The organism is Pseudomonas sp. Ma2-10 (genome assembly GCF_054330215.1).
Genome location: NZ_JBTEYL010000005.1, coordinates 167,917 through 224,321, shown reverse-complemented (window position 1 = coordinate 224,321; position 56,405 = coordinate 167,917). Strand labels below are relative to the sequence as shown.

The 56,405-nt window shown below is 59.2% G+C and carries 53 protein-coding genes and 6 pseudogenes (2 of these 59 only partly in view); 24 read left to right on the top strand and 35 right to left on the bottom strand.

The annotated features are described in order from the left end of the window. On the bottom strand, positions 1-316 hold the 5' portion of the coding sequence (locus ACXPVS_RS09745; RefSeq protein ID WP_458509731.1) for a hypothetical protein. 95 nt of this gene lie to the left of the window's left edge; 316 of the gene's 411 nt are visible here — the first part of the coding sequence; its start codon is at positions 314-316; the stop codon falls past the left edge of the window. A gap of 124 nt (positions 317-440) precedes the next feature. On the opposite strand from ACXPVS_RS09745, the gene earP reads away from it, so the two are divergent. Next, positions 441-1,583 carry an elongation factor P maturation arginine rhamnosyltransferase EarP gene (gene earP / locus ACXPVS_RS09740; protein WP_458509730.1) on the top strand — a complete coding sequence of 381 codons (1,143 nt, stop codon included), beginning with the start codon at positions 441-443 and terminating at the stop codon, positions 1,581-1,583. Positions 1,584-1,631: 48 nt separating this feature from the next. After that, positions 1,632-2,201: an elongation factor P gene (locus tag ACXPVS_RS09735; protein WP_028619992.1), complete on the top strand. Its 570-nt coding sequence runs from the start codon at positions 1,632-1,634 to the stop codon at positions 2,199-2,201. 136 nt (positions 2,202-2,337) lie between these two features. Here ACXPVS_RS09735 and ACXPVS_RS09730 read toward each other — a convergent pair. Continuing rightward, positions 2,338-2,571 (bottom strand): annotated as a pseudogene (locus ACXPVS_RS09730) (MarR family transcriptional regulator); the annotation flags it as partial. Positions 2,572-2,740: 169 nt separating this feature from the next. Between ACXPVS_RS09730 and ACXPVS_RS09725 the strand changes: the two are divergent. Beyond that, positions 2,741-3,472, top strand: a complete 732-nt coding sequence (locus tag ACXPVS_RS09725; RefSeq protein WP_458509765.1) for a sulfite exporter TauE/SafE family protein — start codon at positions 2,741-2,743, stop codon at positions 3,470-3,472. Here ACXPVS_RS09725 and ACXPVS_RS09720 read toward each other — a convergent pair. After that, entirely contained in the window at positions 3,462-4,316 is an 855-nt protein-coding gene (locus ACXPVS_RS09720; protein ID WP_458509729.1) for a LysR substrate-binding domain-containing protein, read from the bottom strand. The genes ACXPVS_RS09725 and ACXPVS_RS09720 overlap by 11 nt on opposite strands. Before the next feature lie 96 nt (positions 4,317-4,412). On the opposite strand from ACXPVS_RS09720, the gene ACXPVS_RS09715 reads away from it, so the two are divergent. Further along, positions 4,413-4,628: a DUF1127 domain-containing protein gene (locus ACXPVS_RS09715; protein WP_458509728.1), complete on the top strand. Its 216-nt coding sequence runs from the start codon at positions 4,413-4,415 to the stop codon at positions 4,626-4,628. A 64-nt stretch (positions 4,629-4,692) separates the two neighbouring features. Beyond that, positions 4,693-4,923 (top strand): annotated as a pseudogene (locus tag ACXPVS_RS09710) (winged helix-turn-helix domain-containing protein); the annotation flags it as partial. A 95-nt stretch (positions 4,924-5,018) separates the two neighbouring features. Here the strand turns inward: ACXPVS_RS09710 and ACXPVS_RS09705 are convergent. Further along, positions 5,019-6,365 (bottom strand): class II 3-deoxy-7-phosphoheptulonate synthase, encoded by a 1,347-nt coding sequence (locus tag ACXPVS_RS09705; RefSeq protein ID WP_458509727.1) that lies wholly within the window; start codon positions 6,363-6,365, stop codon positions 5,019-5,021. 149 nt (positions 6,366-6,514) lie between these two features. On the opposite strand from ACXPVS_RS09705, the gene ACXPVS_RS09700 reads away from it, so the two are divergent. Beyond that, a complete protein-coding gene (locus ACXPVS_RS09700; protein ID WP_458509726.1) occupies positions 6,515-7,270 on the top strand; it encodes a spermidine synthase in 756 nt (251 codons plus the stop codon). A 5-nt stretch (positions 7,271-7,275) separates the two neighbouring features. Here ACXPVS_RS09700 and ACXPVS_RS09695 read toward each other — a convergent pair whose 3' ends face one another. After that, positions 7,276-8,067 (bottom strand): crotonase/enoyl-CoA hydratase family protein, encoded by a 792-nt coding sequence (locus ACXPVS_RS09695; RefSeq protein ID WP_458509725.1) that lies wholly within the window; start codon positions 8,065-8,067, stop codon positions 7,276-7,278. A 433-nt stretch (positions 8,068-8,500) separates the two neighbouring features. Here ACXPVS_RS09695 and ACXPVS_RS09690 point away from each other — a divergent pair, with 433 nt between their 5' ends. Next, on the top strand, positions 8,501-10,174 hold the full coding sequence (locus ACXPVS_RS09690) for a DEAD/DEAH box helicase (protein ID WP_458509724.1): 1,674 nt from the start codon (positions 8,501-8,503) through the stop codon (positions 10,172-10,174). A gap of 88 nt (positions 10,175-10,262) precedes the next feature. On the opposite strand, the gene ACXPVS_RS09685 is transcribed toward ACXPVS_RS09690, so the two are convergent. The 9 genes from ACXPVS_RS09685 to minC all read right to left on the bottom strand — a co-directional run bounded on the left by ACXPVS_RS09685 (position 10,263) and on the right by minC (position 19,324). Then, a complete protein-coding gene (locus ACXPVS_RS09685) occupies positions 10,263-11,600 on the bottom strand; it encodes an amidohydrolase (protein ID WP_458509723.1) in 1,338 nt (445 codons plus the stop codon). 65 nt (positions 11,601-11,665) lie between these two features. Further along, on the bottom strand, positions 11,666-13,819 hold the full coding sequence (locus tag ACXPVS_RS09680; protein WP_458509722.1) for a mechanosensitive ion channel family protein: 2,154 nt from the start codon (positions 13,817-13,819) through the stop codon (positions 11,666-11,668). A 77-nt stretch (positions 13,820-13,896) separates the two neighbouring features. After that, the gene (locus ACXPVS_RS09675; protein ID WP_458509721.1) at positions 13,897-14,073 is read right to left on the bottom strand and encodes a hypothetical protein; all 177 of its coding nucleotides are present in this window, start codon (positions 14,071-14,073) and stop codon (positions 13,897-13,899) included. A 133-nt stretch (positions 14,074-14,206) separates the two neighbouring features. Then, positions 14,207-15,496 carry a M18 family aminopeptidase gene (locus ACXPVS_RS09670; protein ID WP_458509720.1) on the bottom strand — a complete coding sequence of 430 codons (1,290 nt, stop codon included), beginning with the start codon at positions 15,494-15,496 and terminating at the stop codon, positions 14,207-14,209. 106 nt (positions 15,497-15,602) lie between these two features. Beyond that, a complete protein-coding gene (locus tag ACXPVS_RS09665) occupies positions 15,603-16,445 on the bottom strand; it encodes a hypothetical protein (RefSeq protein ID WP_458509719.1) in 843 nt (280 codons plus the stop codon). 146 nt (positions 16,446-16,591) lie between these two features. Continuing rightward, positions 16,592-17,227 carry an RluA family pseudouridine synthase gene (locus ACXPVS_RS09660; protein ID WP_458509718.1) on the bottom strand — a complete coding sequence of 212 codons (636 nt, stop codon included), beginning with the start codon at positions 17,225-17,227 and terminating at the stop codon, positions 16,592-16,594. A 91-nt stretch (positions 17,228-17,318) separates the two neighbouring features. Then, a complete protein-coding gene (gene minE, locus ACXPVS_RS09655) occupies positions 17,319-17,573 on the bottom strand; it encodes a cell division topological specificity factor MinE (RefSeq protein WP_007898843.1) in 255 nt (84 codons plus the stop codon). Continuing rightward, entirely contained in the window at positions 17,573-18,385 is an 813-nt protein-coding gene (gene minD, locus ACXPVS_RS09650) for a septum site-determining protein MinD (protein WP_458509717.1), read from the bottom strand. The genes minE and minD overlap by 1 nt, the downstream gene beginning before the upstream one ends. Before the next feature lie 201 nt (positions 18,386-18,586). Continuing rightward, a complete protein-coding gene (gene minC / locus ACXPVS_RS09645) occupies positions 18,587-19,324 on the bottom strand; it encodes a septum site-determining protein MinC (protein ID WP_458509716.1) in 738 nt (245 codons plus the stop codon). A 118-nt stretch (positions 19,325-19,442) separates the two neighbouring features. On the opposite strand from minC, the gene ACXPVS_RS09640 reads away from it, so the two are divergent. Further along, entirely contained in the window at positions 19,443-20,375 is a 933-nt protein-coding gene (locus ACXPVS_RS09640) for a lipid A biosynthesis lauroyl acyltransferase (protein ID WP_458509715.1), read from the top strand. A gap of 34 nt (positions 20,376-20,409) precedes the next feature. Continuing rightward, the gene (locus ACXPVS_RS09635; protein ID WP_458509714.1) at positions 20,410-21,582 is read left to right on the top strand and encodes a patatin-like phospholipase family protein; all 1,173 of its coding nucleotides are present in this window, start codon (positions 20,410-20,412) and stop codon (positions 21,580-21,582) included. Positions 21,583-21,691: 109 nt separating this feature from the next. On the opposite strand, the gene ACXPVS_RS09630 is transcribed toward ACXPVS_RS09635, so the two are convergent. The 8 genes from ACXPVS_RS09630 to puuE all read right to left on the bottom strand — a co-directional run bounded on the left by ACXPVS_RS09630 (position 21,692) and on the right by puuE (position 29,656). Further along, positions 21,692-22,477: an outer membrane protein OmpK gene (locus tag ACXPVS_RS09630; RefSeq protein WP_458509713.1), complete on the bottom strand. Its 786-nt coding sequence runs from the start codon at positions 22,475-22,477 to the stop codon at positions 21,692-21,694. Between the two features lie 375 nt (positions 22,478-22,852). Next, positions 22,853-23,638 carry an outer membrane protein OmpK gene (locus tag ACXPVS_RS09625; protein WP_458509712.1) on the bottom strand — a complete coding sequence of 262 codons (786 nt, stop codon included), beginning with the start codon at positions 23,636-23,638 and terminating at the stop codon, positions 22,853-22,855. Between the two features lie 94 nt (positions 23,639-23,732). Next, complete coding sequence (locus tag ACXPVS_RS09620) at positions 23,733-25,091, bottom strand: nucleobase:cation symporter-2 family protein (protein WP_458509711.1); 1,359 nt, start codon at positions 25,089-25,091, stop codon at positions 23,733-23,735. A gap of 139 nt (positions 25,092-25,230) precedes the next feature. After that, positions 25,231-26,523 carry a urate hydroxylase PuuD gene (locus ACXPVS_RS09615; protein WP_458509710.1) on the bottom strand — a complete coding sequence of 431 codons (1,293 nt, stop codon included), beginning with the start codon at positions 26,521-26,523 and terminating at the stop codon, positions 25,231-25,233. A 50-nt stretch (positions 26,524-26,573) separates the two neighbouring features. Continuing rightward, the gene (locus tag ACXPVS_RS09610; protein WP_458509709.1) at positions 26,574-27,077 is read right to left on the bottom strand and encodes an ureidoglycolate lyase; all 504 of its coding nucleotides are present in this window, start codon (positions 27,075-27,077) and stop codon (positions 26,574-26,576) included. Positions 27,078-27,130: 53 nt separating this feature from the next. Beyond that, positions 27,131-28,126, bottom strand: a complete 996-nt coding sequence (gene alc / locus ACXPVS_RS09605) for an allantoicase (protein ID WP_458509708.1) — start codon at positions 28,124-28,126, stop codon at positions 27,131-27,133. 91 nt (positions 28,127-28,217) lie between these two features. Beyond that, complete coding sequence (gene uraD / locus ACXPVS_RS09600; RefSeq protein WP_458509707.1) at positions 28,218-28,733, bottom strand: 2-oxo-4-hydroxy-4-carboxy-5-ureidoimidazoline decarboxylase; 516 nt, start codon at positions 28,731-28,733, stop codon at positions 28,218-28,220. Next, positions 28,730-29,656, bottom strand: a complete 927-nt coding sequence (gene puuE / locus ACXPVS_RS09595; RefSeq protein ID WP_458509706.1) for an allantoinase PuuE — start codon at positions 29,654-29,656, stop codon at positions 28,730-28,732. Before puuE ends, uraD begins: the two co-directional genes overlap by 4 nt. A 433-nt stretch (positions 29,657-30,089) precedes the next feature. On the opposite strand from puuE, the gene uraH reads away from it, so the two are divergent. Beyond that, positions 30,090-30,443, top strand: coding sequence for a hydroxyisourate hydrolase (gene uraH, locus ACXPVS_RS09590; protein ID WP_111449004.1), 354 nt, complete (start codon positions 30,090-30,092; stop codon positions 30,441-30,443). Between the two features lie 127 nt (positions 30,444-30,570). Here the strand turns inward: uraH and ACXPVS_RS09585 are convergent, their stop codons facing one another. From ACXPVS_RS09585 to ACXPVS_RS09550, 8 genes and pseudogenes are all read right to left on the bottom strand, one after another. Then, positions 30,571-31,197 carry a LysE family translocator gene (locus tag ACXPVS_RS09585; protein WP_458509705.1) on the bottom strand — a complete coding sequence of 209 codons (627 nt, stop codon included), beginning with the start codon at positions 31,195-31,197 and terminating at the stop codon, positions 30,571-30,573. A 79-nt stretch (positions 31,198-31,276) separates the two neighbouring features. Continuing rightward, positions 31,277-32,626 carry an NCS2 family permease gene (locus tag ACXPVS_RS09580; RefSeq protein ID WP_458509704.1) on the bottom strand — a complete coding sequence of 450 codons (1,350 nt, stop codon included), beginning with the start codon at positions 32,624-32,626 and terminating at the stop codon, positions 31,277-31,279. A 262-nt stretch (positions 32,627-32,888) separates the two neighbouring features. Next, a pseudogene (locus ACXPVS_RS09575) lies at positions 32,889-32,981 on the bottom strand (MarR family transcriptional regulator); the annotation flags it as partial. A gap of 184 nt (positions 32,982-33,165) precedes the next feature. Then, positions 33,166-33,537 (bottom strand): glutathione S-transferase N-terminal domain-containing protein, encoded by a 372-nt coding sequence (locus ACXPVS_RS09570; protein ID WP_458509703.1) that lies wholly within the window; start codon positions 33,535-33,537, stop codon positions 33,166-33,168. Between the two features lie 101 nt (positions 33,538-33,638). After that, positions 33,639-34,184 (bottom strand): GTP cyclohydrolase I FolE, encoded by a 546-nt coding sequence (gene folE, locus ACXPVS_RS09565; protein WP_010456659.1) that lies wholly within the window; start codon positions 34,182-34,184, stop codon positions 33,639-33,641. Between the two features lie 349 nt (positions 34,185-34,533). Beyond that, positions 34,534-35,091, bottom strand: coding sequence for a Smr/MutS family protein (locus tag ACXPVS_RS09560; protein ID WP_458509702.1), 558 nt, complete (start codon positions 35,089-35,091; stop codon positions 34,534-34,536). A gap of 75 nt (positions 35,092-35,166) precedes the next feature. Continuing rightward, entirely contained in the window at positions 35,167-35,487 is a 321-nt protein-coding gene (locus ACXPVS_RS09555; protein WP_458509701.1) for a hypothetical protein, read from the bottom strand. A gap of 131 nt (positions 35,488-35,618) precedes the next feature. Then, positions 35,619-36,209 (bottom strand): cysteine hydrolase family protein, encoded by a 591-nt coding sequence (locus ACXPVS_RS09550; protein ID WP_458509700.1) that lies wholly within the window; start codon positions 36,207-36,209, stop codon positions 35,619-35,621. A 238-nt stretch (positions 36,210-36,447) separates the two neighbouring features. Between ACXPVS_RS09550 and prmB the strand changes: the two genes are divergently transcribed. Continuing rightward, a complete protein-coding gene (gene prmB, locus ACXPVS_RS09545) occupies positions 36,448-37,356 on the top strand; it encodes a 50S ribosomal protein L3 N(5)-glutamine methyltransferase (protein WP_458509699.1) in 909 nt (302 codons plus the stop codon). A 40-nt stretch (positions 37,357-37,396) separates the two neighbouring features. Here the strand turns inward: prmB and ACXPVS_RS09540 are convergent, their stop codons facing one another. Both ACXPVS_RS09540 and ACXPVS_RS09535 read right to left on the bottom strand, forming a co-directional pair. Continuing rightward, complete coding sequence (locus ACXPVS_RS09540; protein WP_458509698.1) at positions 37,397-38,188, bottom strand: hypothetical protein; 792 nt, start codon at positions 38,186-38,188, stop codon at positions 37,397-37,399. Between the two features lie 132 nt (positions 38,189-38,320). Continuing rightward, the gene (locus tag ACXPVS_RS09535; RefSeq protein WP_458509697.1) at positions 38,321-39,319 is read right to left on the bottom strand and encodes an alpha/beta hydrolase; all 999 of its coding nucleotides are present in this window, start codon (positions 39,317-39,319) and stop codon (positions 38,321-38,323) included. 83 nt (positions 39,320-39,402) lie between these two features. Between ACXPVS_RS09535 and aroC the strand changes: the two genes are divergently transcribed. The 5 genes and pseudogenes from aroC to ACXPVS_RS09510 all read left to right on the top strand — a co-directional run bounded on the left by aroC (position 39,403) and on the right by ACXPVS_RS09510 (position 42,467). After that, positions 39,403-40,494: a chorismate synthase gene (gene aroC / locus ACXPVS_RS09530; protein WP_458509696.1), complete on the top strand. Its 1,092-nt coding sequence runs from the start codon at positions 39,403-39,405 to the stop codon at positions 40,492-40,494. 34 nt (positions 40,495-40,528) lie between these two features. After that, positions 40,529-41,674 (top strand): MFS transporter, encoded by a 1,146-nt coding sequence (locus tag ACXPVS_RS09525; protein ID WP_458509695.1) that lies wholly within the window; start codon positions 40,529-40,531, stop codon positions 41,672-41,674. Then, positions 41,671-41,755, top strand: a pseudogene (locus ACXPVS_RS09520) (methylthioribulose 1-phosphate dehydratase); the annotation flags it as partial. The gene ACXPVS_RS09525 and the pseudogene ACXPVS_RS09520, both read left to right, overlap by 4 nt. Positions 41,756-41,816: 61 nt before the next feature. Further along, positions 41,817-41,909: pseudogene (locus ACXPVS_RS09515) on the top strand (methylthioribulose 1-phosphate dehydratase); the annotation flags it as partial. Between the two features lie 12 nt (positions 41,910-41,921). Beyond that, positions 41,922-42,467 carry a 1,2-dihydroxy-3-keto-5-methylthiopentene dioxygenase gene (locus ACXPVS_RS09510; protein WP_458509694.1) on the top strand — a complete coding sequence of 182 codons (546 nt, stop codon included), beginning with the start codon at positions 41,922-41,924 and terminating at the stop codon, positions 42,465-42,467. A gap of 126 nt (positions 42,468-42,593) precedes the next feature. Here ACXPVS_RS09510 and ACXPVS_RS09505 read toward each other — a convergent pair whose 3' ends face one another. Continuing rightward, on the bottom strand, positions 42,594-42,872 hold the full coding sequence (locus ACXPVS_RS09505; protein ID WP_347803381.1) for a DUF3509 domain-containing protein: 279 nt from the start codon (positions 42,870-42,872) through the stop codon (positions 42,594-42,596). Positions 42,873-43,216: 344 nt separating this feature from the next. Here ACXPVS_RS09505 and ACXPVS_RS09500 point away from each other — a divergent pair, with 344 nt between their 5' ends. Together ACXPVS_RS09500 and ACXPVS_RS09495 are read left to right on the top strand one after the other, a co-directional pair. After that, positions 43,217-45,055 carry a long-chain-acyl-CoA synthetase gene (locus ACXPVS_RS09500; RefSeq protein ID WP_458509693.1) on the top strand — a complete coding sequence of 613 codons (1,839 nt, stop codon included), beginning with the start codon at positions 43,217-43,219 and terminating at the stop codon, positions 45,053-45,055. A gap of 96 nt (positions 45,056-45,151) precedes the next feature. After that, positions 45,152-45,670 (top strand): ankyrin repeat domain-containing protein, encoded by a 519-nt coding sequence (locus ACXPVS_RS09495; RefSeq protein WP_458509692.1) that lies wholly within the window; start codon positions 45,152-45,154, stop codon positions 45,668-45,670. A gap of 61 nt (positions 45,671-45,731) precedes the next feature. On the opposite strand, the gene ACXPVS_RS09490 is transcribed toward ACXPVS_RS09495, so the two are convergent. Next, entirely contained in the window at positions 45,732-47,072 is a 1,341-nt protein-coding gene (locus tag ACXPVS_RS09490; protein WP_458509691.1) for a substrate-binding domain-containing protein, read from the bottom strand. 114 nt (positions 47,073-47,186) lie between these two features. Next, positions 47,187-47,999, bottom strand: a complete 813-nt coding sequence (xthA, locus tag ACXPVS_RS09485) for an exodeoxyribonuclease III (protein WP_458509690.1) — start codon at positions 47,997-47,999, stop codon at positions 47,187-47,189. 175 nt (positions 48,000-48,174) lie between these two features. Here xthA and ACXPVS_RS09480 point away from each other — a divergent pair, with 175 nt between their 5' ends. The 6 genes and pseudogenes from ACXPVS_RS09480 to ACXPVS_RS09455 form a co-directional block, all read left to right on the top strand. Then, complete coding sequence (locus ACXPVS_RS09480; protein ID WP_458509689.1) at positions 48,175-48,825, top strand: GNAT family N-acetyltransferase; 651 nt, start codon at positions 48,175-48,177, stop codon at positions 48,823-48,825. A 65-nt stretch (positions 48,826-48,890) separates the two neighbouring features. Beyond that, on the top strand, positions 48,891-50,618 hold the full coding sequence (locus ACXPVS_RS09475; protein WP_458509688.1) for an autotransporter assembly complex protein TamA: 1,728 nt from the start codon (positions 48,891-48,893) through the stop codon (positions 50,616-50,618). Then, positions 50,615-54,232 (top strand): annotated as a pseudogene (locus ACXPVS_RS09470) (translocation/assembly module TamB domain-containing protein); the annotation flags it as partial. The gene ACXPVS_RS09475 and the pseudogene ACXPVS_RS09470, both read left to right, overlap by 4 nt. A gap of 1 nt (position 54,233) precedes the next feature. Next, positions 54,234-54,413: translocation/assembly module TamB domain-containing protein (locus tag ACXPVS_RS09465; protein WP_458509687.1), on the top strand; the 180-nt coding region annotated here is incomplete at its 5' end. 182 nt (positions 54,414-54,595) lie between these two features. Next, positions 54,596-55,069, top strand: a complete 474-nt coding sequence (locus ACXPVS_RS09460) for a MarR family winged helix-turn-helix transcriptional regulator (protein ID WP_458509686.1) — start codon at positions 54,596-54,598, stop codon at positions 55,067-55,069. Continuing rightward, a protein-coding gene (locus tag ACXPVS_RS09455) for an efflux transporter outer membrane subunit (RefSeq protein ID WP_458509685.1) crosses the window boundary here: on the top strand, positions 55,066-56,405 show its 5' portion. Its footprint extends 130 nt past the window's final position; only the first 1,340 of its 1,470 coding nucleotides appear in the window; it begins with the start codon at positions 55,066-55,068; the stop codon falls past the right edge of the window. The genes ACXPVS_RS09460 and ACXPVS_RS09455 overlap by 4 nt, the downstream gene beginning before the upstream one ends.

The window sequence follows — 56,405 nt, the reverse complement described above, 5'->3', positions numbered from 1 at the left end:
TGCGGTTGCTGCTGCGGGCCTGATCCAGCCTTTGCTGCTGCTCATTCTTGCGCAGGTTTTCTTCGTACTGTTCAAACAACGGGCTCTGCGGCGAAATGTCCGGCACCGGTTGCACCACCACCGGTGGTTTGGCCAGTTGCTCGACCGCTGCCGCCACAGGCGCCATCTGCTCGCTGAACAACAGTCGAGAGGCGAGCCAGCACGTCAGCGCGATCGCGATAAACCCCAACCACACACCCAGGGCAATGCTGCCGGTCAATTGCAGGGCGTTGAGCCGGATCGGCAACGGGCGACGCGGGTTGGGACGGTAGGGCATGGCTGCCTCCTGGCGGGTGGTCGCGGGCGAGTGGCGATTGTCGCATGAAGATTAATCGCCGTCGGCTCTTCTGCACGGGGTAATTTATGAGGACAATCGGCGCCTTTGCCAACGGGAGCCTGGAATGCCTGAAATGAAAGCCCGCTGGGATATTTTCTGCGCGGTGGTCGACAACTTTGGCGACATCGGCGTGACCTGGCGTCTGGCCCGACAACTGGTGGCCGAACATTCGGTGGCGGTACGTTTGTGGGTCGATGATCTGCGGGCCTTCGAGCGCTTGTGCCCGGAAATTGACATCAACGCTTCGCAGCAATGGCAGCAGGGCGTCGAAGTGCGCCAGTGGACGTCCGACTGGCAGCCCGCTGAAGCCGCTGATGTGGTGATCGCCGCGTTTGCCTGCCAATTGCCGAGTGCTTATATGGACGCCATGGCCGAACGGGAAAAGCCGCCGCTGTGGATGAATCTCGACTATCTGAGTGCCGAGGACTGGATCGTCGGCTGCCACGGCTTGCCCTCGGTGAAGTACAAGAACGTACAAAAAATATTTTTCTTCCCGGGGTTTCAGAAGGGCACGGGTGGCTTGCTGCGTGAAAGCGGATTGCTTGAGCGTCGTCAGCAGTTCCAGCAAAACCCCGAGGCCCAGCGAGAGTTCCTGCAAGGCTTGGGGGTTGATCGTGTGCAAGGTGCGCAGTTGATCTCGCTATTTGCCTACGAAAATAACGGGCTGGCCTGTTGGCTCGAGGCAATGGCTGCCGATTCGACGCCCACTCATCTGCTGGTACCCGAAGGTCGGATTCTCGGGGATGTCGAACATTGGCTTGGTGTGGACGGTCTGGTGGCCGGCGCGGTGCATGTGCGCGGTGAATTGACCATACACGTGCTGCCGTTCGTCCGGCAGGATCAATATGACTTGTTGCTGTGGTGCTGCGATTTCAACGCCGTGCGCGGCGAAGATTCCTTTGTCCGCGCCCAATGGGCGGGCCGGCCGCTGCTCTGGCACATCTATCAGCAGGAAGAAGACGTCCACCTGGACAAGCTCGATGCCTTCCTCGCGCTGTACACAAAAGCCCTGTCCGAGCCTGCCCGCGAGGCGATCAGCGGTCTTTGGCGGGCGTGGAATGCGAGTGAGAATATGACGGGGCACTGGCAATCGACCCGAAAACACTGGCCAGAATTGCAAAAACACGCCGAGGCGTGGTGTCTGGAACAGGCTTTGCAGCCAGATCTTGCCGCAGCGCTGGTACAGTTTTATGTAAATTGGATATGATACGCGGCCTAGATTTTTGTAAATCCCATCCAAATTCGGATATTCGCAATGAAAACTGGTAAAGAACTGAAACCCGGTACCGTGATCCGTCTCGAAAACGATCCTTGGCTGGTTCAGAAAGCTGAGTTCACCAAGTCTGGTCGTAACAGCGCGATCATGAAGACCAAGCTGAAAAACCTGCTGACCGGTTACAAGACCGAGATCGTTTACAGCGCCGACGACAAGCTGGACGACGTAATCCTCGACCGCAAAGAAGCGACCCTGTCCTTCATCAGTGGCGACACCTACACGTTCATGGACACCACCGACTACACCATGTACGAGCTGAACGCTGAAGACATCGAAGCCGTTCTGCCTTTCGTTGAAGAAGGCATGACCGATGTTTGCGAAGCGATCTTCTTCGAAGAGCGTCTGGTGTCCGTAGAATTGCCGACCACTATCGTGCGCGTAGTTGACTACACCGAAGGTTCGGCTCGCGGCGACACTTCCGGCAAGGTGATGAAGCCTGCCAAGCTGAGCAACGGTACTGAGCTGCAGGTTGCTGACTTCATCGAAATCGGTGACAAGATCGAGATCGATACCCGCGAAGGCGGTTCCTACAAAGGCCGTGCTAAATAAGCACTGCTTCAGGAATGAAAAAGCCCGACCATTGAGTCGGGCTTTTTGTGTCTGCCAGAAATACAGTTTCAGGTGTAACGGTGGGCACTGTGGGAGCACGCTCGCTCCCAGAGGGATTTTTGGGGTTTGGCGACCAGAGGCTGTCTTGCAGGTGGCTGCGCAGTTCCTGAAGGTCGTTTTGCAGCTTCTGCAGATATTCCAGCGTCTGACCGCTGGCGGCGAGTACGCACTTTGGAATGTCACGGGCTTTGTCCCGCAACGCACGACCTTTCTCGGTCAGCTCGACAATCATCCCCCTCCGTTCGTTTTCGCGGCTGCGGGTGCGACTGAGCAGGCCTTCGACTTCCAGGGGTTTTAGCAGCGGAAGCAGTTCACTGCGTAACAGCTGTTCGTCAATTGATTGGGGTTCATGGTGTTGTCAGCGCTTGTGCGAAGTCGGTACAGCGCATTTTGCGTTGCTATGCGTTTCCTCGCTAGCGCCGACTGCGTAGGATGAATGGCCTGACGTGAAGGGAAAGTCGCCTGTGATTGAGTTTTTGATGTACCTGGTGTTCGGCGTCGCGTTGGGAACCCTTGGTGGGTTGTTCGGCATTGGCGGTGGTTTGATTGCGATCCCGTTGCTGGGCGTGTTGTTCGGCCTCGATCAGCAGATTGCCCAGGGCACGGCGTTGGTCATGGTGGTGCCCAACGTGATGCTGGCGCTGTGGCGTTACCACCAGCGTAATCGCATTGAATTGCGCCACGCGCTGCCATTGGCTTCGATGGGGTTTTGTTTTGCCTGGATCGGTTCGATCTGGGCGGTGGGCATTGATGCGCAAACCATGCGCGTCGGATTTGTCGCGTTCCTGATTGCCCTGTCGACCTACAACCTGGTGCGCATGTTTGCCCGCGCGCCGGTGTCTGCACAGATGAAACACTCATGGCCATGGCTGGGTGTGCTCGGCGCCGCTTCAGGGACCATGGGCGGGTTATTTGGCGTGGGCGGGGCGGTGGTGGCAACGCCAGTGCTGACCAGCCTGTTTGGTGCCAGTCAGGTGGTTGCGCAGGGTTTGTCGCTGGCGCTGGCGTTGCCGAGTACTGGGGTCACGCTGGTGACTTACGCGATGCACCATCAAGTGGACTGGATGATCGGCCTGCCCTTGGCGGTCGGCGGTCTGTTGAGTATCAGTTGGGGCGTGAAGATCGCCCACGCACTGCCGGAACGGCTGCTGCGCGGGATGTTCTGTGGTTTCCTGGTGTTCTGCGCGGTGATGCTCGCCCTTAAAGTTTGAAGCCTTCGACGATGTGTTCGGCCAGGCACTCAGTGATCGGCGACGGATTGTGCAGTTTGCGCACCAGCATGATGCTGGCCTCGGGCAGAATCGGCAGGTCTTCAGCTTCACCGAGAATGCGCATGTCGGGCGTGATCAGGCTTTCGAGTTGCGCGGTGACGGCCAGTCCGGCGCTGACCACCGCCATGATCGCCGACAGGCTGTCGCTGTTGTACGCCACGCGATAATCGCGACCCATGGCGTCCAGCGCCTTGCAGGCCCATAAGCGACAGAAACAATCACTGTTGAACATTGCCAGTGGCAGCGGTGTTTGCTCATGGGCGCTGAAGCATTGCGCCTCGGCCCAGACAAAGTGCTCCTTGCGCAATAATTGGCCGATTTCGTTGCCCGGTTCACGGGTGACGATGGTCAAGTCCAGGTCCTTGCGCAGCAGCAATGTTTTTGATGATTCGCAGTGCACCTCGATCTGGATCAGCGGATACGTCTGGGCAAATCGCCGCAAAATCCCCGGCAAAAAGCGCATTACGTAATCGTCCGGCGTGCCAATGCGCACCATGCCGACCATGTGCGGCTCGCGCAAGGTATTGAACACTTCACTGTGCAGCTTGAGGATGCGTCGGGCATAGCCGAGTAACACCTGTCCCTCCGCCGTCAGCCGCACTTGCCGTCCGTCGCGCTGGAACAATTGACGCTGCAACACATCCTCTTCCAGCCGCTTCATCTGCATGCTCACGGCGGACTGAGTACGGTTGACCAACTCGCCAGCACGGGTAAAACCGCCCTGGTCGGCGATGGCGACAAACGTGCGCAGCACTTCGGTGTCGATACTCGGGTAGGCGGGCATTCATCAATCTCCGAGATGTATTGCATAAGAAACATTCGTTGGATTGATCTTAGCCCCTGGCGCGACACTTGAGCCATCCAAACGGAGGGCAACAAGATGAACGGTCAAAAAGGTTATGTCGACGTAGAAAAGCACCGGGTGCACCTGATCTCCGATTTGCTGCGCACATTCAATCGCTGGTACGAACTGCACCGTGAACGTGGAATGTTGGCGGGCTTGAGTGATGACGCCTTGAAGGACATCGGGCTCAGTCGTGCGGATATCGAGCACGAAATCATCCGCCCATTCTGGGATGACCCGATGAACAAATGAGTCATACACAACTACACAAACCGTCTCCCGGTGAGGTAGGTTGCGAGCAGACAAGGAGATGCTCATGCCCGCAACGCTGTGCTTTTCCATCAAACAGGCTCGGCGCTTGGCGCTGGCCGCCCAAGGGTTCAACGGGCGTCAGCCGCCAGCGGCGATTAAACCGGTTCAGCTCAATCGTCTGATCGAGCGGTTGGGCATTCTGCAGATCGATTCGGTCAATGCATTGGTGCGTTCGCACTACCTTCCCTTGTTTTCCCGCCTCGGCAATTACTCATCCGACTTGCTCGACCAGGCTCGCCTTTGATCAGCGAGCCGGACACAGCAAAACAGTGTTGACGGAAAAGCTCAGGGCGTGAAGGCGGTGGATCAGGCAACTACAGACTTACTGACTCAGCGGCGGACTTGCTTCAGGGTTTCAGCAATCAGAAACGCCAACTCCAGCGACTGATCGGCATTCATTCGCGGATCGCAATGGGTGTGGTACCGATCCGACAATCCGTCTTCGGTAATCGGCCGCGCCCCACCAATGCATTCAGTGACGTTCTGCCCGGTCATCTCGATGTGAATGCCGCCGGCATACGTGCCTTGCGCTTCGTGAACCTGGAAGAACTGCTTCACTTCGCCGAGGATCTGCGCAAAATCGCGGGTTTTGTAGCCGCTGCTGGCCTTGATGGTGTTGCCGTGCATCGGGTCGCAACTCCACAGCACGTGCTTGCCTTCACGCTGCACCGCCCGGATCAAGGCCGGCAAATGATCGCCGACCTTGTTCGCGCCCATCCGCGCAATCAGGTTCAGACGGCCCGGATCGTTGTCCGGGTTCAGCACGTCGATCAGGCGAATCAGGTCTTCAGGGTTCATGCTCGGGCCGACTTTGACCCCGATCGGATTGTTCACGCCACGCAGGAACTCGACGTGAGCACTGTCGAGCTGACGGGTGCGGTCGCCAATCCACAGCATGTGCGCCGAGCAATCGTAGTAATCGTTGGTCAGGCTGTCGCGACGCACGAAGGCTTCTTCGTAGTTCAGCAGCAGGGCTTCGTGGGCGGTGAAAAAACTCGTTTCGCGCAGTTGCGGCGAGCTGTCCATGCCGCAGGCGCGCATGAAGGCCAGGGTTTCATCGATGCGATTGGCCAGGTGGCTGTACTTCTCGGCCAAGGCCGAGTTGGCGATGAAGTCCAGGTTCCACTTGTGCACCTGATGCAGGTCGGCAAAACCGCCCTGGGCGAAGGCGCGCAGCAGGTTCAGGGTCGCGGTGGACTGGTGGTAGGACTGGAGCAAGCGCTCCGGGTCTGGCACGCGGCTTTTTTCGTCGAAACCGATGCCATTGACGATATCGCCTCGGTAGGCCGGCAGGGTGACGCCGTCGATGGTTTCGTCGTTGGCCGAACGCGGCTTGGCGAACTGGCCGGCCATGCGTCCGACCTTGACCACCGGGCAACCGGCGGCGAAGGTCATGACAATCGCCATTTGCAGCAGGACTTTAAAGGTGTCGCGGATTTTCGCGGCAGAGAACTCGGCGAAGCTTTCGGCACAATCGCCGCCCTGCAACAGAAACGCGCGGCCCTGGGTCACTTCGGCAAACTGACGGCGCAACTCCCGGGCTTCACCGGCAAACACCAGCGGCGGATAACTGGCCAGCGTTTGCTCGACGTGCAGCAAATGCGCTGCGTCGGGGTAATGGGGTTGCTGCTGGATCGGCAGGGCGCGCCAGCTGTCAGGGCTCCAGGGTTGGCTCATCACGGTCTCTAGTGTTTTACGCTCGGACTGGCATGTTATCAGCAATTAGTGCGTGACCTGTTCCCGTTGCTTCGCGGACAATCGCGCTTTTGCCGCGTGACTCCGCGGTTTTAGTACGTTGCCGGGCACGGCGACGATCAGGAGACGAAATGACTGAGGAGCGCGTCGAGCATTTGCTCGCCGAGGTACAGGATGAGTTCGGCGTGATTCGCGTGCTGGAAGTGGCTGATTACCGTTTTCTCGAGTTCGGTGATGCCATCGAACAGAGCTGCGTGTTCACGGCTGACCCGAGCTGGCTCGAATACGATTACACCCGCGCGATGCTGATTGGCGCGTTGTGTCACGAGCAGCCGGAAAGCGCGCTGTTCCTCGGCCTTGGTGCCGGCACCCTGACCCAGGCCTGCCTCAAGTTCTTGCCGCTGGAAGACGTCGAAGCCATCGAGCTGCGCCCCGACGTACCGCGCCTGGCCATTGAATACCTTGGGCTGGATGACGATCCACGGCTGTATATCCGGGTGGGCGATGCGCTGGAGCTGCTCGATACCGCTGAGCCGGCGGATCTGATTTTCGTCGACCTCTATACCGATGTCGGGCCGGGTGTCGGGCATCTGGCGTGGAATTTCCTGGAAAACTGTCAGAAACGTCTGAACCCGGGGGGTTGGCTGGTGATCAATCAGTGGGCCACCGATGATGGCAAACCGTTGGGCGCCGCATTGTTTCGCGGGCTCTATCACCGGCATTACTGGGAACTGCCGGTGAAGGAGGGCAATGTGATTCTGCTCGTGCCTTCGGACCTGGATCAGGAGCTGGACATGGACGGCTTGATCGCCCGCGCTAAAGGGCTGGCGCCGCGCTTGGGGTATTCGTTGCAGTCATTGATCAAGGCAATCCGCCCGGCTACTTAAGGTTCTTAACAACCTTTGAAAACGCCGGGTCGCTTCTCGATCATCGACCGCACGCCTTCCTTGGCATCCTCACTGGCCAGCAACTTCTTCATCAGCGGCGGCAAACCCTGGGCTGCCGCTGTTTCCCCTTCATAACGCGCCTGCCTTGCAGACATCAGCGTCGCCTGAACGCCAAGCGGCGCCTGCCGGGCAATCTGCTCAGCCAGCGCCATCGCCCGTGGCAGCAGATCCTCGCTGGCCATGACTTCCTGCACCAACCCCAGGTGCAACGCCACATGGGCATCGAATTCATCGCCGGTCAGCAGCCAGCGCATGGCATTGCCCCAACCCGCGATCTGATGCAGGCGCAACGTGGCGCCGCCGAACGGGAAGATCCCGCGTTGCACTTCTTTCTGGGCGAAACGGGTGTTGCTGGCGCACAGGTTGATATCGGCGGCCAGCATCAATTCGATACCGACGGTCAGGCAGTAGCCTTGCGCGGCGACGATCACCGGTTTGCTCACCCTGGGGCCGGCGAACACCCCCCACGGATCGCAGCCGCCGGGCGGAGCCTGCCAACCTTCGGCCAGGGCCGCGCTGGCGCTGACCAGGTCGAGCCCTGCGGTGAAATGCTCGCCATGTCCAAACACCACCGCCACCCGTGCCTCGCTGTCGGCCTCGAACTCGCCATAGGCCAGGCTCAGTTCGTTCAGCAGATCGAGATCGAAGGCGTTGCGTTTGGCCACCCGATCCAGGCCGATCATCAGGACATGACCGTGCCGTTCACGGCTCACACAACTGGAACAGGACTGATTCATGGTGCATTTCCTCGGGCGGGAAAGGGGTGGGCAGGGGGATGTGAGACGGCCGGTCGGCGTCACAAGGGTGAACCGTTTTAGCGCGATCGTCAGCAGGGCTGGGCCTTGGAAAAATAGACCGTTGCCCGATTATCCGCAAAGCGTGTGACAGAACGCTGTAAACGGCAGTTTTCCGACAAATAAAGCTCCCTTTTTGAGCGAATTCCGGTATAGTGCGCGCCGGCCTTTAACCGGGCCGCGTTTAGGTAGCGCAATTCCCCGAAGTCAGCTTCGGCTGCATGTCCGCACAGCGGACTCTCCCTTGACGAATCTTTTTCATTCATTCGTTTTCGCAAATCCCCGCCGACAAAGCAGCCAGGGCGACTCTTGAGTCTTACACGGCATGCGCAGCTTTGGAGCATGGGTCTTTGCGGATGCACTTAGAGGCAGACCCATGACCCAGGAAACCGGCGGCTTCGCCGCTTTTAATCTTAATCCGAATATTCTTGCAGCCGTCATCGCGACTGGCTACGAAGAGCCTTCGGCTATTCAGCAGCAATCGATCCCGATCATCATGGCCGGTCACGACATGATTGGTCAGGCGCAAACCGGTACGGGTAAAACCGCTGCGTTCGCCCTGCCGATCCTGCATTGCATCGATCCTGCTAAGCGCGAGCCGCAAGCCCTGATCCTGGCGCCAACCCGTGAGTTGGCGCTGCAAGTAGCAACCGCTTTCGAAACCTACGCCAAGCAAATGCCGGGCGTTACCGTTGTGGCCGTTTACGGCGGCGCCCCTATGGGTCCACAACTGAAAGCAATCCGTAATGGCGCACAGATCGTTGTCGCCACTCCGGGCCGCCTGTGCGACCACCTGCGTCGCGACGAAAAAGTTCTGTCGACCGTGAACCACCTGGTTCTCGACGAAGCGGACGAAATGCTCAAACTGGGTTTCATGGACGACCTCGAAGTTATCTTCAAGGCGCTGCCACCAACCCGTCAGACCGTATTGTTCTCGGCCACCTTGCCGCAGTCGATCCGTGCCATTGCCGAACGCCACCTGCGCGATCCGCAACACGTGAAGATCCAGACCAAGACTCAGACCGTTACCGCGATCGAACAGGCTCACCTGTTGGTTCACGCTGACCAGAAGACCTCGGCTGTATTGAGCCTGCTGGAAGTTGAAGACTTCGATGCCCTGATCATGTTCGTGCGCACCAAGCAAGCGACCCTGGACCTGGCCAGTGCCCTGGAAGCCAAAGGCTACAAAGCCGCTGCGCTGAACGGTGACATTGCTCAGAACCAACGTGAGCGCGTGATCGAATCCCTCAAGGATGGCCGTCTGGACATCGTTGTGGCGACCGACGTTGCTGCTCGTGGTCTGGACGTTCCGCGTATCACTCACGTGTTCAACGTTGACATGCCGTACGATCCAGAATCCTACGTTCACCGTATCGGCCGTACTGGCCGTGCCGGTCGCGAAGGTCGTGCTCTGCTGTTGGTGACTCCACGTGAGCGCCGCATGCTGCAAGTGATCGAGCGTGTAACCGGTCAGAAAGTTGCCGAAGTTCGCCTTCCGGACGCCCAGGCTGTTCTCGATGCCCGCATCAAGAAACTGACCAACAGCCTGTCGCCGCTGGTGGCTGATGCCGAATCGACCCACGGTGATCTGCTGGATCGCCTGACTGCCGATATCGGTTGCACCCCGCGTGCTCTGGCCGCTGCTCTGCTGCGCAAGGCCACCAACGCTCAGGCGTTGACCTTGGCTGCCATCGAGAAAGAACGTCCACTGGTGCCGAACAACGCACCGCGTGGCGATCGTCCAGAGCGTACCGGTGATCGTCCGGACCGTGGTGATCGTGAGCGTCGCGCTCCGGTTCCATTGGCCGAAGGTCGTGCTCGTTGCCGTACCGCGCTGGGTGCGCGTGATGGTATCGCTGCCAAGAACCTGCTGGGCGCTATCCTCAATGAGGGTGGTCTGGCTCGCGAAGCAATCGGTCGCATCCAGGTGCGTGACAGCTTCAGCCTCGTCGAGCTGCCGGAAGATGGTCTGGAGCGTCTGTTGACCAAGCTGAAGGACACTCGCGTTGCCGGTAAGCAGTTGAAGCTGCGTCGCTATCGCGAAGATTGATCCGCTCTCGGGCTGATTGATCGAACATAAAAAATCCCCGACTGGTTCGGGGATTTTTTTGTCTACGTTTTAGGGGCTGGTTTTTGACTCAGGGTTTGGCGTTAGCGTAGAGATAGTCCGTGGCCAATGACGCCAGCGTCCGGACGCCCACGACTAATGCCGCTTCATCCACGAAGAACCCCGGATTATGGTTCGGCGCAGCCTTGCTCATGTCCTGATCTTTGGGCGTGACGCCCAAAAATACAAACAGTCCCGGCGCCTCTTTGGCATAGAAGGAAAAATCTTCCGCCCCGCCCACCAGCGGCCCTTGCACCACGTCGTCCTTGGCCGCCCAGCGCAAGGTCGGAAGCATTTTTTCGGTCAGCGCCGGGTTGTTAATCGTCGGGTCATACTTTTCGATGATCGTCACTTCAGCTTTGGCGCCGCCGCTTTCGGCGATTTTCTCGACGGTCTGGCGCACGTCAGCGTGCAGCTTCTGGCGGATGGCGTAGTCGTAGGAGCGGATGGTGCCGCTCATGTCCACGGACTCGGGAATGATGTTGTAACGCGTGCCGCCATTGATCGTGCCGATGCTGACCACCGACGGATAAGATGAGATGTCTGTCCGGCGGCTGACCACTGTTTGCAGGCCGACGATGGTTTGCGCGCCGACGGTGATCGGGTCGATGCCGTCCCACGGACGTCCGGCGTGAGTCTGCTTGCCGAGAATTTTAATGCGCAGGTCATCGGAGCTGGCCAGGGTCGGGCCGGAGCGATAGGCGATCCGCCCGGCGGGGATGCCGGCCCAGACGTGGAGGCCGAAGACCGCGTCCGGTTTCGGCGATTTCATCACGCCTTCCTCAATCATCATTTTCGCCCCCCAGGTGTTTTTGCCATCGGGGATAAAATCGCTTGGGCCTTCTTCTGCCGGTTGGAAATAGAACACCACCGTGCCGGGCAGGGTGTCGCGCATGCCGGTAAGAATTTTCGCCGTGCTGAGCAGGATGGCGGTATGGGCGTCGTGGCCACAGGCGTGCATCACGTCGACTTCTTTACCGAGGTAGGTGCCTTTGGCTTTCGAGGCGAAAGGCAGGCTCGAGACTTCCTTGACGGGTAGCGCATCCATGTCGGCGCGCAATGCGACGGTCGGTCCAGGCAGCGCGCCTTTAAGGATGGCGACGACGCCAGTGCGGGCTACGCCGGTTTTCACGTCCAGGCCCATGGCGCGGAGTTGTTTGGCGACCATTTCCGACGTGCGCTTTTCGGTGTTGCCCAGTTCCGGATGGGCGTGGATATCGCGGCGGGTTTCCAGCAGCTCGGGTTCCAGGGCTTTGGCCTGTTCGGCGATGTGCGTGCGGGCGCCTTCCAGTGTGTCGGCGCTGACGTGGCCGGCCAGTGCGCCGAACAAGGTCAGCAAACACGTTTGTGCAATGCGGGTCAGCTGCATCGGTACTCTCCATGGTTATTGTTTTTTGGCTTCAGGGCTTATGACCTGAGCGTCGCAGTTAAGTGCTACTCCTGCACTTGGCCGCCACCCGCCGTGATCACTTGCACGCTCATGCGTGGCGTCGCCAGATCGAGCCCGGCTTCGTCCAGGTGTCGCTTAAGTGACAGGTTGAACGCTCGAGACACTTCCCATTGCTTGATCGGTGCGGTCTTGAACCGGGCACGCAGAATCGCGTTGCCTGACTCGAAACTCTCGACACCCTGAATCTCCAGTGGCGACCAGATGTTGCGCCGTTGCAGTGGGTCGGCGCGCATCTTCTGGCCGACGTCGCGCATCAGTTTGATCGCGTTATCGATGTCCATGTTGAAAGGTATCGCCACCCGGAAAATTGCGTAGCCGAATTCCCGGGAGTAGTTCTTGATGCTTTTGATTTCGCTGAACGGAATGGTGTGGACGATGCCGTCAATGTCCCGCAGGCGCACGGTACGAATGGTCAGCCCTTCGACGGTGCCCAGGTGGCCGCCGACGTCGACGTAGTCGTCGATGGCCAGCGAGTCTTCGATGATGATGAACAGCCCGGTGATCAGGTCCGCCACCAGCGACTGTGCACCGAAACCGATGGCCAGACCGATCACGCCGGCACCGGCCAGCAATGGTGTGACGTTCATGCCCATGTTCGCGAGGGCGACGATCAGCGCAATGATGAAAATCGCCACGAACAACACGTTGCGGATCAGCGGCATCATTGTCTGCGCGCGGGCATTTGCCAGGCCTTTGCGCGAGCGGGTGAGGGCGTGGTGCACGGCAGTGTCACTGAGAATCCAGGTCAGCCAGGCAACAATCAGCGTGCCGGCGAGGCTGAATAGTTTGACGCTGACTTCATGGCCTTCACCCTCGGTGAAGCGGATCAGCGACATGCCCCAGACCCGCAGTCCGAGTTCGATGAACGCCAGCCACACCCCCAAGTGGGCGAGTGTGTAGAAGAAGCTTTTCAGGCGATCCGAATACAGTGCATGACGCTTCACGCTGCGCTGTGGTTTGAGTGAATGGCGGCGCACCAGGCCGTTGATGACCATGCACAACACCAGCAGCACGGTGCAGATCAGCGACTGACGCAGCGCGGTGCTGGTATCGCCGGCCGAGACGAACGTGGCGAACAGCGAAATAGCCACCAGCACCAGCGCCGGCATGTACCAGAAGGTCCCGAGAATCTCGATCGTGTCGCTGAGGGCCCGGCGAGTCAGGCGCCGTGACAGCGGTTGGTTGCGGATCAAGTGGGCGATGGGACGACGGAACCGCAGGATGAACAGCCCCGTGGACAATGCCGCCAGTACGTTAGCGACCGTCGCGGCGGTGTGCGCCAGATGAATGCCAAGGCTTTGGACCAGTCGCGGATCGTTCAGGGCTTCACCGAAGGCGGCGAAACTGCCGATCAGCCACAGCGGTCGAAAGGCTTGATGTCGCAGGATGTACAAGGCGCGGTGGCGGTGTGGACCGTCGAGCAGCGAAAAGGCGATCACGCAGATGGCCGAAAAACAGGTGCCAACCACCAGCGCATAAGCCAGCACCATCGCCAGGCTTTTTCCCAGTGACGAGGGCAGGGCGTAGGTCATGTAGACCGTCATGACCAAAGCAATCAGCCACGGCCCTAGCTTGCGCAGGGCGAAGCGCAACATGTCCAGAGCCTTGGGGTGCTGCGGCAGTTCTTCGGTCAGACCGAAGCGCATCCGCACCCGGTGGCTGATCCAGATCAGCGTCGCGGCCAGCAAGCTCCAGACCATCAGGATCATGGCAAAGGCGAGGATGATCGGCAGCCATTCATTGACCGGCAGCACCAGCGTTGTCAGTTCATCCTCAGCCAGTTTGAATTCGTCGGACCAGCGAGTGAGAGGACTGTCCGCGCCTGAAAACTGTTTTTCGAAACTGGCCAGGGTACCGCCGATCAGCCCCAGGACGCCTTCTTCGGTGACGGGCTGAGCCTTTTTTGTGACATCGCGCAGTTTCTTCAAATCCGTCAGCAGTTTGCCGCGTTGCTGATCGTTCTCCAGCGACTTGATGACTTCGTCCAGGGATTGTTCCAAGGGCTCTTGCGCCTCGGGCTGTTTTGCCGAGCTGTTGAGCAGGCTTGGCAAGCCGACCGCTTGGGCAGGTGCCATCGGCAGCAGCGTCATGAGGCAGACAAGAAATAAACACGGCAGGGCAAAAAGACGAGCGAACACTAGGCGGTCAACCTCGGGATGAGCGGATTGACCGAGTGTACGAGCCCGTCAAAACCAATGCGAGCCAGGGGGAGGATTTATTCGTTGAGTTTGGCGAGGATCTTGAAAATCACGGTGGCGAGGATCGTCAACATGCCGATCCACATCGCGAACACGCCGATGTTTTTGTCGCGAAAATTGAAGCCGATTGCCAGCATTATCATCCCGGCAAGAATCGGAATTAGCATGGCGTGGAACGAAGATAACGAGATCATGAGCGACTGCCTTGTCGAAAGGGGTAGTTAAAGTCTAGGTGGCTTTTGGGCGGCCGGTGGTGAACACGGAGTATGGTTTGCCAGCGATGGCGCCCTTAAGATTGCCATCGCTGCAAGGCATGCTCCTACACGGTTACGGCAGCTCGCGGCAGGCGTAAAACGCGCTCAGCACTTTGACCAGGTGCGCCAGATCCTGGCTGCCGCACAGTTCACGGATCGAGTGCATGGCGAAGGTTGGCAGGCCGATGTCCACGGTGCGCACGCCCAGGTGGCTGGCGGTGATCGGGCCGATGGTCGAGCCGCAACCCATGTCGCTGCGCACCACGAAGCTCTGTACCGGCACTTCTTCGGCCATGCACAGGTGGCGGAAGAACCCGGCGGTTTCGCTGTTGGTGGCGTAGCGCTGGTTGCTGTTGACCTTGATCACCGGGCCGGCGTTGAGTTTCGGGCCGTGATTGGCGTCGTGCTTGTCGGCGTAGTTGGGGTGCACGCCGTGGGCGTTGTCAGCCGAGACCAGCAGGGATTTCTGAATGGTGCGCACGAACTCATCGCCTTCAGGCAGCAGGCGACGTAGCGTCTGCTCCAGCATCGGGCCGTCGGCGCCGCAGGCCGAGCAGGAACCGACTTCTTCGTGATCGTTGCAGACCAGCACGCAGGTTTCGTCGGTTTCGGTGGTCAGCAAGGCTTGCAGGCCGGCGTAGCACGACAGCAGGTTGTCCAGGCGCGCCCCGGCAATGAAGTCGCCATGCAGGCCGATGACCGCAGCACTTTGGGTGTCGTAGAAGCTCAGCTCATAGTCGAGCACCACGTCGGCGTTCAAGCCATGTTCGCGGGCGAGCTGATCAGTGAGCACGGCGCGGAAGTCCACGCGCTCGTCACCGGCAAATTGCGCAAGGATCGGCGGCAGTTCGGTCTGGGCGTTGATCGCCCAGCCCATGTTGGCTTCACGGTTCAGGTGAATGGCCAGGTTCGGGATGATGGCGATCGGCGCCTTGAAGTCGACCAACTGGCTCTCGACCTTGCCGTCACGGCGGAAGGTCACGCGGCCGGCCAGGGACAGGTCGCGGTCGAACCATGGCGCCAGCAGTGCGCCGCCATAGACTTCGACGCCCAGTTGCCAGAAGCCCTGGCGTTGCAGTTCCGGCTGGGGTTTGACCCGCAGGCACGGGCTGTCGGTGTGCGCGCCAACCAGGCGAATACCGCCGTGAAGGGGCGAATGACGGCCCATCTTGAACGCGACGATCGACGAGTCGTTACGGGTGACGTAGTAGCGACCGTTGGCTTCTGTGGCCCATGGCTCGCGCTCGTCAAGGCGTTGATAGCCTGCCGCTTCCAGGCGCTGAGCAAGGCTGGCGGTGGCATGGAACGGGGTAGGGGAGGCCTTGAGGAAATCGATCAGGCCTTGGTTCAACTCTTCGCGCATAAGTAGCTCCAGACAGCAATGGCGCAAGTTTAACGTATTGGCTCACGGCATTGCAGAGGCAATGCCGTTCAACGTGCCCCGGCTGGCGATTGGCGAAGAGGATGAGTCAGCCGGTGACCAGCTTGCCATTGAGGAACACTTCGCGACGTTGCTTGCGGCCCACATATTCATGTTTGCTCGCGTGGTATACCTCGTTGAATTTTTCCTTCGAGATGCCCGGAATCTGTCGAATGTATTCGTCCACCAGTCGGTCATAAGAGGCTTCGGTGATGAGCTTGTAGATGTCCCGGCGATAGAAGAAGCCCAATTGAAAGCCGAGGGTTTCGCTTAGATGGTTTGTCTGCCCGGCAAAGCAGTTTTCAAAGTCGATGGCTTTGAGCGGAGTCTGCGGTGTTTGCGGGATCATGATGTTGCCGGCCCAGAAATCCATGTGCGTAATGTTTTTGCGCGCCAAGGAGCTCAACAATTCGAAGGCATCGAGAATGAATGTTTCGACATTGTCCGGGTTGCGCTTAAGCCATTGCACACCATCAATATGGTCGTCGAGCAGGCGCGTGATAATGAAATATTCCTGGGTCAGGCCCAGTCGGTCCTTGGTGTAACCGAACCCTTGCAGCGGCGGCATTTGTACACCACGGCGTTGCGCTTCCAGCGTGTTGATCAGCTCTTCCAGCGGCCAGTCGAATCGGCCGTTGCGCTGTGGTTTGCCGAAGGTCACGCGCACTTTTGCCTTCAAAGTATCCAGCGGCTGGACCTTGGCAAACAGCGGTGTATCGCCAGAGGCCAGCGGCGCACTCGCACGGGTGAGCTTGCTGGCACGTCGTGTGTGTATGAGTTGTTCGAGTGCCTGTTGTGCTTCGGCTGAAGGCTGCTCGCTAAGGTGCAGCGTGGTGTTGAAAAGGCAGAAGGTGAAGGGGTATTCGTTTTGGAGTGTCTTGTTGCTGAGCACGCGGGCATCCTGCCTAGTATCAAAGTGCTGGCATTTTACGTTTCATTACAAATTAATGACAATATTTTCACGCCATTTTCACGTCTATTTGTAACAGGAAATAAAAAGCCCTTCGATCGAAGGGCTTTTTTGGGTTCGGCGGATGCTTAAAAAGGCGCAGGGCACTCGAAGCGCAAGCGTTCGCCGCTTTGCGGGTGAGTGAAGCTGAGCATGCTCGCGTGCAAACATAGTCGTGGCCAGGCGGCCAGTGCTTGCTCGTGGGCATACAGGCCGTCACCCAGCAGTGGGTGGCCGATGGAAAGCATGTGCACACGCAACTGGTGGGAGCGGCCGGTGATCGGCGTCAATTCGACACGACACCATTCGCCGCAACGCTCCAGGACTCGCCAGAAGGTCAGGGCATGTTTGCCGAATTCATGGTCCACCACATGGCGTGGCTTGGTCGGCGGGTCGTAGCGCAAGGGCAGATCGATGCTGCCACTGTCCAGTTCCGGTTGTCCCCAGCACAGGGCGGTGTAGGCCTTTTCGGTTTCGCGGTCGTGAAATTGCCGAGACAGCTCGCGATGCGTGTCCGGGTCACGGGCCAACAGAATAATGCCGGAGGTTTCCCAGTCCAGACGATGGACGATTCGCGCTTCCGGGTAGCCGTTATCTTGCAGGCGGGTAATCAGGCAATCCTTGTTGTCGTCAGCCCGGCCAGGGACAGAGAGCAGCAGGGTCGGTTTGTTCACCACCAGTACGGCGGCGTCCTGATGGATGATGCGGATATTGGACAGCGGCATTAAAACAGCCTCGTAACAAACGCCAACGGCGGCTCAGGCTCCTTCCATTGACAGAAGGGACCTGAGCCGCCGTGGCTCCAGCCGGCCCGCCTCAGCGGTCTGGCAGGGTGATATTGAGTTCCAGAATCGAGCAGCTGCCCTGGTTTTCCAGAGCGACGTGCACGTCATCGGACCCGATATTGACGTACTTGCGGATGACCTCGACCAATTCCTTCTGCAAGGCTGGCAGGTAGTCCGGTGTACTGCGTTGGCCGCGTTCGTGCGCCACGATGATCTGCAGACGCTCTTTCGCTACCGACGCGGTGCTGACCTTTTTGCTGGCACGAAAGAAGTCAAAAAGATTCATTATTTACCTCCAAACAGGCGCTCGAAGAATCCCTTCTTCGTTACATCGAGAAAACGATGCTCCACGGTTTTGCCCAGCAGACGATCGACAGCATCGCTGTATGCCTGGCCGGCATCGCTCTGGTCGTCGAGAATGACTGGCACGCCCGAGTTGGAAGCTTTGAGTACCGCTTGGGATTCCGGAATGACACCCAGCAGGGCGACCGCCAGAATCTCTTTGACGTCTTCGACGCCGAGCATCTCGCCGTCACTGACTCGTTGTGGGTTGTAGCGGGTCAGCAGCAGGTGTTCCTTGATCGCCTCTTCGCCTTTTTCAGCGCGGCGCGATTTGCTGGCCAGCAGGCCGAGCATGCGGTCCGAGTCACGAACCGAGGACACTTCCGGGTTGGTCACGATAATCGCTTCGTCTGCGAAGTACATGGCCAGGTGGGCGCCTTTTTCGATACCGGCCGGAGAGTCGCAGACCACGTATTCAAAGTCTTCTTTCAGCGCCATCAACACTTTTTCCACGCCTTCCACGGTCAGCGCGTCTTTGTCGCGGGTCTGACTGGCGGCCAATACGTAGAGGTTTTCCAGGCGTTTGTCTTTAATCAGGGCTTGTTGCAGATTGGCTTCGCCGTTCACTACGTTGACGAAGTCATACACCACGCGGCGCTCGCAACCCATGATCAGGTCGAGGTTACGCAAGCCGACGTCGAAGTCGACGATAACTGTTTTGTGACCGCGCAGTGCGAGGCCGGTACCGATAGCAGCACTGGTGGTGGTCTTACCCACACCACCCTTGCCGGATGTAACCACGAGAATCTTGGCCAAGGTGTTTCACCCCTAAGGAAAAAGGACATTTAGCCCCTGAAAAACATCTCTAGAAAAACTACTGCAGTCGGACAGCCTTGGCTGGAGTTCGGTCCAGAACGGCGCTTACCTCGGGTAAACACTGCTAATGGCCTTTTTCCTACTTCGTTTGAGCCGTTTTCGCTACGTTTTAGAGATGTTTGGAAAATGCGGCAGTATCCGTTAAAGCCGAATGATGTTCAACACATCGCCCGACAGGCTGACCTGTACGCCCGCGCCCCACAAAGGATCGCGACGCAGATCCTCCGAAACCTTGTAGTGGCCTGCGATGGAGACCAGTTCAGCGCTCATTTGCTGACAGAAAATCCTGGCTTTGGTGTCGCCTTTGACGCCGGCCAACACTCGACCACGCATCGGGCCGTATACATGGATGTTCCCGTCGGCAAGAAGTTCCGCACCCGGGCTGACCGACGAGATCACAACCAGATCGCAACCCTGGGCATAAATCTGCTGCCCACCACGTACGGGCGAGGTGATGATCTTCGTTGGCTTGATCGTCGGCTCCGGCGGTTTTTCCGGTTTTTTCGTGACGTGGCCTTCGAACGGGTCCAGCGGACGCTCACGGGCGCCGGACGGTGGCAGCACCGGCAGGTCGACCGCGATGGCTGCGGCGATGTCTTCAATGCGACTGGCACGGATCGCCAGGGTGCGCAGGCCGTGCTGGCGGCAGATGCGCATCAGGCCGGGCAGATCGACTGCACCTTCGCTGGCCGGGAGTTTGTCCAGGGCCAATACCAGTGGCGCATTACTGAAGAAGTTAGGCGCCTGGGCGACCTTGGCGGCCAGTTGACGATCGAGGTTCTCGAGGTCGTTACGGGCCAGTTCCAGCACCGTAATGGCGAGCATGCTGCCCTTCAGCTGGAACACGGGATCTTGGTCTAGCGGTTCGGTTTGGCTCATGGTCGGCATACAACGACTTGTCACTAAAAGTGCCGAGACTTATAACGAGAACGCCCGCGAGCCGCAAGCCGGGTCGAACGATGTAGAATGCGCGGCCATTGTCTTTCCGGAACCTTTAATGGATCGCCCGCGTTTTCGAACAGCATTTCTTTCTCCACGTTTCTGGCCGCTGTGGTGTGGCTTGGGGCTGTTGTGGCTGATTGTGCAGTTGCCGTATCCGGCGTTGCTGTCGATCGGTCGCGCCCTGGGTGCATTGATGTATCGAGTAGCGGGCGACAGACGGCGCATTGCCAAGCGCAATCTGGAACTGTGTTTCCCTGAAAAAACCGCTGCCGAGCGCAAGCGCCTGCTCAAGGCAAACTTCGCGTCAACGGGCATCGCGTTCTTCGAGATGGCCATGAGCTGGTGGTGGTCGCGGGGGCGTCTGGCGAAGCTGGCCCATGTCGAAGGGCTGGAGCATCTGAAAAAAGCCCAGCGTGACGGCAAAGGCGTGATCCTGATGGCCGTTCATTTCACCACGCTGGAAATCGGCGCGGCGTTGCTCGGCCAGCAGCACACCATTGATGGCATGTACCGCGAACACAAAAATCCGTTGTTCGACTACGTCCAGCGCATGGGGCGCGAGCGGCACAACGTCGATTCGTTGGCGGTGGAGCGCGACGACGTGCGCGGCATGCTCAAATTGCTGCGCGCAGGCCGGGCAATCTGGTACGCACCGGATCAGGACTATGGCGCCAAGCAAAGTATCTTCGTGCCGCTGTTCGGGATTCAGGCCGCGACCGTCACCGCCACCAGCAAGTTTGCGCGGTTGGGCAAGGCGCTGGTGGTGCCGTTCACTCAGGAACGTCTGGCGGACGGCAGCGGGTATCGACTGGTGATTCATGCGCCGCTCGAGGGTTTCCCCGGCGAAACCGAAGAAGCCGATTGCCGGCGGATCAACCAGTGGATCGAAGGCGTCCTGCAGGAATGTCCGGAGCAATACCTTTGGGCTCATCGTCGCTTCAAGAGCCGTCCCCCGGGTGAGCCAAAGCTGTACGCAAAACGCGGTTGAACCACCGTCCTTATAAGCTCCATGGAGTGTTGCGATGAGTCCTGCTGAACCGGTTACAGGGTTGATTCTTTCCGGCGGCGGGGCTCGGGCGGCCTATCAGGTCGGTGTACTGGCGGCGATTGCCGAGCTGTTGCCGGTCGGCGCGAGCAATCCGTTTCCGGTGATCGTTGGCACCTCGGCCGGCGCAATCAACGCGGTCAGCCTTGCCAGTGGGGCGATGGATTTTCGTGGTGCGGTTCAACGTCTGACAGCCTTCTGGCAGGGCTTTCGCAGTCATCTGGTGCTGCGCAGTGACTGGCCGGGCGTGATCCACCAAGCCAGTCGTTTTGTCAGCCACAGTTTGCTCGGGATTGGCGCTCAGGTGCCGGTGGCTTTGCTCAACAGTTCGCCGCTGCGCGGATTGCTCGACGACAAACTGCAGATGAGCGGGATTGCCGAGGCCATTGCACAGAAGCAATTGCAAGCGATTGCGGTGACCGCGTTCGGCTACGAGTCCGGTCAGGCGGTGACCTTTTATCAGGGCAGCGGCACCATTAATGCCTGGTTGCGCCATCGGCGAATCGGCATCCCCACTCAATTGACTGTCGATCACTTGCTCGCCAGTTCAGCCATTCCGCTGTTGTTTGCGCCAGTGAAAATCGGTGAAGAGTATTTCGGCGACGGCGCGGTACGTCAGTCGGCACCGATCAGCCCGGCGCTGCACCTGGGCGCCAGCCGAGTGCTGGTGGTGGGCGTCAGTGGCAACCCCCGCGGCGTCGACCCGGAACAACCGCTGCAACGCGCCTACACCGGCCAGCAGCCGAGCCTGGCACAGATCGGTGGGCACATGCTCAACAGCACGTTCATTGACAACCTGGAAAGCGACATCGAGTTGCTGCAGCGGCTCAATCAGTTCAGTCATCTGCTGCCCGATGGCACGCCGACGCGTGCGCTGGGTGTGGCGCCGGTAGAGGTGCTGGTGATTTCGCCGAGTCAGCCAATCGATGAGATTGCGGCGCGGCATCGGCAGGAGTTGCCGGCGGCGCTGCGTCTGTTTCTGCGCGGGCCGGGGGCGACCAGGACGAGCGGGGCTGGAGTGCTGAGTTATCTGCTGTTCGAGGCGGGGTATTGCAGCGAGTTGATTGATTTGGGGCGCCGGGATGCGCTGGCCAAGCGCGGGGAGTTGTGCCGATTTCTCGGGTTGGCGGAGCCTGTGGTTGCGGCTTGAGATTTATTGTGTTGCGGCCATTCGCGAGCAGGTTCGAGCCCTCAGTTGAAATGCATTCCAACGTGGGCGCGAGCCTGCTCGCGAAGACGTTCTTACAGTCGCTGCCGGATCAGAAGTGAACCTTGACCAGGAAGCTGGTTACGCTCTGATCGGTTTTGAAGCCCTGGCTGTCTTCAATACCGTACTTGTTTTTCCAGTAGTCATACTCGACGCCAACGTATAACTGTTTTTCGCCAAGGCTCAGCGCCTTGCCCAAGTCGTATTTGACCTGTGGATTGAAGTGCAGGTTGGCGTGGTATTCGCCTTTTTTGTTGACGTCGTTGTCGACCACCCAGTCCATGAAACCGTCGATCAGGATGTTCGAATCGCCCACCGGGATGGTGTAGGACCAGACCGGAGTGACCTGCCAGATATTGTCACCTGGGCGGTCGCCTTCGGTATGACGGTTGTAGAAGTTCAGCTGGAAGTAGTCGAAGCCCGGGATCGCCAGGTCGAAACCGGGACCGATCAGGTAGGACTCGGTATCGTTTTCACCGAACTCGTAAGTCATGGCTAGCAGTACGTCTTTGATCGGGCCGAATTCGAGCTTTTGGTCGAAGATCTTGCCGAACGAAAGGCGCGGGCTGATTTCACCGTAATAGGTGTTCTCACCGGCGAAGGAATCTTCCTTGCCGTTGTAGAAGATCTTGTCGACGAACATGAAGTTGTCGCCGTATTTCCAGCCATCGGCGTGTTCGAAGGTCACCGTCTGCTGAATGCGCGGGTTGACCTGGAAGTCCTTGCCATACAGGTAGGTCAGACTGTTGTTCTGCCATTGCAGCAAGTCGCCGGCCATGGCCTGGCCCCCTGCCAGCAACGATCCCGCCAGCATCAGGCTAGTGCACGTACGTTTCATTCGGTTGCTCCCAAAAAGTAGGTGGTTTCAGGTTATTTTTCTAAGGTCGGCGCTCTGGTGTGGCGCCTTTTTCTTTCGCCGTAAAAAATCATCCAATCGGTCAGCTTCAGTGCTGCGAGCAAGAGCTGAGCCAAGGCGTTTGACAAGCCAAAAAGCACCCGTTCGGCGGCTCAAGAGCCGTCGATTGAGCGTGGTTTTGGAGTGCCTTGGTACCGTCCAGCGCCGGGGTAAGTTGGCTTTCTGGTCAGGAATTAAATTCGGGCTTTTTTTTAGACCCGATTCGGGCGGCCGCGGAGAATACTGACTCCTTGGCCAGGTCTCAAGTGCCCCGCAACAGCGCACCGACAACAGGTTTGGAGCATGGTTGCGGATCATCTAGAAATGCACCTTCACCAGCAGGCTGGTGGTGTTCTCATTCGTGTCGAGGTTGGCGTTGTTTTCGATGCCGTATTTGTCTTTCCAGTAGCTGTATTCGACGCCGGCGTACACCTGTTTCTCGCGCCAGCCCAAGGCCTTCCCCAGGTCATATTTGATCTGCGGGTTCAAGTGCAGGTTGGCGTGGTAGGTGCCATGTGAGTTCTGGTCGTTATCCACGACCCAGTCGATGTAGCCGTCGATCAGCAGGTTCGAGTTGCCCAATGGCAGGGTGTAGGACCAGGCGGGCGTGATCTGCCAGACATCGTCGCCGGGACGCGAGCCTTCGGTCTGGCGATAGTAGACGTTCAGGGTGAAAAAATTGAAGCCCGGTACCGCGAGGTCGAAACCGGGGCCGATCAGATAGGCCTCAGTGTCGTCTTCGCCATTCTCGTAGGTCATGGCCAGCAAGATGTCCTTGATCGGGCCGAACTCGAAACGGCGGTCGAGAATTTTACCGAAAGACAGGCGCGGACTGAACTCGCCGTAATAGGCGTGAACGCCTTTGTTCCGGTCTTTCTCGCCGTTGTAGTAAGTGCTGTCGACGAACAGGAAGTTGTCGCCGTACTTCCAGCGGTCAGCGTGCTCAAAGGTTATCGTCTGCTGGATCGACGGGTTGACTGCGAAATCTTTGCCATACAGATAGCTCAGGCTGTTGGTCTGCCACAGCAGTAAATCGCCGGCCATGGCCTGACTGGCGGCCAATAGACCACCGCCTAACAGCATGTTTGTCTGTGCGCGAATCATCTGTTGCTCCCTCTTGTTTTTATTGTTTGAGGCGCAGGTAGCCGCTGACCTGCGGGAGCAGGCCAGCTCCCACAGATTTTGTGGTTTTAGCGTGTTAATGCGGGTGAGCGTGGCAGTCATTGATGGCCGCGCGTTCGGCGCCGCCGAGGATGTTGAACAGCAGGTTCAGCGACAGCGCACTGAGCGTGGCCATGGCGATTCCGCTGTGGGTAATCGGGCTCATCCACATCGGAAGGTGAGCGAAGAACTCCGGACGGACCACCGGGATCAGCCCCATGCCGATGCTCACCGCCACCAGCAACTGGTTGCGACGGTCACCGATGTCGGCGTCCTGAAGAATCTTGATGCCGGTGGCGGCGACCATCCCGAACATTGCAATCGCCGCGCCGCCCAGTACGGCGGGTGGAATCGATGCCACCAGAAATGCTGCTTTCGGCAGCAAACTCAACACCACCAGCAAACCGCCGGCGACGATGGTCACCGAACGGCAACGTACGCCAGTCATCTGCACCAGGCCGATGTTCTGCGCGAAAGAGGAGTGGGTAAAGGTGTTGAAGAAACCGGCGAAGAACGAGGCGCCGGCATCACACAACAAACCGCGACGCAGCATCCGTGGGCAGACGTCCTGACCGGTGATTTTGCCCAGCGCCAGGAACATCCCGGTGGACTCGACGAAGATGATCACCACCACCAGGCACATGGAAAGGATCGGTGCGAGTTCGAACTTCGGCATGCCGAAATGCAGCGGGGTCACGAATTGCAGCCACGGCGCCTGGGCCATGCCGCTCAGGTCAACCATACCGATCAGGCCGCAGATCACGTAACCCAGGCACATGCCGATCAGCACGGAAATGTTGACCCAGAAACCACGCATGAAGCGGTGGACCAGCAGAATGGTTGCCAGCACCAGTGCGGCGATGGCCAGGTAAATCGGTGAGCCGAACTGAGCCGCCTCTGCACCGCCACCCGCCCAGTTGACGGCCACGGGGAACAGCGACAAACCGATGGAGGTGATGACCGTGCCGGTCACCAGCGGCGGGAATAAGCGTACGACTTTGGACATGAATGGGGCGATGATCATGCCGAAAAAACCGGCGGCGATGGTTGCGCCGAAGATCCCTTGCAGGCCGATCCCGGGCATGCCGGCCATGGCGACCATGCTGCCGACTGCGGCGAAGCTGGCGCCCATCATCACCGGCATACGGATGCCCATCGGGCCGATGCCCAGCGATTGCACGATGGTGGCGATGCCGGCGACCAGCAGGTCGGCGTTGATCAAAAAGGCAATTTCTTCACGACTCAGGCCGGCGGCCTGTCCGATGATCAGCGGCACCGCGATGGCTCCGCCGTACATCAGCAGAACGTGTTGCAGGCCGACCAGGATCAGTTGCAAAAGGGGTAAACGCTGAATGGCGGGTGCGTCGGGGATGCGCGCTTCGGATAGCTCGGACATGCAACACCTCGGATCTTTTTTATTCTTGTGATTTTGTGCATCAGGTTGACCGCCGTGCGGCCATTCGCGGGCAAGCCCGCTCCCACAGGACTGAGTGGAACCCTGTGTGAGCGAGCCTGCTCGCGCAGCTTTCAACTACTTAGTTGGTCGGGGCTCCCTGAACAATCCAGGCACCGATCAGGTCACGTTCCTGCTGGGTCATCTGGGTGATGTTGCCCAGTGGCATGATCTGGCTGGTGACGGCTTGAGCCTGGATGCGTGCAGCGTTCTGACGGATCTGCTCGGGGGTATCGAACATCACGCCAGCCGGTGCAGCACTGAACAGCGGGCTGGTCGGTTTGGCAGAATGGCAAACCGCGCAACGCTCCTGGATCACACTGTGAACTTTGTCGAAACCGGGGCCGGCGTTGGACGCCTGAGCCGGTGCCGCGGCAGGTTTCGCAGCTTCAGGTTTCACATCGCCACCGAGGGCAGTTTCCGGCAACGGCTGGTACTCGATGGTGCCAGGCGCCTTGGCCACTTCAGGTGCGCTGGACATCTGCGCCGGGCCAGTCACGTAAGCCAGGCAGATCATGCCCACTGCCGCAACGGGCAGGGTCCAGGCAAATTTGTGGCTGTCATGGCGGGTGTTGAAGTAGTGACGCACCAACACCGCCAGCACCGCGATCCCGGCCAGGATCAGCCAGTTGTATTGGCTGCCGTAGGTGCTCGGGAAGTGGTTGCTGATCATGATGAACAGCACCGGCAAGGTGAAGTAGTTGTTGTGACGCGAACGCAGCAGGCCTTTGGCCGGCAGCGCCGGATCGGGCGTGCGGTTCTCGGCAATCGCAGCAACCAGTGCGCGTTGCGCCGGCATGATGATGCGGAACACGTTACCGACCATGATGGTGCCGATGATCGCGCCGACGTGCAGGTACGCACCGCGACCACTGAACACTTTGCTGAAGCCGTAAGCGGCGCCAATGATCAGCACGAACAGGATTGCGCCTAGCAGGGCAGGGCGTTTGCCCAGTGCCGAGTCGCAGAGGAAGGAGTAGACGAACCAGCCGACGAACAACGAGGCAATGCCCAGTGCGACTCCTTCAGGGCCGGTCAGGCTGCTGCCCGGTGCCAGCAGGTACAGCGTCGGGTTGGAGTAGAACACCACGCACAGCAGCGCGACCCCCGACAGCCAGGTGAAATAGGCTTCCCATTTGAACCAGTGCAGGTTGTCCGGCATGGTCGGTGGAGCCAGTTTGTATTTTTCCAGGTGGTAGATACCGCCGCCGTGGATCGCCCACAAATCGCCTGCCAAACCATTTTTCGGGTTGACCCGGTTGAGGTTGTTTTCCAGCCAGACGAAATAGAACGACGCGCCGATCCAGGCCACGCCAGTAATCATGTGAACCCAGCGTACGCTCAGGTTCAGCCATTCCAACAGATGTGCTTCCACAGTCTTTACCTCTCGCCTGTCACTCTGTTGTCGAGTGATCAGACCTTCTCTTATTGGTGGGGGGCAAGGATCAAACGCTCATCCTCTTTGAAAAAATGCTCATCGCAGTTATTGCCTGTGCCACTGCGATCAACCACCAGGAAGTCATCCCGCTTTTCGATCGTCAGCACCGGATGGTGCCAAACGCCGCGATGGTAATTAATGCCCTGCCTGCCGTTGGAGACGAAGGCGCGGACCAAGCCTGATACAGGTTCATCGCCAAGTGGCGCGACCACGATCAGAAAAGGGTTGCCGAGCAGCGGAATGAAAGCCTGGCTGCCCAGCGGGTGACGCTCCAGCATGCTGACGGTCAGCGGCATGTCCTGTGCGTCGGCGCGGAAGATGCTGATGATCGCGTTGTCCTCTGGCGTGGCGGTTTGCACCGTCGCCAGTTTATGAAAACGCATGGTCGAACCGTTGTTGATCATGAAGTGATCGCTGCCGTCGGTTTCGATCACGTCACCGAAAGGGGCGAAGGCTTCTTTGGTCAGCGGTTCAATCGTCAATGTGCGCATGCTGGTCTTCTTACCTTGAATTCGTTGTTGTCTGTTCTGACGCCATCGCGCGCTTATTTAGCGACCTTGCCGAGAACGCGCAGGCGGCTAACACCACCGTCCGGGAACACATTCAGGCGTATGTGGGTGATCGGGCCCAGCGCCTTGATCTGCTCGGCGAAGGTGTGTTCGGCGTGCATTTCCAGTTTCTGCGCCGGCAGCAATTCGCGCCAGAACAATGATTGGGTTTCGATCTGGCTGTCGGTGCCGCCCTTCACGAACGCGCCCTGGATCGAGCACGTGTCCGGGTAGTTGCCCTTGAAGTGCAGCGTGTCGACGATGACTTTCTCGATTTCGCCGGCATGGCCCAGCGCGACAATGACCCAGTCATTGCCCGGCGTACGGCGACGTGCAGTCTCCCAGCCGTCGCCCATGTTGATGCCACGGCCCGGGTTGAGGATGTTGCTCATGCGACCGAAGTGTTCGTCGGAGCAGGCAAGGGCGCGGCCACCGTTCAGGGCTGCTGCCAGATCAACTTGCTCGTTGTCGCCCACAGCGGACCAGTCGCGGAACGGAATACCGTAAACACGCAGACGGGCCACGCCACCATCCGGGTAGATGTTGAAGCGCAGGTGGCTGAACGCCTGGTCGTTGTTGATTTCGTGATAGTGGTGGTTGTTGCCTTGCAGCTCGACGGCGGACAGCACTTCAGTCCACTGAGTGTTCTCGTCCGGCTCGCCCGAGGCCAGGAAGCACGCTTCCAGAGAGGCCGACGGCGGGAAGTTGCCGGTGAAGAATGAAGTGTCGATGTCTACGCCTTTGATCGAACCCGGTACGCCCAGGCGGATCACGGCGCTGTCGTAGCCTTCGAAGCGCTTGCGGCGCGACTCCCAGCCGTCCATCCACTTGCCGTTGTCATCGAACACGCCCTCCTTCCACACAGCCGGGGTCGGCTGGAACAGGCGGTCGGCATCAGCGAACCAGTCATCGGTGACCGAGATGATTTTGGTGCCCAGGCGGGCGTCGGCCAGGTTGACGAACTTCTCGAAAGGTACGGCGTAAGCTTTCATTCTTCTTGTCTGCCTTTAATTAGTTGGCTTGGGATGCTTGCAGTGCCCTGGGCAATGTATGCGTTCTTCAATGTCGCTCGGGCAAGGCTCGCTATAGGGTCAGTAATCGGAACAGGGCGATTTGGTTGATCTGCGCCAGCGCGCATTTGAACTCGGTGTCTTGCGAGTTATGAATGCGCGTTTCGAACGCCGCGAGGATCTGATGCCGGTTGCTGCCTTTTACCGCCATGATGAAGGGAAACTTGAACTTGGCTTTGTAGGCGTCGTTCAGCTCGGTGAAGCGTTGAAACTCATCGATCGAGCATTGGTGAATACCGGCGCCAGCCTGTTCATTCGTGCTGGCTTCGGTCAGTTCGCCCTGAACGGCGGCTTTGCCGGCCAGGTCCGGGTGAGCGTTGATCAGTGCCAATTGGCTTTCGTGATCGGCGCTCAACAGGATGTCGCTCATGCGCTGATGCAGGGTTTCGATCTCGTCGATCGAACGGTCCTGGCCCAGGTCGAAGGCCTTCTCGGCCACCCATGGCGAATGCTCGTAGATGTCGGCGAAAGCGGCGACAAACGCGTCGCGGCTCAGGGCCGACGGCTTCAGGGTTTGGAAGTGGCTCATTTTGCGGCCCCTTGATATGGGTGGGTTTGGTGCCAGTGGCGAGCGATGTCGACGCGACGGCTGAACCACACCTGTTCATGACTTTTAGCGTATTCGATAAAGCGTTTGAGCGAGGCCAGGCGCGCTGGACGGCCGATCAGACGACAGTGCAGGCCGATCGACAACATCTTCGGTGCGTCGGCGCCTTCAGCGTAAAGCACGTCGAACGCGTCTTTGAGGTATTCAAAGAAATCGTCGCCCTTGTTGAAACCCTGGACCTGGGTGAAGCGCATGTCGTTGGTGTCCAGGGTGTACGGAATCACCAGGTGCGGCTTGCCGGTCGGGTTGTTCGGTTCCCAGTAGGGCAGGTCGTCGTCGTAGGTGTCACAGTCATAAAGGAAACCGCCTTCTTCCATCACCAGTCGGCGAGTGTTCGGACCGGTGCGGCCGGTGTACCAGCCCAGTGGGCGCTCACCGGTAATTTCGGTGAGGACGCGGATCGCTTCAAGCATGTGCTCGCGTTCCTGCGCTTCGTCCATGTACTGGTAGTCGATCCAGCGATAGCCGTGGCTGCAGATCTCGTGGCCGGCATCGACCATCGCGCGGATCACGTCCGGGTGACGCTGGGCGGCCATGGCCACGGCGAAGATGGTCAGCGGAATGTCGAATTCCTTGAACAGTTTCAGAATCCGCCAGACGCCGGCACGGCTGCCATACTCGTAAAGGGACTCCATGCTCATGTTGCGCGCGCCTTGCAGCGGCTGCGCCGAGACCATTTCCGAAAGGAAGGCTTCGGATTCTTTATCGCCGTGCAGGATATTGCGCTCGCCGCCTTCTTCGTAATTGAGCACGAAGGACAAGGCGATGCGGGCATTGCCCGGCCAGTGTGGGTGAGGAGGGTTACTGCCGTAACCGATCAGGTCGCGTGGGTAGTCAGCGCTCACTGCAGTCTTCCTTCTTCTTCGTTCGACTTGTTCAAGGTCAGGGTTGTGTGGCGGCCTGGCGGTTTGATGACAGGCTGGCGTCACAGCGATGGGCTGATTGTATACAACTTTATATCTACTTTGTAAGCCTGTTTTTTTGCATTTTTCACTGACTGTCATCTTCACATGTTATTGCAAGAAACCTGCCTGATGGGTCAGCTAATGGATGGAAGGTCCTCTGGACCTATGGCTCGGCGGCAGATTCGGCGGGAGTCTCTTGATGACGGGTATAGCGATAAATATGTTGTTTTTATTGTGTACAATTTTTATGGAAAGTGTCTTAATTAGTCGCTCGCCGCAGCGTTTCGTGCTCCGAATCGGTGCGGTCTCCTTTTCAACTGACTTCGGGAGGCGCGAGGTCTGACTGCTCCACGCAGGCAGGCGCGCAGAATCAATGGGACGTTTGACTACTCACGTTTTAGACGCTGCACATGGTTGCCCAGGCAGCTCGATCAAGGTCGAGTTGTATCGCGTTGAAGGTTCGCAGCTGGAATTGGTGGCCACCGCAGTCACTAACAGCGACGGCCGGGTCGATGCACCGCTGCTGCAGGGCGATGACTACCGTTCCGGGGTCTATCAGGTTCAGTTTCATGCGGGCGATTACTACCGCGCCCGTGGCGTTCAGCTGCCGGAACCCGCATTCCTGGATGTGGTGGTGCTGCGTTTTGGCATCTCTGCGGAACAGGATCACTACCACGTGCCGTTGCTGATTTCGCCGTACAGCTATTCGACCTACAGAGGAAGCTAGGACTTTCCCCCCAAAATCCTGCGCATATAGCTTCTTTGGTCTTTTGCCCGCTCACACTGCGGGCTTTTTTTTATCTGTCAGAAGTGTGGTGTGTGTGATGACGCCATCGCGCGCAAGCGTTTGCTCTTTAGCGGCTCAACAGAGACGCAGCACCGGCACCGCTGAACAACCCCGCACTTACCCGGTTAAACCAGCTCTGACCCTTACCGCTGCGCAGATACCGCGCCGCACCATTGGCACCCAACCCATAGGCCAACTTGCACAGCAAATCCAGCACGGTCCAGGTCGCAATCATCACCAGTAACTGCGGCAGGAACGACTGCTCGGCACTGAGGAACTGCGGGAGGAAAGCGGCGAAGAACAGAATGTCTTTCGGGTTGCTGGCGCCCAACATAAACGCGCGCCCGAACAGTGCGCGAAAGCGTGGCACTGGCGCAGTCTGGGGTACTTCAGCGCCGTGGGAGGGCTGACGCGATTGCTGCCAGCTCTGCCAGGCCAGGTAGAACAGGTACAGCGCACCGACAATCTTCAGCGCGCTGAACAGCTGTTCTGACGCCAGCAACAAGGCGCCCAAACCCAGCGCCGACGCACTGAGCAAGCAGATCGACGCAATCACGCCTCCCAGAAACGCCGGGTAAGAACGACGCAAACCGTAATTCAGACTGTTGCTGATCATCAGCAAAGACAGTGGCCCCGGGATCAGGATTACCACCAGCGCAGCGCCGCTGAACAGCAGCCAGGTTTCCAGACTCATCACTTTCCTCCATTTGCACAAAAGCCTCACCCGGCGGGGTGAGGCTGTTTTGAAACACTGTTTTTGAAACGTAGACGGCTTACAAGAAAATGAACTTGGCGATGAAGATCGCGCAAAGTACCCACAGGCTGACGGAAATTTCCTTGTGCTTACCGGTGAAAGCCTTCAGCACCACATACGTGATAAAGCCCAGCGCGATGCCGTCGGCGACCGAGAAGGTCAGGGGCATCATGATCGCAGTAATGATCGCCGGAATGCTGTCAGTCGCTTCGTCCCATTCGATGTGCGCCATGCCGCCCATCATCAGCATCGCCACATAAATCAGCGCGCCGGCGGTTGCGTAGGCAGGGATCATGCCGGCCAGCGGTGCGAAAAACATTGCGGCAATAAATAGCACACCGACCGTCACTGCAGTAAGGCCCGTCCGACCACCAGCGGCTACGCCCGCGGCACTTTCCACGTAGCTGGTGACCGGCGGAACACCGACCACCGCACCGAATACGCTGGAAGCACTGTCGGCTTTCAGGGCGCGGGAGAGGTTTTCGATCTTGCCATCCGCGTTTACCAGGCCGGCGCGCTGGGCGACGCCCATCAGGGTGCCGGCGGTGTCAAACATGTGCACGAAGAGGAAGGCCAGCACCACGCTGATCATGCTGACGTTGAACACGCCGGCGATATCCATGGCCATCCAGGTCGGTGCCAGGCTCGGCGGGGCGGACATGATGCCCTCGTAGTGCACCAGGCCCAGGCCCCAACCCGCCAGGGTGACGGTGATGATGCTGATGAGGATCGCGCCGAACACTTTGTGGTAGCTGAGTACGGCGATCATCAGGAAGCAGATGGCGGCCAGCAGCGGACCAGGTTCGCGCAGGGAGCCGAGTTTGATCAGGGTGGCGGGGCTGTCGACCACGATGCCCGCGGTTTTCAAGCCGATCAGTCCCAGGAACAAGCCCACGCCGGCACCCATGGCAAAGCGCAAACTCACCGGGATGCTATTGAGCAGCCATTCGCGGATCCGGGAAAAAGTCAGAAACATGAACAACACACCGGAAACAAACACTGCGCCAAGGGCGGTTTCCCAGTTGTAACCCATGGTGCCGACCACGGTGTAAGTGAAGAAGGCGTTGAGGCCCATGCCCGGCGCCAGGCCGACCGGCCAGTTGGCGTACAGGCCCATCAACAGGCAACCCAGCGCGGCGGCGATGCAGGTGGCGACGAACGCGGCACCGTGATCGATCCCGGCGTCGGCCATGATGTTGGGGTTGACGAAGATGATGTAGGCCATGGTGATAAAGGTTGTCAGACCGGCAATCAACTCGGTCTTCACCGTGGTGCCATGCAAGCTGAGTTTGAAGATGCGCTCCAGCCAGCCATTGCGTAATGGCGGCGAGAGTTCCAGCGTCGGGGCTTCGGATTTGCGGCTTTCCACAGCGAATACTCCTCAAGAGTTTTATTGTTATTTCCAGGGCCGGACCCATGAGGGTGGCAGCGACCCTTTGAGGTACTTGTGAATTTGCTGACCTTTTGGTCAAGAACTCGCACGAAGTGGATTATGCTTTTGTATACAAATAAAGCAAATAATGTTTTTGCTTTTGTAGACGAAAAGTTTGTTGATCAGGATATATCGGCTATAAACGATCGTTCTCACCCTCTGCGTGGAAATGCAGCCATGGGCGCTCTGCGTCCGACGATCAGCGTGGAAAGGCCTGGGTTTTACTCCGCGCCAAGGTCACCGCCAGCCACCCATTCACTGCCGTCTCACCTGACTCGGCAAATACCCGCTCGTCCGCCGAACCCGGCAGCAATCACATCGAACCGGCGCCGCTGGGCGAAGGGCTCAAAAGGCTGGCAGCAGTGCTGCGTCAAGCCCTGGCGGCAAAAGCGGCTTGACGCTGCTGGTGCTAAGGGTGCAAAAACAAATAAACCGGCCAATGGGCCGGTTTATGTTTATCCGAAATCTGTACGGCTTCAGGCGGCGGCAAACCGCTTGTCCAGATAATCGATGATCACCTTGGATTCATACATCCAGGTAGTCTGGCCATTCTCTTCGATGCGCAGGCACGGAACCTTGATCTTGCCGCCCTGATCCAGCAGGGCCTGGCGATCCTGTTCGTTGTTCTTGGCGTCGCGCAACGCCACCGGCACGTTCAAGCGGCGCAGGGTGCGGCGGGTTTTCACGCAGAACGGGCAGGCGTGGAACTGATACAGGGTCAGGCCCTTGGCAGCAGCGTTGACCTGAGCCTGAACTTCGGCCGGGCGCTGTTTTTTGCCGGGGCGAGTAATGAAGTCGATGAAGATGATCAGTTGGCCTAGGCCGACACGAAGCGCTTTTACGAACACGGTATAAGCCTCACAGGGGCAAGCGGAAGGCGCGCAGCTTACCTGATTTTTCGCAGACGAAAAAAAACCGGCGATGAATGCCGGTTTCTTCGTACAGCAAATTACTTGATCAGGCTGAGAAACTCGCTGCGGGTGGCCGCGTTTTCGCGGAACTCACCCAGCATCACCGATGTGATCATCGACGAATTCTGTTTCTCCACACCGCGCATCATCATGCACATGTGCTTGGCCTCGATCACCACTGCAACGCCCAAGGCGCCAGTGACTTGCTGCACCGCATCGGCGATCTGGCGGCTGAGATTTTCCTGGATCTGCAGGCGGCGGGCGTACATATCGACGATCCGCGCGACTTTCGACAGGCCCAACACTTTGCCGCTCGGAATGTAAGCGACGTGGGCCTTGCCGATAAACGGCAGCAGGTGGTGTTCGCACAACGAGTAGAGCTCGATGTCCTTCACCAGCACCATTTCGCTGTTGTCGGAGCTGAACAAGGCACCGTTGGTGACCTCTTCCAGTGTCTGTTCATAACCGCGGCAGAGGTACTGCATGGCTTTGGCGGCACGTTTTGGCGTGTCGAGCAGGCCCTCGCGGGAGACGTCCTCGCCCAATTGGCCGAGAATCGCGGTGTAATTCTGTTCCAGTGTCACAGAGGCTGATTCCATACGGGTTTCAGAGGGGTACTGTTTCTGTCTGTACCAATTGTGTACCAATCAAACTCTTTTCAAGCGTCCCGAACCGACACCAGTCGGTGCTGGAGTTGGTCTATCGGGCGTAGGTCGATAGCAATATCTGAAGGCTATGACCGAGCTGAGTGGCAAAAAAACGCAGGGTTCATCCCCGACATGAGGCACATGGTAGCGTATGTGTGCCGGCAGTTGTATTGCCGGTGGGCGTGAATCCCCAAATCGGTCATTGTGGCTGATTGACGCCAATCGTGATGTTTACGCAAGGACAAGGACGATAGGGGCGCGATGCTGCAAGCATGGTGCGACAGCTTTACTCGTCGCGACCTTCCATCATGGTCCGTTTGAGGATCACATAAACCGCTCCGGCGCCGCCGTGTTTCGCTTGGCACGAGGTGAAGCCGAGCACTTGTGGATGTTGGCGCAGCCAGGTGTTGACGTGGCTTTTGATCATCGGTCGCTTGCCGTCCAGACGCACAGCCTTGCCGTGGGTGACGCGCACGCAGCGGATTTCGAATTTGGTCGCTTCGGCCAGAAAAGCCCAGAGGGTTTCCCGAGCCTTTTCCACGCTCATGCCATGGAGGTCGAGGCTGCCTTCGAACGGAATCTGTCCGATCTTGAGCTTGCGCATCTGGCTTTCCTGAACACCGTCGCGCGCCCACATCAGGTCGTCTTCCGGGCCGACATCGATGACGAATTGATCGGACAGCCCGTCAACAGTGGTGGCATCGGTGCGCACGGTGGCGGCCTGACGCAACTTGGCGATTTGCGCACGGTCAGCTTTGGGTTTGCCGGTTTCGGCGCGATCGTGTTTGATCGGCTTGACGCCTTGGATCGCGCTTTTGAACAGGGAAAAATCGTCGTCTTGCATGTCAGCCTCCGCGAAGGGCGGCCAGTTTACCCAACTCGAGACGAATGAGGCGCGAGAAAACGCGCTACGCTCGGCTCAGTCGTGCTTTTTCATCAAATGCGGGGAGATGTTCAGCGCTTGCGACTGCCGCGAACAGCGGCGGCAGCGACGCCACAGCCACACGCCGAGGTACAGCACGAACAGGCCAATCGCCAGAATCACTGCCGAACCGACCCGGTTGGTATTCAACTCGCCCAAGGCGGGTGCGTGACCAAGCAGGCTGGCGGCGCCTGCCATCGCCAGCAACACACCGCACATCGAGAGCAAGGCAGCAAATGCCGCGCCGATTCGAAAACGCCAGTTGCGTTGGCCTTTGGGCCGCAAGCGGCGAGCGTCAAAACCATCGGATAACTTCATTCCGACCTTCCTCAATGGGTATCGGCCCTTCGACCGGGAGTTGACCGGGATGTTCCTGAGGCTAAGACAATTACAGCAAATGATAGGCTTTTGCGGATGAGCGGCGGCATGGGCCGCTCATCGAGCGCCGATCAGATCAGTTCGTGAGTCAGTGTGAGGGTGGCAAAGTTGTCCGCCATGATCGCCATTTCAGTCTGCTGAACGTGGTCTGCGCTCAATACGCCGCCCTTGTAAGGCAGGTCGCGAGTCGCGCAGGCGTCTTCGACCAGCGTGCAACGAAAGCCCAGGTTCTTCGCGGCGCGCACCGTGGTGCTGACGCTGGAGTGGCTCATGAAACCGCATACGATCAGGTCCAGCGAACCGAGATTCTGCAGGCGATCCAGCAGTTCGGTGCCGTGGAACGCACTCGGTAGCAATTTACCGATGATGGTTTCGTCGCCCTGTGGTTCCAGCCCCGGGATGAACTCACCGCGCTCACCTTGCGGATCGAACAGCCCACCGACGGTGCCGAGGTGGTGGACATGGACGATCGGCCGGCCGGCTGCACGGGCAGCGGCCATCAGTTGCTTGATGTTCGCGACGGCAGCATCCATGCCGCTCAAGGCCAACGGGCCGCTGAGGTATTCTTTTTGGGCATCGATGATGACAAGGGTCGCATGGCTCAGAACGGCAGCTGCATAACCGCGGCCGCTGAGTTGAAACATCGTTTTTGGAACGGACATTCTGGGGCTCCTTCGGGTGGGGCTTTTGCGACATTGTCCTCCGGCTGAGCGCTTCTGTGAATCGCTACCATCGCAGGCGCCGTCTTTGCTGGCTCACAGCTTTGTCAATAGGCCCGTTTTGTTCAATAGCCGGCCGGAAAAATAGATTGGTCCTACATTCGCCCTAGTAGTTTTCCCGCGTCGTCGAGACGCGTTTTGGCTGTTAGAATCGCCAGTCGTTTTTTTTGGAGTTTGCCCCGTGATCACTTCCCGACTTCGTACCCTGCGTGACCATATTCGTTGGGCCGTCAGCCGCTTCCATGGGGAGGATCTGTTTTTCGGCCATGGGACCGACAACGCCTGGGACGAAGCGCGTCAGCTGGTGTTGGGTGCCTTGCACTTGCCGTGGGAAATTGCCGACAGCTATCTCGACTGCAATCTTGAAGAAGACGAGCTGGTCAAGCTGCAGCGCATGCTCAAGCGCCGTATCGAAGAGCGCATTCCTACCGCCTACCTGTTGGGTGAAGCGTGGTTTTGCGGCATGTCGTTCATTGTGGATGAGCGCGTATTGATCCCGCGTTCGCCGATTGGCGAACTGATCGAAAAGCGTTTCGAGCCGTGGCTGGGTGCCGAACCTGCGCGGATTCTCGACCTGTGCTCCGGTTCCGGCTGCATCGGTATCGCCTGTGCCTACGAGTTCCAGAACGCCGAAGTGGTGCTGGCCGATCTGTCGTTCGAAGCACTGGAAGTAGCGAACCAAAACATCGAGCGCCATGGCGTCGATGAGCGGGTGTACACGGTGCAGGGCGATGGGTTTGATGGCTTGCCGGGTCAGCGTTTTGACTTGATCGTGTCGAACCCGCCTTACGTTGATGCGGAAGATTTTGCCGACATGCCAGACGAATACCAGCACGAGCCGGAGCTGGGCCTGGCCTGCGGTGATGATGGCTTGAACCTGGTGCGTCGCCTGCTTGCCGAAGCGGCGGACCACCTGACCGAGAAGGGCTTGCTGATTGTCGAAGTGGGCAACAGCCAGGTTCACGTTGAGGCGTTGTACCCGGGAGTCGACTTCGCCTGGCTCGATTTCGAGCGCGGTGGGCATGGCGTGTTCATGCTGGCGGCGCAACAGTGCCGTGAACATCAGGCGCTGTTCGCTTCCCGCGTTTAACCCCGCAATGATCGTTCCCACGCGCAGTGGGAACGATCAGTCACCGTTGCGTGGCAATCCAGATCAACAACCCCGCCTGAAACACTGCAAACGCCACCAGACAGGTAATGGTAAAGCGCAGTCCGGCGTCTTCGCGCTTGTACTTGCTGACCTTTTCTTCGTGTTTCTTGAGTTTGACTTCCTGCTCGGCGAGATTTTGCTCGGCTTGCAGGAGCATCTGCGCCGCTTCAAGAATCTCCACGACCTGCAATTTTTCGGTGCTCCAGTCACCCAACAGGTCGCCGACCTGCACATCTTTGACGCTGCCCTTCAAATGCTGGGCGTCGGCGTAGATCACGTCGAAACCATGCGTGCGCAAAAAATGATCGCGGCGCAGGCGAGTGTCTTCGTTCAGCGCATCCTTGTTGTTAAGGTCGGTGCCGTCGACGGTGTAGCCCGGCCATTTCTTTTTCGCCCAGGTAATGCCCTGAGCGGCCATGAAGCGACCGATGCCACGGTTCATCGGTTCGATCTGCAAACCGCTGTCAGGCCCGAAATGCACGCGCTCGGTGATGTGGTCGACCCACACGTCCAGATGATTCTGTTCCTTGCGCACACGCTGGCCGGGCAGCGAGATACTCATGCGCATCAGGCTGTGTTCCTTGTTGTTGCGCTCGGCGTAACCGAACTCAACAAAGCGCAGCGGCCGTCCACCGGTGTTGCGGTCGGTTTGCAAGGGCGCCAGGCGGAGCATCTTGTGGTGCTCGGCGTGGACGTCCGCCCACGGCAGTTCGACCACGGGTGGTGCGTCTTTTTCAGCAGTGGAGTCGGGTGAAGTCTGGGTATCAGTCATAACGGCGAGATCCTGTCCAAGCTCTGCTTGCCGCCGGTCATAGCGCTGGCGACAAAGGCTTATCGGCCGTTTTTTTCAGGACTGGAGGGCTTGGAGGCGTTCTCAACCAGTTTTCACGCCCCCTGACACCGCTTAACGAGTGCGAAGTCCATCAATAAATCCGAGGATTCGCGTGCCGAGTTCGGCCGCCAGTGGCAATTGCGGGTCTTTGTAAGAGGCCAATTGCCGTTTTACATCGTTGGGCACGATGCGCATCACGTGGTTCATGCCTTCGATCAACGCCAGCTCGGCGTCCGGTTTGGCGGCCTTCAACAGCTTGGCGTCACCGACACCGACCTGGATGTCGTTGCTGCCCTGGATGATCAGCGCCGGCATCTTCAACTTGGCGAACGCCGCCGCCGGGTCCTGGCGGAACAATGAAATCAGATACGGCTGAACGCTCGGGCGGAAAATCACCTGCAACTGCGGCGGCACGTTGTCGTCGATGTGGCCGGCCTCGAGGCTGTCGAGCAGTTCATTGCTGCGCAGCATCAGCGCTGGCGGCAGGCGACTGCTCAATTGTTGGCGCAGTACCTGATCGATTGGCCGGGCGCTGCCGGACATGGAGATGACTGCGGCGGCGTCCAGGCTCGGCGCCGCGAGGCTGGCGATCAAGGCGCCTTCGCTGTGGCCCAGCAGGATCAGTTGGCCAAAGCGCGGGTCGGTTTTGAGCTTCTGGCCCCAGGCCTCGGCGTCGGTCACGTAGGCTTCAACCGACAGATTGCGTTCATCAGGGGTCGCGGCAAGGCTCGCCGCCACGCCGCGTTTGTCATAACGCACGCTGGCGATGTTGTGTTTGGCCAGTACCCAAGCGAGACGCTTGAGGCTGTCGTTGCGTCCGCCGTCGGGGTTGTTTCCGTCACGATCTGTAGGGCCTGACCCGGAAATGATCAGGACAACCGGTACCGGCGTGTCGGACTTGGGGAGTAATAACGAGCCGAAAAGCTCGCCGGTGCCGGTGTCCAACGTGATCGGGCGTTGCAGGACAGAGGCCTGTACAAAGCCGGTAAACAGGGTAAGGGTCAAGGCTATAACTCGCAGCATCATCACGCCATCATGAACAGGATGCCGGTTGGACTCGCAGGCACCCATAAGGTTCGAGGATGAACTAGTTGGGTAGCCTGCGTATACTGGCGCGCATTACGTATTTGGTTCGAATTCACGGAGCGTCCTGCATGTCCGGCAATACCTACGGCAAGCTGTTCACTGTCACCACCGCGGGCGAAAGCCATGGTCCGGCGTTGGTCGCCATTGTCGACGGCTGCCCGCCGGGCCTGGAGATCTCACTGGAGGATCTGCAGCGAGACCTGGATCGCCGCAAACCCGGCACCAGCCGCCACACCACCCAGCGACAGGAAGCCGACGAAGTCGAAATCCTCTCCGGCGTGTTCGAAGGACGCACCACCGGTTGCTCGATCGGCCTGCTGATCCGCAACACCGACCAGAAGTCCAAGGATTACTCGGCGATCAAGGATCTGTTCCGCCCGGCCCACGCCGACTACACCTATCACCACAAATATGGCGAGCGCGATTACCGTGGTGGCGGTCGCAGTTCTGCCCGTGAAACGGCCATGCGCGTGGCCGCCGGTGCGATTGCGAAAAAATACCTGGCCACTCAGGGCATCGTCATTCGTGGTTACATGAGCCAGCTCGGCCCGATCGAAATCCCGTTCAAAACCTGGGATTCGGTGGAGGAGAACGCCTTCTTCAGCCCTGATCCGGACAAGGTCCCGGAACTGGAAGCCTATATGGACCAGTTGCGTCGCGACCAGGACTCGGTGGGTGCGAAGATCACCGTCGTAGCCGAAGGCGTGATGCCAGGCCTCGGCGAGCCGATCTTCGACCGTCTCGATGCCGAACTCGCTCATGCGCTGATGAGCATCAATGCGGTCAAAGGCGTGGAAATCGGCGCCGGTTTCGCCAGCGTTGCCCAGCGCGGCACCGAGCACCGCGATGAAATGACCCCGCAAGGTTTCCTTAGCAACAACGCGGGCGGCATTCTCGGCGGCATTTCGTCGGGTCAGCCGATCGTCGCGCACCTGGCGCTTAAGCCAACCTCGAGCATCACCACGCCAGGCCGTTCCATCGACGTCCATGGCAACCCGGTCGAAGTCGTCACCAAGGGTCGCCACGACCCGTGCGTCGGCATCCGCGCCACGCCGATCGCCGAAGCGATGATGGCCATCGTGCTGATGGATCACCTGTTGCGTCACCGTGGGCAGAACCTGGACGTGCGCGTGAGTACGCCGGTGCTGGGTCAGCTTTAATGGCTGACCTCATAGCCGCTGCGGTCTGACGACGGTGGCGGCGCTCCCGTACTGGCGGCTCTCCAGTTTCTATTTGTTCTATTTCGCCTTGCTCGGTTCGACAGCACCGTTTCTGGCGCTGTACTTCGATCACCTGGGCTTTTCGAGCGCGCGTATCGGCGAGCTGGTGGCGATCCCGATGCTGATGCGCTGCGTGGCGCCGAACATCTGGGGCTGGCTCGGTGATTACACCGGCCGACGCCTGGCCATCGTGCGCTTGGGTGCGGTCTGCACACTGCTGACGTTTTCGCTGATCTTTGTCAGCAAGACCTACGCCTGGCTGGCGATGGTCATGGCCTTGCACGCGTTTTTCTGGCACGCGGTGTTGCCGCAATTCGAAGTCATCACGTTGGCGCACTTGCAGGGCCAGACTAACCGTTACAGTCAGATCCGCCTGTGGGGTTCCATCGGTTTTATCATCACCGTGGTCGCGCTTGGCCGGTTGTTCGAAGGGTTGAGCCTGGATATCTATCCGCTGGCGTTGGCCCTGATCATGGCCGCCATCGTGGTCAGTAGCCTGTGGGTGCCCAACGCTCAACCGGTTCAGGGTGAACGACCGGAGGGGGACGGTTTTCTCAGGCAGTTGCGCAGTCCCGGCGTATTGGCTTTTTACGGTTGCGTGGCACTGATGCAGATGAGCCACGGTCCTTATTACACCTTTTTGACCTTGCACCTGGAGCGACTCGGCTACAGCCGTGGGCTGATCGGCGTGCTCTGGGCGGTCGGCGTAGTCGCCGAAGTCTTGATGTTTCTGGCCATGAGCAAGATCCTCGCGCGATTCTCCGTGCGCCGGGTGTTGCTGGCGAGTTTTCTGCTGGCAGCGCTGCGTTGGTTGTTGCTCGGTTCGTTCGCTGAGTTCCTTTGGGTGCTGTTGTTTGCCCAGGTACTGCACGCGGCGACATTCGGCAGCTTTCACGCGGCGGCCATCCAGTTCGTGCAACGTAGCTTCGGCGCGCGTCAACAAGGGCAGGGCCAGGCGTTATACGCGGCACTGGCCGGCACCGGCGGCGCACTGGGCGCGTTGTATTCCGGCTATAGCTGGAATGTCCTCGGCCCCGCATTGACCTTTAGTATTGCCAGCCTCGCAGCCTTCGCGGCAGCCGTTATCATTGCCACACGTATGCAAGAGGACAGGCCATGAGCCTCACCCGTGAGCACCTCGCCCAGGAAATCATCGATGCCGGGCGTTTTCTGTATGGCCGCGGCGGGTCGCCGGCCCAAACACCATCCGCCGAAACCCTGTTGCGCACCCATTCGGTGAACGCCTCGGTCTCTACACCTGAGGCGCGCGCGTGAGCGATGCGCTGCGGCAAATCGAACCCTTTGAATTTTTGTTCGAGTGCGCGTTGAAGACGCGCGCCCTCTTGAACCGTTAAGGAGTTGCCCTGATGAGCAGCCTGTCCGTTTACCACGTCTCAACCCCTGACTTGCCTAACAAGGTGCTGACGCATTTCGAAGACATCGCCTCGACCCTGGCCGAGCAGGGCGTGCATTTCGACCGCTGGCAAGCCGCGGCGAAAATCCAGCCCGGCGCCAGTCAGGAAGAAGTGATCGGCGCGTATCAGGAGCAAATCGACAAGCTGATGACCGAACGCGGTTACATCACCGTCGACGTCATCAGCCTGAACAGCGATCACCCGCAAAAAGCCGAATGGCGCGCCAAGTTTCTCGACGAACATCGCCATGGCGAAGACGAAGTACGATTCTTCGTCGCCGGCCGTGGTTTGTTCACGCTGCACATCGACGATTACGTTTACGCGGTACTCTGCGAGAAAAACGACCTGATCTCGGTACCGGCCGGCACCCCACACTGGTTCGACATGGGCGAGCATCCGTATTTGGTCGCGATCCGTCTGTTTAACAACCCTGAGGGCTGGGTGGCGAACTTCACCGGCGAAGACATCGCCAGTCACTTCCCACGTCTTGAGGATTGAGGCAATGCCGTCAAAGCGATTCTCACGGGCATCGTCGACAGTTCTGAGTGGATCAGTCCGGCGACGTTCCAAGGCACATTGACCATAACCTGTGGGAGCGAGCGTGCTCCCACAGTGTTTTAGGGTTTAAACCGAGTGATAGGTCGGCAGGGCAAACCGCTGCTGGCTTTGCAGCATGGAAATTTGTGGCAGTTCACTGGCCTGTTCGGCGATGTCACGGCGAATGGCACTGATCACCCAGGACAATTGATCTCCAGCATGCAATTGCTGGTAGGAAATCGAGCGTTTGAAGACTTTGCCGTCGGTGCTGCTCAAGGTCAGCAGAATGCCGCCGTCAGGACGTGGCTGGGTGGTCACTTCGAAGTTGGAGAACAGGGACGAAAATTTTTCTTGGATCAGGCTCATGTCTATCAGCTCCGTTAGCTCTTGAATGGCAAGCATGCAGAGGTAGTTGCAGTGATTGTGCCAGCCCCTTATTTTTTAAAAATCCTTATATATCAATCAGTTAGTTTTTAAGTGCTTTTGCGCTTTCGTGCAATCTGCATGAATGGCCATCGTGCATCCTGCATTTTGCGTGGTCGACGTCGATTCGATGGAACCAATTGCCCGGCGTAAGTTCACGACGGCGAATACCGCAGACATGGATACAAATCATTTCAAAAACCGCGTGTACAGCTCGGGAACCGCTGACGTATTTTCGGCCTCAATCAGCGCCGCCTGAACAATAAGAAGCTCGACCGGGAGCAATCATGAGCCGCACACCGAACGACACGATTACCTGGGGCAAGATGCTCCGCAAGCTGCCTTCCATTGCCAAAGCCATTCCTCGCGTGGTGAAAGGAATGAAAGCCGCCAACGTCAAGGACCCGACTCAACCGTGTGGCCTGGGCTGGAGCTTCGAGCAAGCGACGTTGCGCAACCCCGATGGCCCGGCATTGCTGCAGGGTGAGGTGGCGCTGACGTACGCTCAGGTCAACCAATGGGCCAATCGCATTGCCCATCACCTGATTGCCCAAGGCATCCGCAAGGGCGATGGGGTGGCGGTGTTTATCGAGAATCGCCCGGAACTGCTGGTGACGATTCTGGCGGTGGCCAAGGTCGGCGCGATCAGTGCCTTGCTTAATACCTCGCAAACCCGCGACACCCTGGCCCATAGCCTGAACCTGGTGGCACCCGCGGCGATCATTGTCGGAGAAGAGTTGGTACCGGCCTTTTCGGCGGTTCGCGAGCGGGTGTCGATCGAGGCGGCGCGCACCTGGTTCGTCGCTGATCAAGACACCTTCAGCCATCCGGGCATTGCGCCCGACGGGTTCATCAACCTGATGACCGCCTGTGCCGACAGTTCCAGCGCCAACCCCGCCCGCAGTCAGCAGGTTTTTTTCGACGACCCTTGTTTCTACATCTACACCTCGGGTACCACCGGCTTACCCAAGGCCGGGGTGTTCAAACACGGCCGCTGGATGCGCAGCTCCGCCAGTTTCGGGCTGATCGCCCTGGATATGCGCCCGGAGGATGTCGTCTATTGCACCTTGCCGCTCTATCACGCCACCGGACTGTGCGTGTGCTGGGGCTCGGCCATCAGTGGCGCCTCCGGTTTTGCCATTCGACGCAAGTTCAGCGCCAGTCAATTCTGGAACGATGTGCGCAAGTACCGCGCGACCACCCTCGGTTACGTCGGTGAATTGTGCCGCTACCTGGTGGATCAACCACCCAGTGTCGAGGACAGCCAGCACCGCGTGACGAAGATGATCGGCAATGGTCTGCGCCCCGGCGCGTGGGGCGAGTTCAAGACACGTTTTGCGGTGAATCACATCTGCGAGCTCTATGCCGCCAGCGACGGCAACATCGGCTTCACCAACCTCCTCAACTTTGATAACACCGTCGGCTTTTCCCTGATGTCATGGGAGTTGGTGGCGTACGACCACGACAGCGGCGCGCCGATTCGGGATGCCAAGGGCTTCATGCGCAAAGTCGCCAAAGGCGAGCAGGGGCTGTTGCTGGCGAAGATCGACGACAAGGCGCCGCTGGACGGCTACACCGATCCGCAGAAGACCGAAAAGGTTGTGCTGCATGACGTGTTCGAGAAGGGCGACCGTTATTTCAATACCGGTGACTTGCTGCGCAACATCGGTTTCGGCCATGCGCAGTTTGTTGACCGTTTGGGTGATACCTACCGCTGGAAGGGCGAAAACGTCTCCACCACCGAGGTCGAAAACATCCTTTTGCAACACCCGAATATTTCCGAGGCCGTGGCCTACGGCGTGGAAATCCGCAACACCAACGGGCGTGCGGGGATGGCGGCGATTACGCCGTCCGAGTCCCTGGCGACCCTGGACTTCAGCGAACTGCTGGCTTTCGCCCGTGAGCAAATGCCCGCCTATGCGGTGCCATTGTTCCTGCGGGTGAAGGTGAAAATGGAGACCACGGGCACCTTCAAATATCAGAAGACCCGCCTCAAGGACGAAGCCTTCGACCCCGGAAAAACCGGCGATGACCCGATCTATGCCTGGCTGCCAGGAGCCCAGACTTACGTGCAGGTCACCGAGCAATTGCTGGCGGACATTCACGATGGCAAGTACCGCTATTGAATGTGGCTATGGCCGTCCATGAGAAAAAAGAAGTGACAGTCCCGGGGCTGCTCGGGAAACTGTCGGCTTTGCGAATAACAGAACGTGGAGTGCCCAATGTCAGACCAAAGCCGCCAGATGACCCCCGAAGAAGCCGCTGAATTTGCCGAACAGGTATTCAACAAAGCGCGTGAGGGCGATGCGGCCATGATGGCTGCGCTGTTGAGCAAGGGCCTGCCGCCGAACCTGCGTAACCATAAGGGCGACACCTTGCTGATGCTGGCCGCTTACCACGGCCATGTGGAGACGGTAAAAGTCCTGCTCGAACACAAGGCCGACCCGGAAGTCCGCAACGACAACGGCCAGAGCCCGATTGCCGGCGCGGCGTTCAAGGGTGACCTGGCGGTGGTCAAGGCGCTGATTGAAGGCGGAGCGCAAGTGGAAGGTTCGTCCTTCGACGGTCGCACTGCGCTGATGATGGCAGCGATGTTCAATCGCGTTGAAATCGTCGACTACCTGATCAGCAAGGGCGCCGACCCGAAAGCCAAGGATGCCAATGGCGTCTCTGCGCTGGATGCCGCTAAAACGATGGGCGCGGTGGATACCACGGCGCAGTTGCAGAAACTCCTCGGCTGATTTTCGTTATGTAGCAGCCAAGTAGCAGCTGTCGAGCAAGCTTGACAGCTGCTACACGCCGTCAATACACCCAGACCTCAACCCGGCGATTCTTGATTCGCCCCTCATCCGCGCTATTGGCCGCCACTGGCATCTCGGCGCCAAAACCACGAATCTCGCGAAACACCACGCCGCGTTTCACCAGTTCCCGCCGCACCGCCATGGCACGCAGTTTCGACAGCAGATCGGCCCGCGCCGGATCACTTTTGGCGTCGCCAAAACCCACCAGCGTCACCTGCCGGTTGGTTTTCTCTTGCTGCTTTATATAGTCGAACACCCGCGACAGGTCCTGTCGGGCCTTGTTATCCAGCGTCGCACTGCCTTCTTCGAAACGGAAATTCACGCTCAGGCGCTGGGCGTGACGGCTGAGTGCCTGATAACCCTCGGGCATCAATGCGTTCGGCGTGACCGTCATGGCCTGGACGGTCTGGGCGATAAAACCATTGGCCGCGACAATCGCCTGACCCTTGCTGCTTTGGGCGAACGCCACCAGTGCTTCGGCCCAGGGGTTTTCTCCTTTGGGTGGCAAGTAAAAGAACAGCCGGCGGGACAACGGATAGTCTTCCGTGGCAATCAGGCTGTTGAGCGGCAACATGGCTTGGGATTGGCCGTCGGCAATCGCCACGGCTTTGGCCTGACGCACGTAAGGCAGGCCGATGAAACCGATGCCTTGCGGGTCGAGGCTGACCGCGTCGGACAGTTGCTCGCTGGATTCGAACCGTTTCGCAGCGCTGCTCAGCGTTTTCCCACGATGGCTGAGGACCAATTCCTTGAACGTGTCATACGTGCCTGATTGGTCATCCCGCGCATAGAGATGAATCGTCCCGCCGGTGCTGCCGAGTTCTTCCCAGGTTTTTGCCTCGCCGCTGAAGATTCGCGCCAGTTGTTCGGTGTTCAGTTCATTCAACGGATTTTGCGGATGAAGGATGATCGCCAGGCCGTCGATGGCGATGACCTGCTCGGCGCCGGCGCTTTTAAAATCGCCCAAGCGTGCAAGGTCTGTCCGTTCGCTGTCCTTGATCGGGCGCGAGGAGGCGGCGAGGTCGGCGGTGGCGGTTTTCAGGGCGGTGAAACCGGTGCTGGAACCGTGGGCCGCGACGTCCACCGCGACCCGGCGGCCCTGAACGGTTTCGCCGATGACGCGAAGTTCGTTGGCGTGGTCCGGGACCTCGCGGTGAATCTTGAGCAGACCCTGTTCGCGCATCAACCCCTCAACCAACGCCGGGCCCAATGCCGCACCAATGGTGTTTGAGCCCTGGATGCGCAGCACCGGGCCAGAATCGGGCGTGGGCAACTCGCCAGCCGAAGCCGTTAGCGGCAGCCAGGCGCACAGCATCAACAGGAACAACACGCGCAGCGTCATGCCGGCACCTTATAAGCCAAAGGAAGTGCCGAGAGAATAAGACAGTAAGGTTTCTGAAAAATGACAGGGTGATTGATCGTTCCCACACAGAGCGTGGGAACGATCCAGGCCGGATCAGCTCAGTTCAAGCCAGATCGGCGCGTGATCCGACGGTTTTTCCATCCCGCGCAGTTCGTAATCCACCCCCGCATCCTTCACGCGTGGCAACAACCCGTGGGACGCCATGATCAAATCAATCCGCAGGCCACGCTTGGGCTCATCCTCAAAACCGCGGCTACGGTAGTCGAACCAGCTGAAACGGTCGGCCACCTCGGGGTTCAAGTGACGGAAGCTGTCCACCAGGCCCCAGTTCTTCAAGCGGGCCATCCACTCGCGTTCTTCCGGCAGGAAGCTGCATTTACCGGTTTTCAGCCAGCGTTTCATGTTGTCCGGGCCGATACCGATGTCGCAGTCTTCCGGGGAAATGTTCACGTCGCCCATCACCACCACCGGCTGATCGTTGCTGAACTGGCTTTCCAGCAATTGCTGCAGATCGTTGTAAAAGCGTTTTTTGGCCGGGAATTTGGTCGGGTGATCACGGCTTTCGCCCTGTGGGAAATAGCCGTTCATGATGGTCACCGGCACACCATTGGCGTCGGCGAACGTGCCCCAGATGAAGCGGCGCTGAGCGTCTTCTTCGTCGGTGGCGAAACCTTTGTGCAGCGCGATAGGTTCCTGACGCGAGAGCAGGGCCACGCCGTAATGACCTTTTTGGCCATGGAAATACACGTGATAGCCCAGCGCCTGAACATCGGCCAGCGGGAATTGGTCGTCGTGAACCTTGGTTTCCTGCAGTCCGATGACATCGGGCTGATGCTTTTCAATCAGCGCCGCCAGCTGATGGGGGCGAGCGCGCAGCCCGTTGATGTTGAAGGAGACGATCTTCATGGTCGGCAGTCCTGGCAAAAGGGCGATGCTAGCTGACATGTAGGATCGGGGCCAGTGTGGCAGTAGTCCAGATGCGCTGCTAATGTCTGGTGGCGTGGGAACGATCGCGACCGCGCAAGGCTCGTACCAATAAGAACGAGGCCTTTTGAGCCTCGCCCCGGGGAGAAATACCGTTATGCCCGAAACCTCGACCGCCATCGCCGATATTCACATGCTCGACAACGGCTATTCCCGCGAAGCACGTTCGCTGTTGTACCAGGCTTACCGGCATGAGCCGACGTTCGGCTACCTGTTCGAAGCGGAGCGTCCCGGTTATGAACAGCGGGTCCGTGCCACCGTGCGCGAACTGGTCAAGCAACACTTCCTACAGGACTTGCCGGCCATCGGCCTGCTAGTCAACGACCGGTTGATCGGCATCGCGCTGATCGCGCCGCCGCAACGCCGTCTGGGCATCACCGAGAGTTGGGCCTGGCGTCTGCGCATGGTGCTCAGCACCGGTTTTCGTTGTACCCGACGCTATCTTGAGTATCACGATGCCGTGATGGCTTGCGTGCCGTCCGACTCGGTGCACCTGCTGCCGTTGCTGGGGGTTCATCCACAATTCCAGGGCAAGCACTTTGGCGAACAATTGCTGCAAGCGGTGCACAACTGGTGCGCGGTGGATGAGCACTCCGAGGGCGTGATCCTCGACACGGGGAATCCTCGCTATCTGGAGTTCTATAAGCGCCAAGGCTATGAGGAAATCGGTGAGGTTGCCGTAGGACCGATTCGCGAGCACGTGTTTTTCCACGCCAATCCGCAGGTGTTACAAACGACAACCACATAAAGTTAGAACGTTCACCGCACGCCAGGCTCTATCACGTTCCCACGCTCGTGATAGCATCCGCGCCTATGAAGTTTCCAGGAAGAATTACCAGTGGCGTGCTGATGCTGATTACCAGCTGCGCGGCGCTGGCGCAAAGTGAATTGGATGTGCGGATCAAACCGTCCAACGATGAACTGAAAGCCAATATAGAGGGCTATATCGGCAGCCTCGGCGATCGAGACGAAGAAGCCTTGCTGCGCTTCAGTCGTGGCGCCGAAGAACAGGCACGCAAGGCCTCCCAGGCCTTGGGTTATTACCAGCCGCAAATAGACACGGATGTGAAGGGCGGCAAAACACCGCGTCTGGTGCTGAATATCGATCCTGGCGAGCCGGTGCATTTGCGCAACGTCACAATTCGCATCGACGGCCCGGCCGACGCCCTCAAAGCCTTCCGTGTACCTAAAAGCAATGCGCTGAAAACCGGCGCAGTGCTCAACCATGGTCATTACGAAGACGCCAAGCGCCTTATTCAGAACCAGGCCTCGCGCTATGGTTTTTTCAGTGGTTACTTCGCCAGCCAGAAACTATTGGTCGATCCGCGAGCCGGCGTCGCAGACATCGAATTGATCTACAACAGCGGCCCACGTTATTCACTGGGCAAGGTCAGTTTTGAGGGTGATTCGCCGTTCGACGAAGACCTGTTGCGGCGCATGGTGCCATTCAAAGCGGGTGCACCTTATGACTCCGAACTGATCGCCGAGCTCAATCAAGCCATGCAATCGAGCGGCTATTTCGAAAGCGTGCGGGTGGATGCGGCGCCGACGGCGTCCAAGAACGACGTGATCCCGGTGGAGGTCAAACTCGAAACGCGCAAACCACGGACCTTGGGTCTGGGACTGGGTTATTCCACCGACGTCGGCCCTCGGGTCAAGGCCAACTGGACCCGGCACTGGGTCAACCCTCAGGGGCACAGCTATGGCTGGGAGACCGAAATCTCGGCGCCCCGGCAAAACGTCGGTGTGTTCTACGACATTCCCCTGGACCCGCCGCTGACCGACAAGCTGCGGTTCTCCGGTGGCTATCAAAATGAAGAAATCGCCGACAAGGACTCCCTCAGCAAACTGCTGACCATCGGCCCCGAGTGGCACAGTAAGCTGCCCAGCGGTTGGCAGCGGGTGGTGTCGCTCAAATGGCAGCACGAGGAATACAGGCTCGGCGACGACTCGGGGCTCAGCACGTTGCTGATGCCTGGCGTCAGCTATTCCTTTCTTAAAAGTGATAACCGCATCGACCCGCACAACGGTTATCGCCTGGCATTCGAGAGCAAAGTGGCCAAGGAAGGTTTGGGGTCCGACACCAATCTGCTTTACGGCACCGCGCTGGTGAAAGGATTGACCACGGTCTTCGATAAACACCGCTTTCTTGGGCGGGTGCAGGTCGGCGGCAGCGCCACCAACGGTTACAAATCGGTACCGCCGTCGTTGCGCTTCTTCGCCGGTGGCGATCAGAGCGTGCGCGGTTACGACTACCAGAGCCTGTCCCCGGAAAACTCCGAGGGCGACCGCATTGGTGGCCGCTACATGATCGCCGGCAGTGTTGAGTATCAGTACTCCATCGCCGAAAAATGGCGGGTCGCGACCTTCATCGACCAAGGCAACTCCTTCAATACCCTTGAACTGCCGGCCCTCAAGACTGGCGTCGGCATCGGTGTGCGCTGGGTTTCTCCGGTAGGGCCGATACGCCTCGACCTGGCCCATGCGATGGACGACGACGGCGGCATTCGACTGCACTTTTCCATGGGGCCTGAGCTGTGAATCGTGGTTTTAAAATAACGCTACTGGCGATTCTGGCGCTGCTGATGCTGGTCGTTTTGACCGTGGCCACCGTGCTGGGTACGGCGACGGGCAGTCGTTGGGCGCTCGGCTTTGTCCCGGGTTTGACCGTCGAGAACTTTCAGGGGCGTTTGGGGGGGCAGTGGAGTGCCGACCATGTGCTGTGGCAGCAGGACAGCAGTCGGGTTGAGCTGAACAAGGTGATGTTCGCCTGGTCACCGCGGTGTCTGACGCGCATGACTCTGTGCATCGAGCAATTGAAAGCCGATCAGGTCAGCCTGCAACTTCCGCCCGCAACGGACGAAGAAAGCAGCGGACCGATCAGTCTCCCGGATTTGAAATTGCCCTTGGCCATCGAGCTGGGCGATGTCCAGGTCGCCAGCCTGCTGTTCAACGGCAGCGAAGAACTCAAGGGTTTGCAACTGGCGGCGCACTGGACGGCCAGCGGCTTGCAGATCGATTCCGTTCATTTGCAAAGGGATGACCTGAGCCTGAATCTTTCAGGGCTGCTGCAACCCAGTGGTAACTGGCCGCTCAAGGCACAAGGCAAACTGACCCTGCCAGCCCCCGGCACCGGGCCTTGGACGCTGGCCCTGGAGGTCGACGGCGATCTGCTGAAAACCCTGAACCTGAAAGCCGACAGCAGCGGTTACCTCAACGGACAATTGACCGGCGAACTGCAACCGCTGGTAGACAACCTGCCGGCCAAGGTACGGATCACCGCTGACGGCTTCAAGCCTAGCGCCGATCTGCCGGACACTCTGCAACTCAACCAACTGGAACTCACCGGCGACGGCGACCTGAAGAACGGTTACCAGTTGCTCGGCAAAGCCACGTTGCCCGCAGAACTTGGCCCGGTCGCGTTGTTGCTGCAAGGCAAGGTCGACGCCAACGGCGCTCAGATCGCCGGGCTGGACCTCACGGCCAACGACAAGCAAAGCCTAAAACTCATCGGCAACCTCGACTGGAGCAAAGGCCTGAGCGCCGATGCAAAAATCAACTGGCTGGATTTCCCGTGGCATCGCCTCTACCCACTGATCGACGAGCCCGAAGTGGCATTGCGCAGCTTCAACGGCGAAGTCTCCTACACCGACGGCCAGTACATGGGTCACTTCAACGCCGCACTCGACGGCCCGGCCGGGGCGTTCAGCCTGACCAGCCCGTTCAGCGGCGACCTGACGAAAATCTACCTGCAACAAATTCAACTCGAAGCCGGGCAGGGCAAGGCCGAAGGGCACCTGAACCTGCAATTCGCCGACGGCATTGCCTGGGACACGGCGCTGGACCTGTCGGCGATCAACCCGGCGTACTGGGTGGCGGAGTTGCCGGGGATCCTGGCCGGACCGTTGCGCAGCAAGGGCGAGATGAAGAATGAAAAACTCAGCCTGACCGCTGATCTGGACTTGAAAGGCAAACTGCGCGGCCAACCGGCAGTGATCCAGGCCAAAGCCGATGGTGGTGGCGAGCAATGGAATCTCAGCGCGTTGCAAATTCGCCTCGGCGACAACAGCATCAACGGCAAGGGCAGTCTGCAACAGACGCTCGCCGGTCAGATCGATATCAAGTTGCCGCGTCTGGCTCAGCTGTGGCCGCAACTGCGCGGTCAGGTCAATGGTCGCGTCGATGTCGCCGGGACGCTCGAGGCGCCGCAAGGCAAGCTCAGGCTGCAAGGTAAACAACTGGCGTTCGAAGACAATCGCCTGCAAAGCCTTAATCTGGACGCCATCCTCGACAGCGCGCAACGGGCCAAAATCGACCTCAAAGGGAGCGGCATCCAGGCCGCAGAGACGTCACTGGGGACGCTGACCGCCAGCGGCCAGGGCGATATCAAACACCAGAAACTCATCCTCGACCTGCAAGGGCCGAAGCTGAAACTCGCGCTCGGCCTCGACGGCAATCTGGACAAAGGCAATTGGCGTGGGCGCCTGGCCAGCGGTGATATCCAGGCCGGCGGTCAAGACTGGAGGCTGCAAGGTCCGGCAAAGCTTGAACGGCTGGCGGACGGCAAGATCAATTTTGGCGCCCACTGCTGGACGTCCGGCCCGGCCAGCCTGTGCGGTGAGGATCAGCGCCTGATGCCTGAGCCGAGCCTGCGTTATCACCTCAAGCAATTCCCGATCGACAGCCTGGCGCAGTGGTTGCCCAAGGATTTCGCCTGGAAGGGCCGGCTCAACGCCGACCTGCGACTGGACCTGCCGGCCAGCGGCCCGAACGGTCAGATCAGTGTCGATGCCAGCGGCGGCACGTTGCGCATCAGGGAGAAGGACCGGTGGCTGGACTTCCCCTACCAGACCCTGAAACTGAACAGCAAGCTCACGCCCAAGCGCATCGACACTGACCTCAATTTCGTCGGCGGCAAGCTCGGTGAGCTTGTTCTCCAGGCGCAGATCAATCCGTTGCCGAAGAGCAAACCACTGACCGGCTCGTACCGCCTGAGTGGTCTGGATCTGTCGGTGGCGCGGCCATTCGTGCCGATGGTCAAGAAACTGACCGGGCGTTTGAATGGCAGCGGCACGCTCGCAGGTACGCTGCTGGCGCCGCAGGTTAACGGCAATCTGTTGCTCAGCGACGGCGAGATTTCCGGCCCTGAACTGCCGATGGACCTTCAAGCGCTGCAACTTCAGGCCATGATTGCCGGCGAAAGCGTGCAATTGAACGGCGGCTGGAAAAGTGGCAAGACCGGGCAGGGCACCTTGAGCGGCAACATCGCCTGGGGTCAGGCGCTGGTGGTGGAACTGGCGCTCAAAGGCACGCAGTTGCCCGTCACCGTCGAGCCCTACGCCACGCTGGAAATGGCGCCGGACCTGAAGATTTCGATGAAGGACGACAAACTGACGATCGCCGGCAAGGTGCTGGTGCCAAAAGGCGAGATCACCGTGCGCGAGTTGCCGGCGTCGACGGTCAAGGTGTCTGATGACACGGTGATCGTCGGCCAGCAGACCGAACAGGGCAAACCCCCGATGGCCATGGGGATGGACATCGATGTGGTGGTCGGTCAGGACAAACTCAGCTTTGCCGGGTTTGGCCTGACCGCCAACCTGCAAGGTCATGTGCACATCGGTGACAACATGGACGCTCGCGGTGAGCTCTGGCTCAACGATGGACGTTATCGCGCCTACGGTCAGCGATTGACGGTGCGTCGGGCGCGTTTGTTGTTTGCCGGCCCGATCGATCAGCCGTATCTGGACATCGAAGCGATTCGCCAGACCGACGACGTGATCGCCGGCATTCGCCTGAGCGGCAGCGCCGAGCAGCCGACCACACAGATCTTCTCCGAGCCGGCCATGAGTCAGGAGCAGGCGTTGTCCTATCTGGTGCTGGGGCGTCCGCTGAGCACCAGCGGTGAGGACAACAATCTGCTCGCCCAAGCCGCGCTGGGGTTGGGGTTGATGGGCAGCTCGGGGGTGACCAGCGGGTTGGCCAAGAACCTGGGGATTCAGGACTTCCAGCTCGACACCCAAGGCAGCGGCACCGCAACCAGCGTAGTGGCCAGCGGAAATATCTCCGAGAAGCTCAGCCTGCGTTATGGCGTTGGCGTGTTCGAGCCGGCCAGCACCATTGCCTTGCGTTACAAGCTGAGCAAAAAGGTCTACCTCNGCAACCAGCGTAGTGGCCAGCGGAAATATCTCCGAGAAGCTCAGCCTGCGTTATGGCGTTGGCGTGTTCGAGCCGGCCAGCACCATTGCCTTGCGTTACAAGCTGAGCAAAAAGGTCTACCTCGAAGCGGCGGGCGGCGTGGCCAGTTCGCTGGACATCTTCTACAAGCGGGATTTCTAAACTCGCGCCCCTCCCAAGCCGAGTCGCGCCCACAAGGATCACCTTGAGCCTTGTGGGCGCGACCACTGGCAAGCCCATGGTCAACTAAATAGCAAGCGAGCTAACTATTGCGTTGACATTCGCTGCCTAAGCAGTAACATCTCGACATACATTCTCTGCCTAGGCAGCTAATCGGTGGACAGATGAAACATTTCACCCCAGATGCATTCCACACTTGCCATCTCGGCCTCCTGCTCGGGCGCGCAGCGTTGCTCAAGGACCGGATCATCGACACGCATATGGAACCCCACGGCATCACCGCCGCGCAGTTCAAAGTGCTGATCATCATGGCCCAGTTCGGCGTCGATACGCCGGCCGAGCTGTGCCGTCATCTGTCGCTGGACAGCGGTTCGATGACCCGCATGCTCGATCGTCTGGAACACAAAGGCTTCCTCGCCCGCCAACGCTGCGAAGCGGATCGCCGTCAGGTTCAGTTGGTGCTGACCGAGCAAGGCCAGCAGTTGACTGACCGCCTGCCGGAGATCGGCGCCGACGCCATGAATGAACTGGCCGGCGCGCTCACCCCTGAAGAGCTGAAAACCCTCGAACAGATCCTGAAGAAAATTTTGGTGGCGGCCGGTGACTCGATCACCCTGCTGCGGGTAGGTGACAAATGAGCAGTAAAACCCTGCGTACTGGCCTGAGCCTAGTGCTGGCGGCCATGACCCTGGCCGGTTGCGCCAGCTACAGCGGCCTGACCACCGAGGGCGTCAGCCTCGATGCGCAGAACCTCAAGGCCGGGCAATCCCTCAGCGGCGTGACCCTGTCGCCCGCGGCCTGGCCGAAAAGCGACTGGTGGAAAAGCCTCGGCGACCCACAACTCGACGGCTTGATCCGCGAAGCCCTGCGCGACAGCCCCGACATGCAAATCGCCGACGCCCGTGCTCACCAGGCCAGTGCCGCCGCTTATGCAGCGGATGCCGCTCGCCTGCCGACCCTCGATGCCAGCGCTGGCGTCAGCCGCTCGCGTCTGGCCCGGGATCAGGACCCGAGCGGGCAGGGCGGCACGTACTCCACCGTGCGCAACATCAGCGCCAGTTTCAATTACAACTTTGACCTCTGGGGCGGTCAGCGTGATGCCTGGGAAGCCGCACTGGGCCAAGCCCGTGCTGCTGAAGTCGACCAACAAGCCGCTCAGTTAACCTTGTCCGCCGACGTCGCTCGCGCCTACAGCGATCTGGGTCATGCACACATCGTCTACGACCTGGCCAGTGAAGACCTCAAGCGCACCAAGCAAATGCTCGACCTGAGCCAGCGTCGCCTGAGTTCGGGGATCGACAGCCAGTACCAGTTTCAGCAGACCGAAAGCCTGGAAGCCACCTCCGAAGCCAGCCTGATCGACGCCGAAAAACGCCTGCAAAGCGCGAAAATCGCGTTAGCCGTCTTGCTCGGTAAAGGCCCTGATCGCGGCAATCAAATCGCCCGGCCGAAAATCCTTCAGGCCAGCGCCGTCGCGTTGCCATCGGTGCTGCCGGCCGAGTTGTTGGGTCGTCGTCCAGACCTGGTGGCCGGCCGTTGGCGGGTCGAGGCCGCGAGCAAGAACATCGACGCCGGCAAAACCCGCTTCTACCCCAACCTCAACCTGAGCGCGGCGGCCGGTGCCGAGTCGTTGCTGGGTGATGCGATGTTCGGTTCGGCCAGTCGTTTCTTCAACATTGCGCCGACGATCTCAGTGCCGATTTTCGACGGCGGTCGCCTGCGCGCCGACCTTGATTCCCGCGACGCCGATTACGACCTCGCGGTGGCGCAGTACAACAAAAGCCTGGTGAAAGCCCTGGGGGATGTCAGCGACACCCTCAACCAGTTGCGCGATATCGGCCGGCAGATCGGCGCCCAGCAGCACGCCACCGACATTGCCCAGGATTCGTACAACACCGTGGTCCAGCGGTACGGCTCCGGCATCGGCAATTACCTGGACGTGCTCAGCATCGAGCAGCAATTGCTCCAGGCCCA

What these genes read in the sequence shown, in the direction of transcription:
- earP (WP_458509730.1), top strand. Translation starts at nt 441, where the DNA reads ATGCCTGAAATGAAAGCCCGCTGGGATATTTTCTGCGCGGTGGTCGAC.
- ACXPVS_RS09735 (WP_028619992.1), top strand. Translation starts at nt 1,632, where the DNA reads ATGAAAACTGGTAAAGAACTGAAACCCGGTACCGTGATCCGTCTCGAA.
- ACXPVS_RS09725 (WP_458509765.1), top strand. Translation starts at nt 2,741, where the DNA reads ATGTACCTGGTGTTCGGCGTCGCGTTGGGAACCCTTGGTGGGTTGTTC.
- ACXPVS_RS09720 (WP_458509729.1), bottom strand. Translation starts at nt 4,316, where the DNA reads ATGCCCGCCTACCCGAGTATCGACACCGAAGTGCTGCGCACGTTTGTC.
- ACXPVS_RS09715 (WP_458509728.1), top strand. Translation starts at nt 4,413, where the DNA reads ATGAACGGTCAAAAAGGTTATGTCGACGTAGAAAAGCACCGGGTGCAC.
- ACXPVS_RS09705 (WP_458509727.1), bottom strand. Translation starts at nt 6,365, where the DNA reads ATGAGCCAACCCTGGAGCCCTGACAGCTGGCGCGCCCTGCCGATCCAG.
- ACXPVS_RS09700 (WP_458509726.1), top strand. Translation starts at nt 6,515, where the DNA reads ATGACTGAGGAGCGCGTCGAGCATTTGCTCGCCGAGGTACAGGATGAG.
- ACXPVS_RS09695 (WP_458509725.1), bottom strand. Translation starts at nt 8,067, where the DNA reads ATGAATCAGTCCTGTTCCAGTTGTGTGAGCCGTGAACGGCACGGTCAT.
- ACXPVS_RS09690 (WP_458509724.1), top strand. Translation starts at nt 8,501, where the DNA reads ATGACCCAGGAAACCGGCGGCTTCGCCGCTTTTAATCTTAATCCGAAT.
- ACXPVS_RS09685 (WP_458509723.1), bottom strand. Translation starts at nt 11,600, where the DNA reads ATGCAGCTGACCCGCATTGCACAAACGTGTTTGCTGACCTTGTTCGGC.
- ACXPVS_RS09675 (WP_458509721.1), bottom strand. Translation starts at nt 14,073, where the DNA reads ATGATCTCGTTATCTTCGTTCCACGCCATGCTAATTCCGATTCTTGCC.
- ACXPVS_RS09670 (WP_458509720.1), bottom strand. Translation starts at nt 15,496, where the DNA reads ATGCGCGAAGAGTTGAACCAAGGCCTGATCGATTTCCTCAAGGCCTCC.
- ACXPVS_RS09660 (WP_458509718.1), bottom strand. Translation starts at nt 17,227, where the DNA reads ATGCCGCTGTCCAATATCCGCATCATCCATCAGGACGCCGCCGTACTG.
- minE (WP_007898843.1), bottom strand. Translation starts at nt 17,573, where the DNA reads ATGAATCTTTTTGACTTCTTTCGTGCCAGCAAAAAGGTCAGCACCGCG.
- minC (WP_458509716.1), bottom strand. Translation starts at nt 19,324, where the DNA reads ATGAGCCAAACCGAACCGCTAGACCAAGATCCCGTGTTCCAGCTGAAG.
- ACXPVS_RS09640 (WP_458509715.1), top strand. Translation starts at nt 19,443, where the DNA reads ATGGATCGCCCGCGTTTTCGAACAGCATTTCTTTCTCCACGTTTCTGG.
- ACXPVS_RS09635 (WP_458509714.1), top strand. Translation starts at nt 20,410, where the DNA reads ATGAGTCCTGCTGAACCGGTTACAGGGTTGATTCTTTCCGGCGGCGGG.
- ACXPVS_RS09630 (WP_458509713.1), bottom strand. Translation starts at nt 22,477, where the DNA reads ATGAAACGTACGTGCACTAGCCTGATGCTGGCGGGATCGTTGCTGGCA.
- ACXPVS_RS09625 (WP_458509712.1), bottom strand. Translation starts at nt 23,638, where the DNA reads ATGATTCGCGCACAGACAAACATGCTGTTAGGCGGTGGTCTATTGGCC.
- ACXPVS_RS09620 (WP_458509711.1), bottom strand. Translation starts at nt 25,091, where the DNA reads ATGTCCGAGCTATCCGAAGCGCGCATCCCCGACGCACCCGCCATTCAG.
- ACXPVS_RS09610 (WP_458509709.1), bottom strand. Translation starts at nt 27,077, where the DNA reads ATGCGCACATTGACGATTGAACCGCTGACCAAAGAAGCCTTCGCCCCT.
- alc (WP_458509708.1), bottom strand. Translation starts at nt 28,126, where the DNA reads ATGAAAGCTTACGCCGTACCTTTCGAGAAGTTCGTCAACCTGGCCGAC.
- uraD (WP_458509707.1), bottom strand. Translation starts at nt 28,733, where the DNA reads ATGAGCCACTTCCAAACCCTGAAGCCGTCGGCCCTGAGCCGCGACGCG.
- uraH (WP_111449004.1), top strand. Translation starts at nt 30,090, where the DNA reads ATGGGACGTTTGACTACTCACGTTTTAGACGCTGCACATGGTTGCCCA.
- ACXPVS_RS09585 (WP_458509705.1), bottom strand. Translation starts at nt 31,197, where the DNA reads ATGAGTCTGGAAACCTGGCTGCTGTTCAGCGGCGCTGCGCTGGTGGTA.
- ACXPVS_RS09560 (WP_458509702.1), bottom strand. Translation starts at nt 35,091, where the DNA reads ATGCAAGACGACGATTTTTCCCTGTTCAAAAGCGCGATCCAAGGCGTC.
- ACXPVS_RS09555 (WP_458509701.1), bottom strand. Translation starts at nt 35,487, where the DNA reads ATGAAGTTATCCGATGGTTTTGACGCTCGCCGCTTGCGGCCCAAAGGC.
- ACXPVS_RS09550 (WP_458509700.1), bottom strand. Translation starts at nt 36,209, where the DNA reads ATGTCCGTTCCAAAAACGATGTTTCAACTCAGCGGCCGCGGTTATGCA.
- ACXPVS_RS09540 (WP_458509698.1), bottom strand. Translation starts at nt 38,188, where the DNA reads ATGACTGATACCCAGACTTCACCCGACTCCACTGCTGAAAAAGACGCA.
- ACXPVS_RS09535 (WP_458509697.1), bottom strand. Translation starts at nt 39,319, where the DNA reads ATGGGTGCCTGCGAGTCCAACCGGCATCCTGTTCATGATGGCGTGATG.
- aroC (WP_458509696.1), top strand. Translation starts at nt 39,403, where the DNA reads ATGTCCGGCAATACCTACGGCAAGCTGTTCACTGTCACCACCGCGGGC.
- ACXPVS_RS09510 (WP_458509694.1), top strand. Translation starts at nt 41,922, where the DNA reads ATGAGCAGCCTGTCCGTTTACCACGTCTCAACCCCTGACTTGCCTAAC.
- ACXPVS_RS09505 (WP_347803381.1), bottom strand. Translation starts at nt 42,872, where the DNA reads ATGAGCCTGATCCAAGAAAAATTTTCGTCCCTGTTCTCCAACTTCGAA.
- ACXPVS_RS09500 (WP_458509693.1), top strand. Translation starts at nt 43,217, where the DNA reads ATGAGCCGCACACCGAACGACACGATTACCTGGGGCAAGATGCTCCGC.
- ACXPVS_RS09495 (WP_458509692.1), top strand. Translation starts at nt 45,152, where the DNA reads ATGTCAGACCAAAGCCGCCAGATGACCCCCGAAGAAGCCGCTGAATTT.
- ACXPVS_RS09490 (WP_458509691.1), bottom strand. Translation starts at nt 47,072, where the DNA reads ATGACGCTGCGCGTGTTGTTCCTGTTGATGCTGTGCGCCTGGCTGCCG.
- xthA (WP_458509690.1), bottom strand. Translation starts at nt 47,999, where the DNA reads ATGAAGATCGTCTCCTTCAACATCAACGGGCTGCGCGCTCGCCCCCAT.
- ACXPVS_RS09480 (WP_458509689.1), top strand. Translation starts at nt 48,175, where the DNA reads ATGCCCGAAACCTCGACCGCCATCGCCGATATTCACATGCTCGACAAC.
- ACXPVS_RS09475 (WP_458509688.1), top strand. Translation starts at nt 48,891, where the DNA reads ATGAAGTTTCCAGGAAGAATTACCAGTGGCGTGCTGATGCTGATTACC.
- ACXPVS_RS09460 (WP_458509686.1), top strand. Translation starts at nt 54,596, where the DNA reads ATGAAACATTTCACCCCAGATGCATTCCACACTTGCCATCTCGGCCTC.